Here is a 57,671-nt window from a genome sequence, read left to right on the forward strand (position 1 = left end):
AGACAGGTGAACAAGTAAAAGAACACGGGACATTTGACGTTATTTTTATTGATGCAGCAAAAGGACAGTATCGTCGCTTTTTTGACTTATATGAACCGTTATTAAATCCTGGTGGAGTAATTATTTCAGATAATGTTATGTACCACGGTCTTGTAACGACAAAAGAGAAAATTGAAAACAGACGTACACGTGGTTTAATCCGTCGTATTAAGACGTACAATGAGTGGCTTATGAATCATGAAGGATATGATACAACGATTTTCCCAATTGGTGATGGAGTAGCTGTTAGTAAAAAGAGAGGGTGACCAAGGTATGAAGAAACCTGAATTGTTAGTAACGCCAAGAGCGGTGGCGGATATCGAACCTCTTGCGAAAGCAGGAGCAGATGCGGTAATGATCGGTGAGCAAAAGTTTGGTTTACGTTTAGCAGGGGAGTTTTCACGTGAAGATGTAAAACAAACTGTGAAGATTGCACATGAAAATGGTGTGAAAGTATACGTAGCCATGAACGCTATGTTCCACAACGATAAAGTAGAAGAATTAACAGATTACGTTTCATTTTTAAACGAAGTAAATGTAGATGCAATTGTTTTCGGAGATCCAGCGGTATTAATGGCTGTTCGCGAAGTAGCACCAAATATGCAGTTGCACTGGAATACAGAAACGACAGCAACAAACTGGTTCACTTGTAACTACTGGGGACAAAGAGGAGCGAAGCGCGCTGTATTAGCTCGTGAGCTGAGCTTAGATGAAATTGTTGATTTAAAAGAAAATGCTGAAGTGGAACTAGAAGTACAAATTCACGGTATGACTTGTATGTTCCAATCGAAGCGTTCATTAGTAGGAAACTACTTTGAGTATCAAGGACGTAATCTTGACATTGAAAAGAAAAAATATGAAGAGAATATGTTCTTATATGACCCAGAGCGTAACAATAAATATCCAATTTATGAAGATGAAAATGGTACTCACATTATGAGTCCGAACGATATTTGTTTCATCGATGAATTAGAGGAACTAATCGAAGCTGAAGTTGATAGCTTAAAAATCGACGGTGTACTAAAAAGCTCTGAATACATTATTGAAGTAACGAAGAAATATCGTCAAGCGATTGATTTATGCGTAGAAGATCGTGATGCATATTATGACGTGAAAGATGATCTATATAAAGAAATAGAAGAAATGCAACCAGTAAATCGTCCGTTAGATACAGGATTCTTCTTTAAAGAAACGGTTTACTAAACGAGGAGGGTGTAGGAAATGACTGTACAAGAAATTTCACGAGTGATCGATGGCAAACGTGTTATTGTGAAGAAACCTGAACTGTTAATCCCTGCGGGTAACTTAGAAAAATTAAAAGTAGCTATCCATTACGGGGCAGATGCTGTATATTTAGGTGGACAAGAATTTGGTCTTCGTTCGAATGCAGGTAACTTTACGCTAGAAGAAATGGCAGAAGGCGTTGAGTTTGCAAAGAAGTATGGAGCAAAAATATACGTAACAACAAATATCTTTGCACATAATGAAAATATGGATGGGCTAGAGGAATATTTAAAAGGGATTGAAAAAGCTGGCGTAACGGGAATTATCGTTGCTGATCCGCTTATCATTGAGACTTGTAAACGCGTAGCGCCTTCTGTTGAGGTGCATTTAAGCACACAGCAATCACTATCCAACTGGAAAGCAGCACAGTATTGGAAAGAAGAAGGTTTACATCGTCTTGTATTAGCTCGTGAAGCAAGCTATGAAGAAATGAAAGAAATTAAAGAAAAAGTGGATATTGAAATTGAAGCATTCGTACATGGTGCAATGTGTATCGCATATTCAGGAAGATGCACATTAAGTAACCATATGACAGCGCGTGATTCTAATCGTGGTGGTTGTTGCCAATCTTGCCGCTGGGATTATGATTTAGTTCAAACAGTATCACAACATAAAGATGCAAAAGAGCTTCCTCTATTCCAAGAAGGAGATGCTCACTTTGCGATGAGTCCAAAAGATTTAAATTTAATTTTATCAATTCCGAAAATGATTGAAATCGGAATCGATAGCTTAAAGGTAGAAGGACGTATGAAATCAATCCATTACGTAGCGACTGTAGCAACTGTATATCGTAAAGTAATTGATGCTTATTGTGCGGATCCAGATAACTTTGAGTTTAAACAAGAATGGTTAGATGAGCTTGATAAATGTGCAAATCGTGATACAGCTCCTGCATTCTTTGAAGGGGTTCCAGGACATCAAGAGCAAATGTTTGGAAATCATAGTAAGAAAACAACGTATGATTTTGCTGGTTTAGTGTTAGATTATAATGAAGAAACGGGCATCGTAACGATTGAGCAACGTAATCATTTCAAACCAGGACATGAAGTGGAGTTCTTTGGACCAGAAATAGAAAACTTTACGCAAACGGTGGAGAAAATTTGGGATGAGGATGGAAACGAATTAGATGCAGCGAGACATCCGTTGCAAATCGTGAAATTCAAAGTGGATCAACGAGTGTATGTGAATAATATGATGCGCAAAAGCATACTTCAATAAGAAAGAGTGATAGTCGAATGGGGACGAATAAGCCTGTTGTAATTGGAATTGCTGGTGGTTCGGGATCAGGTAAAACGAGTGTAACGAAAGCGATTTTTGACCATTTTAAAGGTCATTCTATTTTAATCTTAGAGCAAGATTATTATTACAAAGATCAAAGCCATTTACCAATGGAAGAGCGTTTAAAAACAAATTATGATCATCCGCTTGCGTTTGATAATGATCTGTTAATTGAACATTTGCAGCAATTGCTTGCATATGAGCAAATTGATAAGCCTGTATATGACTATACATTGCATACGCGTTCAGAAGAAATTATTCCAGTTGAGCCGAAAGATGTAATTATTTTAGAAGGAATTCTTATTTTAGAAGACCCACGTCTTTGCGAGTTAATGGACATTAAATTATTCGTTGATACGGATGCTGACCTTCGTATTCTGCGTCGCATGCAGCGTGATATTAAAGAGCGCGGTCGTACGATGGATTCAGTTATTGATCAGTACGTAAATGTTGTACGTCCAATGCACAATCAATTTATTGAGCCTTCTAAGAAATTTGCGGATATTATTATCCCTGAAGGTGGACAAAACCACGTTGCAATTGATATTATGGTGACAAAAATTGCAACAATTCTTGAACAAAAAGTAAATTTGTAATAGCATAGTAAAAGATATACGGTAGGAAGGGATTTTTTCCCTTCCTATCGAATACAATGAAACATGCAACCTCATCTATATATAGGTGAGGGCATATTTATATCAACTTTCCATACATATCTTCTTTATATAAAGAAGAATTGGAAATACGGGGTTGTATGTGACAACTCCGCTAGTGCAAGGGTACTAGAAACCTCCGCTAACAATGGAAGCGGAGGAGTTTTCATATGGAACTCCTCTTTTTTTCGGGGGATTGGTATATAAAAGGAGTGGAAAATATGTCAACAGAAAAAACATACCCTATGACGCAAGAGGGTAAGCAAAAACTAGAGAACGAACTTGAGCAATTAAAAACAGTAAGACGTAAAGAAGTAGTAGAACGTATTAAAATCGCACGTAGCTTCGGGGACCTTTCTGAGAACTCTGAGTACGATGCAGCGAAAGATGAGCAAGCGTTCGTAGAAGGACGTATTACACAATTAGAAAATATGATTCGTAACGCAGTTATCATTAAAGATACTGGCGAAGTATCTACTGTTGTTACATTAGGTAAAACAGTAACATTTAAAGAATTACCAAATGGAGATGAAGAAGCGTACACAATCGTAGGTAGCGCGGAAGCTGACCCATTTGAAGGAAGAATTTCTAACGATTCTCCAATCGCAAAAAGCTTATTAGGTAAGCAAATTGGTGAGAAAGTAACAATCCAAACACCAGGCGGAGAAATGCAAGTAGAGATTGTCTCTGTAAAATAAAAAAAAGATTCTCCTATCGGGAGAATCTTTTTTTTATCCCGCTATTTGCCAGGCAGTAAGACCACTATCTCAAACTTCAGCGGAAGTAAAGAAGTTAGGTGGGCGTCGGACTGCTCGTAAACGCCCGCTTGGTGAGGGCTAATTAAAGTTTCACTTTATCTGTAGAATAGAAAAAATTGTGTAAACCTTAGAGTGATTCGACAAAAAATGTCAAAAAAACATTTTAAACTTTGATATCATAATTGGAGAATATAGGTTTCAAAAGGGAAAAGGGGCTAATTATGAAACATAAAATCTTTACAGGATTGGTTTGTAGTATCTCTATATTAGGACTTGCTGCCTGCGGAACGAAAGAGGAAACTACATCATCAAAGGGAGAAAAAGTGAAGCAAGAAGAAAAACAGGATATTAAAGCAACTGAGAGTTCAAAAGCCTTAGCAAATCCACAAGATAAAAAGGAATTCAATGATTTTGATGTAGCGTATCAATTAGCTATTGTGATGAAAATATTTCAAGATGTAACGATTAAGTACGATTATGCGATTGGGAATCCAGATTATTTATTGCGAGATTCGATGGATCAAAAAACAATAGATGATATGAAGAATATGTTACAAGAACAGGCGAAAAATAATGATAAAATTTTAAAAGATGAAGTGAATCAAGCATATACATATTTAAAACAATCGAAAGTAAGTAATAAAGATGACGTTCAAAAAATAATAGATGCACAAAATAATTATTTACATATTGTAGATAAGATGATTACTTGTATTGATTCTGTAACAGTTGAGAATGCAAAAGAAAAAGAAATGAAATGGATAATTTCAGTAAGGACTATTTAAAAGTAGCGGCTAATGTAACAACTACTGTAATTGAAGTTGCTAAAAACACTGGAGTGAATGAAACTGAATTTAAATCGCTTCTTACGAAATTTTTAGAGAAGCCAAAAAAACAATAATAGCTTTATATAATATCTATTTTTGTTTTGGAGCTTGTATAAATAAAATAGTACCTCGTCTAAACTACAATAGACGAGGTGTTTTTTATGAAAATAAAACGGAGAATTACAATTGTTTTAATTTGTTTTATGAGCGTTATGTTTTTATTGCTTTGTCGTTTAATCCAAATTCAAATTATAGATACAGAATCATTTACTGATCGCAAAATAAATTTAATTGAAAAAAGTGTTACGCAACGCACACAATCCATTACAGTAGACGATGGACGTGGGCAGTTTATAGATCGTAATGGTAAAGAAATAGGTGAGGAAAAATATCCTGTTTTAATTATTTTTCCATTTTTACAAATAAAAAATGACATGTTAGAGAAAATCGCGCATATCATTGGTGTGTCGAGACAAGAGATTAGAAGACAAATGAAAAATAACAAAAATGCATTTACCCTACAAGGAGAAACTGCTCCATTTCGAGTGACACGAGAACAGATGGAGAAGGTAAATGAATTACATGTATTAGGTATTGTAGCAGCTGAAGTGCGATTAAAACAAACTGGAGAGATAAGTCATTTAATTGGTGATGTAGGGGAGAACGAAAGAGAATTTCAAAAGCGATATGGAGAATTGAAAAAAATTTCAAAACAAACGCCGATAGGTATTTCAGGATTACAGCAATCATTTGATGAATTTCTATTGACTGATGGAGAGGCAAAAGTATTATATCAAGTAGATCGGCAAGGAGAACCAATTTTCGGAAAGCAAGCGAAATACACTTCACCAGGAAATCCATTTTATCCAGTTAGGATTCAAACTACTTTACATAAAGAGTTGCAGCAAAAAGCAGAAGAAGTGATTGAAGCAAACGAAATAAAGAAGGGGGGATTAGTATTACTTGATGTAAAGACAAATGAAATATTAGCGATGGTTAGTAAGCCGTCTTTACAAGTAAGGGATGAGAATTTATATAAAACTACACTTGAAAATCAAATGTTAACGCCACATTTTCCAGGCTCTGTTTTTAAAACAGTAGTTGCAGCTGCAGTCATTGATCAAAAAGTAAATTTGTTTAATCGGACATTTAACTGTAATAAAGATTTATATGGTGAAAACGACCCGCAAGTTAGGATGGGTACGCTTAACTTTAAAGAGAGCTTTGCTAGGAGCTGTAACAGGACATTTTCCGAGTTAGGTAACGAGCTATTACAAAAGGATAGGACGGTGTTAGAAACATACGTAGCAGCTCTAGGAGCAAATGAAAAGGTTGGATGGAAAGGTTCTGTATTTCATACACCTCATTTTGAGCAAATGCCAGAAGAGAAAGGCACTACTATTTGGGGGAATGAAGAAAATAAAAGTAATAAAAAAGCGGTAGAACAAACAGCGATTGGACAGAAAGATGTACGTATATCACCTCTAGCAATTGCAAATATGATGGCGACGATTGCGAGGAATGGAGAAAAGATGGAAGTGAAAGCTGTTGAAAAAATAGTATATAAAAATGGAGCGGATTTTTTTACATTTGAGAGCCATACGTTAAATGGAAAACAGCTTTCGTATGAAACAGTGAAAACATTACAAGAGTTATTAAGAGGCGTTGTAACAAGGGAGAAAGGAACAGGAACGGCATTCCGTTCGTTGCCACTAAGTGTCGCTGGAAAATCCGGGACAGCGCAAACGGGGAAAGGGACGAGGGTGAATCGCTGGTTTGCAGGTTATTTTCCGTATGAGAATCCAAGATATGCTTTAGTTGTTGTTGATCTAGAGACTGATAGCAAAGTGAATAAAGTTACACCTACTTTTAAAGATATGGTGGGAGCAATCTATCAATTAGAGAATGAAAAGTAATCTTGCAATTTATAGTGAAATGTCTTCATTTCATGAAAATATCATTGTAAATGTTCAACCTTTCTAGATTTAATGTTACAATAGCAATTAGGAAAAACTGCATGGAGGTTTGGAGAATGGCAGGAGGATCAAGATTCCAACAGAAACAACAAAAACGTCGTCAAAACGGTGTTTTAAATATTGCAATCGCTATTGTATTACTATTAGTAGCTATTGTAGCATATCAATTGTTCGTTCCTAGTACGAAAGAGCAAGCATCTTCTACTGATAAGAAAGTCTCTCAACAAACAACAAAGAATGAGAAAGCTGGAAAATCAGAAGATAAAGAATCTGCTAAGAAAAAAGAAAAAGAACAAGAGCAAGCAGAAGCTAAGAAAAAAGCTGAAGAAGAGAAGCTAAAGGCTGAAGAAGAACAGAAAAAAGCTGAAGAAGAAGCGAAAGCTAACGAGAAAGTATCAGCTGAAAAAACTGTATCTAAGGCAAAAGAGGCTTACACAAAACCTTCTTGGAAAGCTGTAGGAACAGAACAAGGTTCATCACCGGCGATGACGTTTAAACAAGGGTCATCAGATTGGAATGAGATGCAAAGTGCAATTGCTGCAGGTGTTGAGATACCGAAAGAGCAATTAGTATTCCATTTTGTTGGAAGAGACAAAACTGGAAAGAGCAAAGCTTATGGTGATGTTCAAGATAAGCAAAGTGGGAAAAGATATTACGTAAATATTGATTGGGTAGACAATGAGGGCTGGAAACCAGTACTTGTTCAAACTCTAAACTAAAAAAGAGAAGCTCCTTAGGAGCTTCTCTTTTTTGTTAACGCAATTTCTTTAATTTAAAATGAACAACCGCGCTATAATACGGTCTTTTGCTTTCAGGATCCATAACCATTTGATGAGAGATGTGATGAACTTCAAGCATAAGTGCTTTATTATTATCGATTTGTTCACTAATTTTTCGTTCTAAAGAAGCTAAGTCTCCCGCTTCAAAAAATTCTACTTTATCTTCTAACATTTCAAAGGTAAATGACATGAAGACGGCCCCTCTCCTATGTAATCAACTATAGTGTAACAAAGAAAAGAAGGAAATACCATGTACATTTCAATTGACATTTTTAGAAAGAGGGAATATCATACTGATAAAACCGATAAGAAAAAGGGGAATTTTTATGGGCACAGAATTTAATGGTTTATTTGATGAGTGGGCTCATACGTACGACTCATTCGTACAAGGCGAGGATATACAATATAAAGAAGTTTTCGCCCATTATGAGGATATTCTAGAGGATGTAGTTAACAAGTCATTTGGTAATGTATTAGAATTTGGTGTCGGTACAGGTAATTTAACAAATAAATTATTACTTGCTGGCCGCACAGTTTACGGTATAGAACCGTCGCGTGAAATGCGCATGATTGCAAAAGAGAAATTGCCAAAAGAATTTTCAATTACAGAGGGTGATTTTCTTTCGTTTGAAGTTCCAAATTCAATTGATACCATTGTAAGCACCTATGCATTTCATCATTTAACAGATGATGAAAAAAATGTAGCGATTGCGAAGTATAGTCAATTGCTAAACAAAGGTGGTAAAATAGTGTTTGCTGATACGATATTTGCAGATCAAGATGCATATGATAAAACTGTTGAAACAGCAAAAGAAAGAGGTTTCCATCAGTTAGCAAACGATTTGCAAACGGAATACTATACACGTATTCCAGTTATGCAGACTATTTTTGAAAACAATGGCTTCCATGTAACTTTCACGAGATTAAATCATTTCGTTTGGGTAATGGAGGCAACTAAGCAATAGAAAGAGGGATTAGATTGAGAATTGCTGTAATTGGAGCAATGGAAGAAGAAGTACGTATTTTACGTGACAAATTAGAACAAGCAGAAACAGAAACGGTTGCTGGTTGTGAATTTACGAAAGGGCTATTAGCAGGGCATGAAGTAATCTTGTTAAAGTCTGGTATTGGTAAAGTAAACGCAGCGATGTCAACGACAATTTTATTAGAAAAATATAAGCCTGAAAAAGTAATTAATACTGGTTCAGCTGGTGGATTCCATCATTCTCTAAACGTTGGTGATGTAGTTATTTCCACTGAAGTTCGTCACCATGACGTAGATGTAACAGCATTTAACTATGAATATGGTCAAGTACCAGGAATGCCGCCTGGATTTAAAGCTGATGAGGCGTTAGTTGCATTAGCTGAGAAATGTATGCAGGCTGAAGAAAATATTCAAGTTGTAAAAGGTATGATTGCAACAGGTGATTCATTTATGAGTGATCCGAATCGCGTTGCAGCCATCCGTGATAAATTTGAAAATCTTTATGCGGTAGAAATGGAAGCAGCAGCTGTTGCACAAGTATGCCACCAATATGAAATTCCGTTTGTTATCATTCGCGCACTTTCTGATATTGCTGGTAAAGAATCAAATGTTTCATTTGATCAGTTTTTAGATCAAGCAGCTCTTCATTCTACAAACTTTATCGTAAAAGTGTTAGAAGAGTTAAAGTAATGTAACAAAAAGGCAACTGTCTCATATAAAGAAAATACATACAGTTGCCTTTTCTTTATTGGCAAACAAGGGGGAGAACACGATGAATGTATATCGTGGAGTTCATGAGTTAATTGGTCATACACCAATTGTAGAAATTACTCGTTTTTCACTTCCAATAGGGGTCCGTTTATTTGCAAAGCTTGAATTTTATAATCCAGGCGGAAGCGTTAAGGATCGTTTAGGAAGAGAATTAATCGAAGATGCGCTAGAAAAAGGGCTTGTTACCCAGGGTGGAACAATTATTGAACCGACTGCTGGGAATACTGGTATTGGACTGGCACTTGCAGCATTAGAACATGATTTACGTGTTATTGTTTGTGTACCAGAGAAATTTAGTATTGAAAAACAAGAATTAATGAAAGCACTAGGTGCAACTGTCGTGCATACACCGACTGAGCAAGGAATGACCGGTGCAATTGCTAAAGCAAAAGAGTTAGTAAATGAAATACCGAATTCATACTCTCCAAGTCAGTTCGCAAATGAGGCAAATCCTCGTGCATATTTTAAAACATTAGGACCTGAACTGTGGGACGCATTGAATGGAGAGATTAACATATTTGTTGCTGGAGCAGGAACTGGCGGTACGTTTATGGGGACTGCATCTTACTTGAAAGAAAAAAATATAGATATTAAAACAGTTATCGTAGAGCCAGAAGGATCTATTTTAAATGGTGGTAAGGCTGGTTCACATGAGACCGAAGGAATTGGACTGGAATTTATCCCCCCATTTTTGAAGACATCTTATTTTGATGAAATTCATACGATTTCTGATCGAAATGCATTTTTACGAGTGAAAGAATTAGCGCAAAAAGAAGGACTTCTCGTTGGAAGCTCTTCAGGAGCAGCATTTCATGCGAGCTTACTTGAGGCAGAGAAGGCAGCACCAGGTACAAATATTGTAACCATTTTTCCAGATAGCAGTGAGCGCTATTTAAGTAAAGACATATACAAAGGATGGGAATAAAAAATGAGAGCAAAGACAAAGTTAATTCATGGTATTCGCATAGGAGAACCTTCAACTGGATCTGTAAACGTACCGATTTATCAAACAAGTACGTACAAACAAGAAGCAGTTGGTAAGCATCAAGGATATGAATATTCACGTACAGGTAACCCAACACGTGCAGCTTTAGAAGAAATGATTGCTGTATTAGAAAATGGGCATGCTGGATTTGCATTTGGTTCAGGAATGGCTGCTATTACAGCGACAATTATGTTGTTCTCAAAAGGTGACCACGTTATTTTAACAGATGATGTGTATGGCGGAACATACCGCGTTATTACGAAAGTATTAAACCGTTTCGGTATTGAGCATACATTTGTAGATACAACAAACTTAGAGGAAGTTGAAGAAGCGATTCGTCCAAATACGAAAGCAATTTATGTAGAAACACCAACGAACCCACTACTAAAAATTACTGATATTAAGAAAATATCTACTCTTGCTAAAGAGAAAGACTTATTAACAATTATTGATAACACATTCATGACGCCATATTGGCAGTCGCCGATTTCTTTAGGAGCAGATATTGTGCTTCATAGTGCAACGAAATATTTAGGAGGTCATAGTGACGTAGTTGCAGGTCTAGTAGTTGTAAATAGCCCACAACTAGCAGAAGATCTTCACTTTGTACAAAACTCAACAGGAGGTATTCTTGGGCCACAAGACAGCTTCTTACTACTTCGTGGTTTAAAAACGTTAGGAATTCGTATGGAAGAACATGAAACGAATTCACGCGCTATTGCTGAGTTCTTAAATAATCATCCAAAAGTAAATAAAGTATATTACCCAGGTCTTGAATCACATCAAAACCACGAATTAGCAACAGAACAAGCAAATGGATTTGGTGCTATTATCTCATTTGATGTAGATAGTGAAGAGACATTAAATAAAGTACTTGAGAAATTGCAGTACTTTACACTTGCTGAAAGTTTAGGAGCAGTAGAAAGTTTAATTTCTATTCCATCTCAAATGACACATGCATCAATCCCAGCAGATCGCCGCAAAGAATTAGGAATTACAGATACATTAATTCGTATTTCTGTCGGTATTGAAGATGGTGAAGATTTAATTGAAGATTTAGCACAAGCGCTAGCATAATAAAAAAACGCACTGCTCTATATTAGCAGTGCGTTTTTTTATTACATTATTTTGTGAAATATTTCACAAAATAGACATACACAAACGAAATGATTTCATGTATATTGAATTCAGGAAATGTTACTCACGAACAAACTTGTGAAACATTTCGCAAACAATGAAATTCATGTAGGAAAGCATCTCTATTTTTTTATGTTAATTGGGACTTATTTTGACCTATAGGGACATATAAGGACCGTGATAGTAGAATAGGAGGAAATTTACATGGTAGTCAAAGAGAAAGTTGTAAATGAAATGCAGGAAGTAAAAAAGATGATTGATACGCTAGTAAATAATGGTCAACAAGCTTTACAAGCATTAGAAAGTTTTACACAAGAGGAAATTGACAACATTGTTCATGAAATGGCATTAGCAGGTGTTGATCAACATATGCCGCTAGCAAAATTAGCAGTTGAAGAAACTGGCCGTGGTGTATATGAAGACAAATGCATTAAAAATATTTTTGCCACTGAATATATTTGGCATAGTATAAAGCAAGATAAAACGGTAGGAATTATTCACGAAGATTCTCATGAAGAAATAATAGAAATCGCGGAACCTGTCGGTGTAGTAGCTGGGGTAACGCCAGTAACGAATCCAACGTCGACAACAATGTTTAAAGCGTTAATTGCGATAAAAACAAGAAATCCAATTATTTTCGCGTTTCATCCTTCCGCACAAAAATGTTCTGTGGCAGCGGCGAAAACAGTATATGATGCAGCGATGAAAGCTGGTGCACCAAAACACTGTATTCAATGGATTGAAAGACCGTCTGTTGAAGCGACGAAACAATTAATGAACCATGATGGTGTAGCACTCGTTCTAGCAACTGGAGGCGCTGGTATGGTGAAATCAGCTTACTCTACTGGAAAACCAGCGTTAGGCGTTGGGCCTGGTAATGTACCGTGTTATATAGAAAAATCAGCACATGTAAAACGAGCTGTTAATGATTTAATTTTATCGAAAACATTTGATAACGGTATGATTTGTGCATCGGAACAAGCAATCATTGTCGATAAAGAAATCTATGATGATGTTAAAACAGAAATGATTGAAAACAATTGTTACTTTGTAACAGAAGAAGAAAGAAAAAAATTAGAAAAGCTTGTTATAAATGAAAATACATGTGCAGTAAATAGTGATATTGTAGGGAAATCAGCACAGTATATTGCCGATTTAGTTGGGATTACTGTTCCTGAACATACAAAAATGCTTGTAGCTGAAATTCAAGGTATCGGAGCAGCATATCCGTTATCTCGTGAGAAACTGAGTCCAGTATTAGCTTGTGTGAAGGCGAATTCATTAGAAGAAGGATTTACATATTGCGAAGAAATGTTGAACCTAGGTGGTTTAGGACATTCAGCAGTTATCCATTCTACAAATAAAGATGTGCAAAAGCAATTTGGGTTACGTATGAAAGCTTGCCGTCTCATTGTAAATGCACCTTCATCACAAGGTGGAATAGGGGATATATATAATGGATTTATTCCATCACTTACACTTGGTTGTGGTTCATACGGAAAGAATTCAGTTTCCCAAAATGTAACAGCCACTCATTTATTAAATATAAAAAGGCTGGCAAATAGAAAAAAGAATATGCAGTGGTTCAAATTGCCACCAAAAATTTATTTTGAAAAACATGCTACAGCTTATTTAGCAAATATGCCTAACATTTCACGTGCGTTTATTGTAACGGACCCTGGAATGGTTGAACATGGCTATGTCGATACAGTCGCGCACTATTTAAACAAGCATGCAAATGATGTGAAAGTTGAAGTTTTCTTTGAGGTCGAACCAGATCCATCAGATGAAACTGTTTTTAAAGGTGCGGAAATGATGAGAAGCTTTAAGCCAGATGTAATTATCGCACTTGGTGGTGGTTCAGCTATGGATGCAGCAAAAGGAATGTGGTTATTCTATGAGCATCCAGAAACGACATTCTATGGCATTAAACAGAAGTTTTTAGATATAAGAAAACGTACATGTAAATATCCGGAATTAGGAAATAAGGCGCAGTTTGTTGCGATTCCAACGACATCAGGAACGGGATCAGAAGTGACACCATTTGCGGTTATTACAGATAAGAAAAATAATATAAAGTATCCGCTTGCAGACTATGAATTAACACCAGATGTAGCAATTGTTGATCCGCAATTTGTAATGACAGTACCACCACATGTAACAGCAGATACTGGTATGGATGTTTTAACACATGCAATTGAGGCGTATGTGTCTGTTATGGCAAATGACTATACAGATGGATTAGCATTAAAAGCTATTGATCTCGTATTCAAATATTTACCGAGAGCATATAAAGATGGAAATGATGAAGAAGCAAGAGAAAAAATGCATAACGCTTCTGCAATTGCAGGTATGGCATTTGCAAATGCTTTCCTCGGTATTAATCACAGCTTAGCACATAAAATTGGACCAGAATTCCATATTCCGCACGGACGCGCAAATGCCATTCTAATGCCGCATGTAGTCCGCTATAATGCTATTAAGCCAAGAAAACACGCATTGTTCTCAAAATATGAGCACTTTGTGGCAGATGAAAGATATGCACATATAGCGAGAATGCTCGGGCTTCCAGCAAGCTCGGCAGCAGAAGGGGTGGAATCACTCGTCAAAGCAATTATTGAGCTTGGAAAAAGCTTAAATATTAATATGAGTATTGCAGGACAAGGAGTAGATAAAGAGCAATTTGAAGAGGTTGTTGGAGTATTAGCAGAAAGAGCTTTTGAAGATCAATGTACAACTGCTAATCCAAAGTTGCCGCTTATTTCAGAACTGAAAGAAATTTATATGGAAGCATATAAAGGTGAATAATGATTAAAAAAGAGCCGCAGTAAAGCGGCTCTTTTTTTATTGGAAAACATCTCCCAGAATGCCTGTATTTACTGGTCTTTCAGTTTCATAGAATATGATACAGTGAAATGGAGGAGTGAGAATATAATGAAAGAATTAAAAGGAAAAATAGAAGACTATACTCGGTTCGGACAAATTCTTCTCGCTGTAAGTACATTGTTAATGGTTGGCTTGTTGATTCCGAATGGAGCAAAAGAGACAATCCAATTTTTTGTTATGATGGGGAGCATCGTTATATTTTTAAGTTTATCGTTCTTTTTCTTTCAGCGTGTGAAAGTGATGCGTGACCAGCTAGAGGAAAATGAATGTGAATAATATTGTTAACTAGAGCGCGGCGAAAAGAAAAAATCTTTTTGTCACGCTTTTTGTTTTTTGTAGAAAAATGTATGCGTTTCGTGTTGACAATGATAATCCTTATCAATTAAAGTAGAATAGTAGTTAATGATTATCATTATCAATTAGAGGTGAAGGAATGAAAAAATCTATTACGCTATTTACAGCGATTTTATCTATTTTTTTCTTGTTAATAGGTTGCAGTGCCAAAGGGGACGAAAAAGCGTCTGCAACCAAAACAGAAAAAGGAAAAGAGAAAATCGAAATTACCGACCTATCAGGAAGAAAGGTAACATTCGATAAAGTGCCAGAAAGTTTTGCAACATTAAGTATGGGGGACATGGGTATTATTCATGCTTTAGGTGGAAAAATAGTAGGTCGCCCGGATACGAAATTAACTCTTCCAGAGGAGTTAAAGAAAGCACAAGTAATTGGGAATGCACATCAACCGAATTTTGAGCAAATTGCTAGTTTAAAGCCCGATGTACTTGTTGCTAACAATGGATTCCAAAAGAATGTGCCAACGGTTGAAGGACAAGGAACGCAAGTTATCATTTCTTCTGCGAATTCTGTACAAGATATTCAAAAGAATATTGAATTATATGGAACGGTAATGAAGAAAGAAGATAAAGCAAAAGAAATTAATCAAAAAATGAATGATCAAATGAAGAAATATGAGAAAAAGAGCGATGTGAAAGCATTGCTAGTGTATGGCGCACCAGGTACTTATTTAGCGGCATTACCAACATCTTTATCAGGTGATATTTTAGAAAAAACAGGCGGAAAAAATATTGCTTCTGATTTTCCAGAAACGAAAGAATATCCGCAATATGCACAGCTAAGTGTAGAACGTATTATTGAGGCGAATCCAGATGTGATTTATTTAATTACACACGGAGATCCAAAAAGTGTGAAAAAAGCATTCGAAGGCGAAATGATGAAAAATGAAGCGTGGAAAAATTTAGAGGCAGTAAAACAAAACCGCGTAGTTATTTTGCCACCTGATTTATTTGGATCTAATCCTGGTACAAAAGTTACAGAAGCAATGGACTTTATGTATAAAAGTATACAAGATGTAAGGAAATGATACGTATGGAAAGTAGTGAAGTAGTAAGAGAAAAGGAACATCCTTTTGCGAAAAAAAGATGGATAATAGCAGTTACTTTAGTTATATTAACAATCCTAGGTCTCTTGTACGGTCTTTTCGCAGGAAGTTTATCCTTTTCTATACGAGATATTTTAACAGGTATACAAGAAGAAGGTTCGACAGTTCATCGAATTGTATGGGATCTTCGCATACCGAGAGTGCTTATTGGGTTTATAGTAGGAACATGTTTAGCTGCATCTGGTACACTGCTACAAGGGGTTATGAGAAACCCTCTTGCAGATCCTGGTATTATCGGAGTTTCATCTGGAGCAGGCTTTGTAGCAATTGTCATCATGATTTTATTCCCACAGCATCTAGCTTTTTTACCACTAGGGGCGTTTTTAGGAGCTTTCATAACAGCGATGGTTATTTATGCTTTATCATGGCAAAAAGGGGCACCACCTTCAAGGATCGTCTTAGTAGGGGTGTCGATCAATGCATTAATTGGTGCAGCAACGTCAGCATTAATGTTATTACATAGTGACAAAGTACAATCGGTGTTACCGTGGTTAGCGGGCGGTATTGGTGGTGTAAGTTGGGCACATTTAAACATGATTATTTATTATGCAATATTCGCCATTATATTAGCTTTCTTTGGTATTAAGCATATTCGAGTGTTAATGCTTGGAGATGAAATGGCAAAGTTATTAGGACATAATGTGGAAAAAAGTCGGTTTTATTTAATCGTAGTAAGTACATTATTAGCTGGAATTGCAGTAAGTGTGTCTGGTCTTATTGGATTTGTCGGTCTTGTCGTACCACATATGCTACGTTTATTAGTTGGAAATGATTATAGATATTTGCTACCTTTATCATGCCTTGGCGGCGGGGTATTACTTGTTTTTGCGGATGCAATAGCTCGAAGTTGGTTTGACCCAATCGAATTGCCTGTTGGTATTTTACTGTCCTTCTTAGGTGGTCCGTTCTTCTTATATTTAATTCATAGAGGAGGAAAACAAAGTGATTTCCGTTAACAAAGTGTTTTACGCACACTCTGAAAGATTTCAAATGCAAAATATGAATGTACATATTAAGGTTGGAGAAATCGTTAGTTTAATTGGTCCGAATGGATCGGGAAAATCTACTTTGCTTCGTTTAATAGCAAGGCTACTGAAACAAAGCGAAGGGGACATCATTTTAGATGGGAAAAATATTCATATGATGAAGAGTGCTGATGTAGCGAAGCAATTAGCAATGTTACCACAAATGCATGATCATCAATTAGACTTAACAGTGAAAGAACTAATTGAGTTCGGAAGAGGTCCACATAAATCATGGAGTAGCCGCTTAAATAAAGAAGATGAAGAAATTGTTGATTGGGCATTGTCTGTTACAAATCTTGAAGGGTATGAATATCGTCTTTTACATTCTTTATCAGGAGGGGAACGGCAACGTGCTTGGATTGCGATGACGCTAGCGCAACGTACAAATGTCTTATTATTGGATGAACCAACAACTTTTTTAGATATCGTTCACCAGTTGGAAGTAATGGAACTTGTGAAACGATTAAATGAGGAGTTTGGAATGACAATTATAATGGTTTTACATGACATTAACCAAGCTGCTCAATATAGTGATCGTTTACTTGTATTAAAGCGAGGAAAGATTCAGTATGATGGTATACCAGAAGAAGTACTATGCCATGAAATGTTTCAACATGTATTTGGCATAGATGTAGATATTTTTCAGGGAAGTGACAAGCCTTTTTTTACACCGAAACGAATTTCTAAAAGGGGAGAAGAGCGATGCAAACAGAAGAGCGTATTACCACTGAATTAGTAAGAGAATTTGTTATGGCAGCTCACGGGGATTTAGAGAAAGTACAAGAGCTATTGGTTGAATCACCAAGCTTACTTCACGCTTCTTATAATTGGGGTGGATCAGATTGGGAAAGTGCGTTAGGCGCATCGGCACATGTAGGTCGTAAAGATATTGCTCTTTATTTACTAGAAAAGGGTGCTCGGATGGATATTTTTGCAGCAGCTATGCTTGGTGAATTAGAAGTTGTACAAGCTATTTTAGTAGCTCAACCAGAAGCATTGCGTGCATCTGGCCCTCATGGTATTTCTCTTCTTCAACATGCACGAATGGGTGGAGAGAAATCTAAGCGTGTATATGATTATCTAGCAATACTATCTTAATGAACGAAGGAAGTTCTTATGAGCGGTAAACTTTTCACTTGAAACAATTGGAAAGTTTACCGCCCGTTAGAACGGGATAAGTATCTAGTATATTTGAAAATCCTACACCCCCCTCAATTGTAGTTTTCTTTATGCTAGTTATGATATGGATGCAGTGGACAATATTTGTCTACTGCTTTTTTTAGTTATTTGGAATGAATATTGTGTATTTTATCGTTGGTTCATTTATCCCGCTATTTTCCAGGCAGTAAGACTCTTGCCTAAAAATTCAGTTAAAGCAAAGAAGTTAGACGGGAGATCCACTGCCCGTAAACGTCCGATTGGTAAAGGCTAATAATCAGTGGGGTGAACAAAATTCCCCACTGATTAAAGTTTCACTTTATAATAAATAGTAACATACCGTATACATACAAAACATGATCGTGAAATGAAGAATAAATTAGTGGAAAGGAGTGCCAGCATGTTTCATACAGAACGTTTACAAATTCGCAAATATACAATGGATGATTTACAGTTCTACGCTTCACTATGGGGGAACGAGAAGGTAATGCGTTATATTGGAAATGGGACATTAAAAACATATATGCAGTGTAAAAAAAGTCTGGAGGAATGGGTGATTCCTAGCTATAAAAACGGTCTCGGTTTATTTGTATTGATTGAAAAGGAAACGGGAACAAGAATTGGTCATGCAGGGCTGGTAAAGCAGAAGATAGATGGAAAAGAGGAAATTGAAATTGGTTATTGGTTACTTCCTCAGTATTGGGGAAAAGGGTATGCAAAAGAAGCGGCGGCAGCATTTCGTGACTATGGTTTCCAAGCATTACGAATGAATAAATTAATTTCTCTTATTAATCCGAATCATCCCGCCTCAATATTTGTTGCTAGAAAAACCGGGCTCAGCTATGAGAAAACAACGTCATTTCATGGAATCGATGTTCTAGTTTATTCTATTAAGCGTGTTGGATGAAAAAATTACTTTTTTAAAGGTAAATTGCATTTTTTGAAGAATGGTATATGAAAATAAAGGGAGGGGTTACATGTACATTTATCATAATGGACTTATTATTCGTGAGGGAACGAGTAGCGTACCAGCATATGCAATTAAAGCTTTGTTTGAAGATGCTGGTTGGAGTAATGATAATATCCCTTCTTGGCAAATTGAAAAATTTACGATAGCATTCGAAAATTCAACATGGGCTTTCACAATTTGGGATGAGGAAGAGATGGTTGCGATGGTTAGAGTCATTTCTGATGGAATTATGATTGCGAACATAGTAAATTTAGTTGTGAAGTGTGAATATAGAGGGAAGGGATTAGGTAAGAAGCTTGTAGCTCTTTGCCTGCAAAAACTTCCCCACGGTGATTGGTTTGCGCATACATCAGCGAACAATTTTGATTTTTATAGAAGTTGTGGATTTGAAGTTAGAGAGCTATCGAGAACTGGAACATGTGCGTATTATGGATACCAAGTCGCGAAAAGAGATGGTCACCGATAAATGAATGGAAAGTAAAAAAGTATAGCGAGGTAATTTTGAGACTTTTGATAATAGAGAATGGATTGAGGCTCGTTTTATGATAAAATAAAAGAAAATTCTGTTTATTATTAGGGGGATAAAAATGAGTGTAAAAGCTGGGGATGTATTCAAATATGAAAGAAGATTTACTGAGGAAGAAGTTTTTGAATTTGCAAATATTACCGGTGATAAAGGTAGACACCATGTGGAATACGATGAAAATGGAAGATTAATGGTTCATGGTTTATTGACTGCTAGCATTGGGACGAAAGTGGGAGAAGAGTTACATTACATAGCAAGAGAATTAGTAAGTGAGTTTATTAGACCAGTTTTCACAGGAGATACGATCACTTGTGAACTAACTTTAACAAATGTTGAGCAAATGGAAGGCTATCAAAAAGTTTCAATCGAGTCAGTTTATCGCAATCAGCATGAAAAGACTGTACTAGTTGGGACAAGTTATGGAATTATAAGGGGATAAAAAAGAAGCCTGTTTAACAGGCTTCTTTTTTTATTATTTAATAAACACGTTTTCGATTTTCCGCATAACTCGAGATGAGTAATAATGCAGTTTCTTCTCCTATATTACGAACAATATGAGGAACGCATGCATTCCATGAGAAAGAATCACCTTCTTCTACAATTGCAATATCCTCACCGTGCTGAACTTCTAATTTTCCGCGTAATACAAGGTGACATTCTTCCCCTTCATGGGCATTTGGTGAATTTTCTTTCGGGAATCCAGTAGGGATTTCTACTAAAGATAGGCGAAGGCCCCCTTGCTCCGCAACATGTTCAATTCTTTGCTCATCTTTGCCGTATACACTGTATTTCCGTTCTTCTTTTTTGACAATTTTTAATCGATCTTTTTGCTCTAACAATAAATAGGGAAGGGGAACGTTTAAAAAATTGGAGATCGTTTCTAAAGTTGAGATAGATGGTGATGTTTTATTATTTTCAACCTGACTCATAAATCCTTTAGAAAGACCTGTTCCCTCACAAATTTGTGCGATTGTTATGCCCCTACGTTGACGAATTTCACGTATTGCAGAACCAATATTCATAAAATCAAGCTCCTTTTTGTAAACAACTATTTGTATCATAGCAAAAAAAATATATTTTTTCCCAGTGAAAATGAATTGACGAATAAAAAAAATTAGTGTATGTTTTGTAATGTAAATAAAAGTTTTGTATAATAAAACTATAAAGGAGAGAAAGAAATGAATCAACATATTGGTAACTTAATTATTCGTATCGTGTTAGGGGTAACATTCTTCATGCACGGTTTAACAAAATTCCAATCAGGAATTGACAATATTGCAGGGTGGTTTACAAGCATTGGTTTACCAGGAGGACTTGCATACGGTGTAGCAACATTTGAATTAGTTGGAGGCCTATTATTAATTCTAGGTTTAGGTGTAAGATATATTGGATTATTATTTGCGCTTGTTATGGTTGGAGCAATCGTAAAAGTGAAATGGTCAGCTGGTTTATTGGGAGATGGAAAAAATCCTGGTTTCGAATTAGAACTTGCATTATTAGCAATGGGTGCATATTTATTTGTTGCAAAAGCTGATGGTTTTGTAGATAATTTCTTAAAAGAAAAAATGTCAAAGAAGAACTAATTTAAATGGGGGCTAACAAGATGAGTTTTCAACTTCATCCCGATACAACACTTGATGTTGTTCATTTATACGTATCTAATGTAAAGAAATCACTAGAGTTTTATACGGAAGTACTAAGTATGAAGGTGCTAAAAGAAGAAGAAGCAGTCGTTACATTTGGGAATGAAAATGATGAACCACTTCTTATCATTGAAGAAAAGAAAGAAGCTTTTCCGAAACAAAGAGGAAGAACAGGGTTATATCATTACGCAATTTTATTACCAAGTAGGCAGGATTTAGCGAATGTTCTTCGTCATCTTGTAGAGATGGTATATCCACTACATGGCGGAGCCGATCATTACTTTAGTGAAGCTCTTTATTTAGCTGATCCAGATGGAAACGGGATTGAAATTTATCATGATCGACAAAAAGAAGTTTGGCGTGATGAGAATGGAGAACTTCCATTTGTTAGTAACCCGTTAGCTGGTGAAGAATTATTACAGCAAGGAAGTACATGGAATGGATTTCCAGCTGGTACTGTGATGGGGCATATTCATTTCCATGTAGCTGATTTAGAGGAAGCGAAACGTTTCTATGTTGATGGTCTTGGTTTTGAAGTAACGATCCCAGCTCGTAATGGAGCGTTGTTCGTATCAGCAGGTGGTTATCATCACCATATCGGTTTAAATACGTGGCAAGGTGAAGGGGTACCACCGCAAATGCCAGGTTCTGTTGGTTTAAAATATTTCACAATTGTACTAGCGGATGAAAAACAAAAAGAGCAAGTATGTGAAAGCTTAAAAAATATTGGCAAGATTGCTACGTACAAAGATGGAATATTACAAGTCGAGGATCCATTTGGACATTGTATCCATTTCAAAATAAAAGGAGAAGCCTAAAAAGGCTTCTCTTTTTTATTTTCTTATAATTGCGTTTTCGTTTTGTAAAAATAGTTCATCAAATTGTTTTGCAAGCTCAAAATCTAGTTTCGTTAAACCTTTTGCATTCCAAGATGACAAAGTAATAATAACTGCTTTATACTGGATAAGGATAAATGGATGGTGATTATGTTCTTCTGATAGTTTGGCGGCTTCAGAGACAAATTCGACTCCTTTTAAGTAGTCGGAAAACATATATTTTCGTTCAATCCATTTCTCATCTTTTACCATCCATTTATCTACCTTCAATAATTCCTCGTGAACTTCTTCTTCAGTTAATCTTAGCATCATTTTTCACATCCTTTACTGGAAGTAACGCAAGACCATTGTTAATAAGGCGTGTTACAGCTTCGTCAGTTGTGAAAGTAGAAAGTTGATGTAGTAATGCTGCAGATGTTTCATGCCCTTTGTTATGCTCTAAAAGTAACTCTAATACTTCAAGGCGCAGCAACCATTCTTTCGCATAAAATTTATTTAATACTTCTTGAATTGCTACTAATTGATCGATATGCGCTTCGTGTAAAATCCCCTCACTTCGAATATCTCGAACTGTTTGATACATACGTTCAAGTTCATTCAGTACAAGTGGAGCAGGAATTTCTTGAACTTCTTCATCCATTGGGAAAAATGCTGCTGCATCTGCGGCACCTGGGAATACTGAAGTGATTTGTGAGCCAACAGCCATATCAAATGCGCCCCATGAAGCATCAAATAAAACGCGGGCGTTATAAGTAACTGTGCAATCGATAAAGGAAATAAGAGCAATTTTCTTATCGTTTTTTACAATATCTGTTACGGTTCCTTTTACATGAATACCACTTGCAAAAGTAAACTCAGCGATAGTTCCAATTGTAATTCCTAATGATTGTAGTTGTTCGTCTGTACAATTTTCTAATGCAATATTTTCAGTGAGTAATCCAATTGGTGTTCCAAATCCGTCACTGTGTACAGAAGTAGAATGATTCGCTAACTGTTTATTATGAAGTGCTAATGCCGTTGGCGAATTTGTTCGCATGTAAATTAATTCACCTGCATCGTTTTCAATTGTCTCGCTAAATGTACCTGTAATTTGTAATCCGCTATTTAGCTCAGCTGTTGCATAGTTCTCAGAGCGAATTGCTTTTTCTAAACCTTCTTTTCCACCTGTTTTAAAGGCCATTGTTTTAGAAAATGTTTCAAGCGCATCTGTTAATTCTTCAAAGGACTTGCAAACGAATAGTTGTGGTTGCATTTTTGTTACGTCATAAGTTGTCCCTGTACATGCTTCGATAGAAAATGGAACTTTTTCTACAGCGTCTGTTAAGCAATGTTTGCTTTCGCCAACAGAAGAAAGGAGACCAGCACCATATATTTTTGGATCATCTATATTTCCAATCAATCCATATTCTACTGTCCACCAGAAAAGACGTGAAATTTGTTCAGCTTCTGATAAACCAGAAACTAAGTTTTGTTTTTCAATTACAGCATTTTCAGCAGCCTTAACTTCATCAGGAGTAGAAGTAGGGCTTTCTTTTACTATCGTTAATGTACGAACAGCTTCAAATGCATCATGTTCTTCTTTTGTAGAGAAAGCTTTTGCACCAATTTGCCCAAAACGTTTCACATATTTTGCATATGTAGGATCAAGTAAAATCGGTGCGTGTCCTGCGGCTTCGTGTACGATATCTGGCGCTGGTGTGTACTCGATATTTTCTACTTTCCGAATATCTGTTGCGATCGGTAGTAATCCGTGTCCTTGGAAATCGAAGAATGCTACGCCGGGAATAAGTCCGTCAATCGTTACAGCACCCCAGCCACTTGGTGCCAAACACTCATTCATTTCTTCTACTTTTGGAATTGAATCTATATTAATACCAGATGATTGTAGTCCGTTCACATAGGCTGGATGAGCAACGTCTTTTAAGAAGCTATGATTTTGTCTCATAATATAACGCCACACAGCGTGATTCACCGGTGTGTATTGATCATAATGTTGTGTGGATACGAATGGTTTTAAATGTGATGGAATTTCTGTTTTCTTTGTCATTTAGACATCCTCCTTTTTTTCAATAAAATTGAATATCGATTTCGTATAGCTTGTATCACCTCCTTTCATTTTTGTAAGCGCTTATAAAATTTTATCATAAGATTCGGAATTATTTAACATCTGTTTCTGTGAGAAATAGAAAAAGCCCCTATCGGAAAGTCCGATAGGGGCGAAAGAATCGCGGTACCACCCTATTTGTAAGTGAAAATATACTTACATCTCAATTAATGATAACGGAAAAATTCCGTCTTTTCCTTCATGCATAAAAGCACTACGAAAAAGAAGCTCCAGAATTGTAATTCATACTTATATATGTGCTAATTTCCACCGACCATTAGCTCTCTGTAACAGGGATATAAGATACTACTGCGATTCTTTCAACGCGTATATATGAAATTGTGTAAGAGGATGGACGCAAAAAAGTCCCTATCGGAAAATCCGATAGGGACGATAAAAATCGCGGTACCACCCTATTTGTAAACAACTAATTGTTTACCACTCACTTTACGATAACGGAAAGATCCGTCTTTCTCTTCATGCATAAAAAGCATTACGGGAAAGAAGCTCCAGAATTGTAATTCACGCTTGTATATGTACTGATTCGCACCAACCATCAGTTCTCTGAGACAGTGATATAAGTCGCTACTAGTATTCCTTCAAAGCCGATATATAATTCGTTCAACTAAACTATGTTTTGTATTATAAAACTATATTAAAAAAATTGTCAACAAAATTTTTTTATCCTGTGTTAATGAGCAGTAAAATTCCTACCTCAAAATTCGGTTGGAGTAAAGAAGTGAGAGGGGAGATTAACTGCCCGTAACTCCCGATTGGTGAAGGCTAATAATCAGTGGGGATGAACGAAATCTCCACTGATTAGAGTTTCACTTTATTTCACTTCTAAATTAACAGTTAAATTAGAGGTATTGCCAGCTGCATCAGTTGCTACAATGTGAATAGTATTTTTTCCTTCTTGTAATTGAGTACGATCGAAATAAATGTCATAACTTTTCTCCCAAGGGTTCAGGAATGCCTGGTCCCATACACCATTTCCGTTAATTTCATATTGCATTCTCACTGGAATACCAGGTGCTATCCAACCAGATTCTGACATCCAATCTAGTAGAATATCATCAACTTTTCCTTTAATTACGAGATTTTCTTGGTCAACTTCGTATGTTAACTTAGGTGCAGTTCGATCAAGAAATACAGCAGCTGTTTGTTTTGTTTCTCCGCCAGAATTAGAAGCAACTGCTTCGATTTGATATAGCCCGTCAGCTAAAGGAGTGCCATCGGCTTTTGTACCATTCCATTTGAAAGGTTTGTATCCAGGAGTTGCATTTTTAGCTTGATGGATAATCCCTTGATACGTTACACGTTCTTTCGTAACTAAATTTGCATGCAATGTGACATCATCCACAGGCGCAACTAAATAGTAGTTGATGAGATTATCATCTAGTACGTGGTCGCCATTTGGGCTAAAAGTAGAATTAATAATTTCAAGTCCATCGATACGTTTATAATCTTTAGGATCGATACTAAATGTGAATGGAATTCGAATTTCTTCTTTTGCCCCTTGTTCTTTTACATATACATTTCCAGTATACACACCTTGTGGTAGTGAGCTATCTACATTGATAGTAAATGGTTTTTCGGTACTACTATTTGGTTGTATGCTAATCGATGAAGGGACAGAAGCTCTTACTTTTGTGTTTGCATCTAGTAATTCCACACGAGTTGAAAAACTTTTCTTTTTACTAGAAAGGTTTTGTAATGTAACATTTTGCGTCAGTTTTACTTTTCCGCTATTGGGCTTAATAAGACCGAAGCTGACATTGTTAGGTTTTACTAATACATTTGTTTGAGCTGCTTTCGGAATGTTAATTAAACCAGATCCTTGTGCCATAACAGGGTATGCATTTTCATTGACATCATGTAATGTTTTGGCATTGTTGGCAAGAGCCGCTTTCAATTGTTCTGTCGTCCAATCAGGATGCATTTGACGCAAGAGGGCAACCGCTCCAGCTACTTGCGGAGCAGCCATACTTGTTCCGTTATGCGATTCATAGCCGCCTCGCGGTACTGTACTAGTAATTTGTACTCCAGGTGCAACAACATCAGGCTTTATTAGCCAACTTCCTTGTGATGGTCCTCTTGAACTAAAGTTACCGATAAGTTCTGTTTGCTTTGGTTGTCCAATTTTTATATTTTTCTTTCGTTTTGTAATTAAAGTTTTTAATTCTTCCCCATTTGTATTTGATAATTGCATTACTGGGACAGCTAGATGTTCACGTGAAAAATATTCCGGCATCATATTAATTTCTTTTTCGCTAGAGATTAATAACACACCAAGTGCACCAGCTTGCTTCGCTTGTTCTGCTTTTACTAATGTACTAGAAGTACCTTGTAAAATAAGTGCGAATTTCCCTTTCACATCTTGTTTTGCATAATCACTTGGATTGCCATAACCAACATATACAAGAGGAGAATCATTTCCTATTGGAAAATCGGATTTTGATAATGGTAACCCTTGATATGTTTTGCTGGAACCAGTTACTTGGAATGTTGGAAACGGGATAGAAACCGTAGATGCTCCAACAGAAATGACACTACTTGCGTTACCGGGAGCATCAACAGACCAAGGTTTTGGTCCGTCATTTCCATTTGAAACGACAGCAGTAACACCAAGTTTCGCTGCCCGTTCTAACGTTAATGTTACAGGCTGATCAGGTACATTTAAATCCTGCCCAAGGGAGAGGTTTAACACATCCGCACCATCTTGAATTGCTCGCTCAATTCCTTGGATAATATCATCTGTTGTACCAGTTCCACCGTCATTCATTACACGATAGGCTAGAATAGAAGCGTTTGGAGCAACGCCTTTAATTTTTCCGTTACCCGCAATAATTCCAGCTACATGAGTACCATGTACGTTACCATCCATTGGATCGTTATCTTCATCAACCGTGTCATATCCACCGATATAATTTGCCTTTAGGTCAGGGTGTGTATAGTCTACGCCAGAGTCGATAATGGCTACTTTCATGCCTTTTCCATCAAGCGGTTTGCCAGATGGATCTTTTAAATTCCACGCTTCAGGTGCACCAATTGTCGGTCCACCGATATTTGGTGCTTCTTCGTTAGTAGCACTTTTTGATGTTTCATGCAATTTATATGTTAAGTTCGGATAGACTGCTTTTACTTCAGGTAAAGAGGCAAGAGAGGTAATTTGATCTCCAGGAATTGAAATAGAGAATCCGGAAAATAACGTATTATACACTTCTTTAATTTTTGCACCAGGTGCTTTTTCTTTTATTTTCTTAGTCGTATCTTCTTGTGCTTTTTTGAGCTCAGCATGATAAGACTGTGCATTACTATTTTGTAAATCTGGAGCATGCTGAATATTACTTTGAGCAGCGAGAGGTGCATGTTGTAATTCTACAATTACTGATATTTCTTTTGTTGTTTTCGTTTCAACATTTTGAGCGATTTTATGTTCTCCCCACTGTTCAATCGTTGTTTTTAATTGTGGACTAAATTGCTTCTCCTTTTGTAGTGATTCAGCATGAGCACTTAAAGCTCCAAAACTAGAAAAGACAAGCGCCATGCTTAATAGTGTAGATGTAGTTTTTTTCATTGATACTCCCCCTAATAAAAAGTGCCAATATTCAGAAATAAAATCTTGCATTTTAGTTAGAAATTATACATATAAATGTTGGCTAAACTATACTTTCGACATAATTCATACCAATCCTCTATGGATTGAAAATTTCTTGGGAAATTTTTTCTGATTATGTCGAATCGATATTTTTCACATATTGTAGGGATAAAGTGAGGAATGCTATGAGGGAAATGGAGTGATGGTATGAAAAGGCTAATAGTACGTAGTAGTGTAGTGTTGTTTATGTTTTTATGTTCTATCACTATTACTAGTGCAGAAAATAATAGTGTGAAAGTTGCTTTTATTCGTCATCATAATCTTTGGATTAAAGTTGATGGGAAAGAAATACAGATTACAAAAGGAGAGTACATAACAGGGCCGAAGTGGTCATATGATGGGGAGTGGCTAGCGTATGTAAAAGGGAAGAAACAAAGTATTCTTGAGTTATATCGGTTGAAAGATGGAAAGAAAGTTACGCCGTTTCACTCAGAAGCATCGAATTATCAATGGTCACCAACAGAAAATATAATTGCATTTATATTTACAGGTACATTACATACATTTGATGTAGAAAAAAAGAATACAGATTTTGAAAATGTATCGGCAGGTGTAGGAGATTATGCATGGTATCCTGATGGAAAGAAGTTTTTTGTATCCTCTGAAGCACACTTACTTCCAACAGGATGGACAGGGGCTCAGCTATATGAAGTGCAAAAAGATGCACATATGAATCCTCACAAAATGAAGCATTTGTATGCATTACCAAATGAACATGATGATTTCCTAGCATTAGTTGCAAGTGGCTTTCAGTGGTCGCCAGATCAAAAGTGGATTTCATTTTTAGCAGTACCGACAGCTTCATGGTCAGCTGATAGCAATACGCTTTGCTTAGTTCGTGCAGATGGTAGTCGTTTTGAAAAGGTAGATCAAATGTTATTAAACACACAATGGTTCAAATGGGCGCCAGCCAACAATATATTGGCCTATATTGAAGGAAGCGGGAGAGTTGCATTAGAGAATAAACATTTGAAAGTAAAAGAATTGCCAGCACTTCAGCAGAACACATTTACACCGAAAGGATATGTCGATTGGGATTTTACATGGAAGAATGATAACGTAATTATCGTTTCACGAGCAAAAGAGGCGGGAATAGAAACTCCACCAGAAAAAAGACCACTACCATCTTTATATGAGATCGATAGTACAAGCGACGAACAACATCGAATCACAAAGCTACCTCATAGGCAAGGAGATTATCATCCGCTCTTCATGAATAAGAGTAATCAATTAATATGGATACGTTCAGACCGTAAGAAAGCGGATGTATGGCTTGCTCATAAGGATGGAAAGCATGAAATGAAGTGGATTGAAAATATAGATGTACCAGAATGGTATTATGAGAAATGGAATTGGGGAAATGTTATCTCGGTAAAAGAAGAATAAAGAACTGCCTAAAAGATTGTTTTAGGCAGTTTTTTACTGTTATTTATGTGTTTTATTTGGCTTTTTTTTCGCTGGGTTTCCGTTCCCTTGGCGCTTTCTATTTTGTTCATCTTTTGCTTGTTTTTCATGTAGTGTATCTAAAAATTCATTCGAGTTACTCATGTTTATATCTCTCCTTTCATTTTGTCATGATTACTATAACCATTTAGGAGGATAATCATGAGTTAGAAGTTAGGCACTTAATTTTCTTCGATAATGTAAGTAAAATATTCCATACATAACAAATAGCATGAGTAAAACTTGTAACTCTACATTTTCTTTTAAAATAGCTGCGATAGTGTCTGGTAAGTACGGTGATTTATCGTTTGTGCTTAAACCTAACCATTTATTTAAGAGGCTAATGGTACAAAACATAAAAACACCGGACCAGCTTGCCGTAATTGCTTTTTGCTTAATTTTTGTTTCACGTTCATCATCTGTAATCCAAGGATTAGCAGTTTTATCCCGCATTAACGGGCAGTAAGACCCCCACCTCAAAATTCAGCGGAGGCAAAGAAGTTAGGTGGGGATCAACTGTCCGTAAAAGCCCGATTGGTTCAACTAATAATCCGTGGGGGGATGAACAAAACCCCCACGGATTAAAGTTTCACTTTATCACTACTAAAAAATCCATTTATGTATCCCCATATAATCATTCCAATTAAGATGGTTATCCATTTTATATTTTTGATTCACTTCTCCCTTGTAAAAAGTGTTTTACATATCAGTTTTTCATATAGCAGGAATAAAGTATGAGATAGGGAAGAAATATGTAAGAGGATTTCATAATGAGAGGAGGAAGGGGATGAAAATCGTCTTTGTTCGGCACGGGGAAGGAGAACATACAAGGGATTTGCCATCAAGTTTAAAAGTGCTTCATCCGCCATTGACGGATGAAGGAAGGAATCAGGCTAAATTACTTCAATGCAATGTGCCATTACAAGAGGCGGATATATTAATTGCTAGTCCTACACTTAGAACTTTGCAAACGGCGACAATATGGAGTGCGAAAGTTGCTTGTCAAAAAATCGTTCATCCATATGTATCTCCGCGTATTTTTCCTTATCGAGAAGAAGCGAGAACATTACCGTGCGATTATATAGTAGATCAGGGAATGATAACAAAGTTATTTCCGCATTTTTCGATAGAGAAAAGCTCAAATAATCAGTTATGGAAGGAAGGTATAAACACTATTTCAGAGAATAGTTTTCAGCAAATAGTAGATAAATTTCTTCTTTGGTGTTATGAACTGGGTGCGGAAAGAATTTGCATTGTATCTCACGATGGAACAATTACAGCATATAGGCAATATTTACAGAAAGTCGTTTTAACTAGATCAGATTTTTTGAAAGAAACGGGCATATATGAAATGGATTTATCCCATAAAATTCTGATTGATAAGGGCTGATTATAGGATGGGGGTTGTATGTTGAATGTTGCACTAGTAGTTGGTTTTAATTCGGATTTAGAGGCGCAATCAATCCGAGCATCTCTTGAATATTTTGGTGCAAGGGTTGTGACATATTGGATTGGTAGACCGAAAGATTTTGTGGAAGTTCTTTCTGGAAAGAACTTATTTAACGATATTAATTATATTATTTTTTGATTTCATGGTGAAGAAGGGAAGTTTGTCATGGAAGAGTTAGGCGAAGAAGTATATGAACAAGATGAACCGAGAGGGTATTTTGGTACAGAAGAAATTTATAAATATGCAAAATTGCATAATACACATATTGTAAATAGCGGGTGCACGTTAGGGGAGCAAAATCTAGCAAAGTCTTTTTTACATAGTGGTGCGAAATCATATATTGGATCGATTGATTATGTAGATGGAAATGCAGCACTTATGTTTACTATACGCTTATTTTATGGGGTTATTAACCATGGGAAAACGTTAGAAGAAGCCTTTCAAGAAGCGAGTTTAATTGATGAGGAGACACATACATTTCGATTCTATAATTAGTGTGAAACACGTTTATTCTATATTCGAATAAACGTGTTTCACATTTAACTCACATTTTTTTTACATTTTTTTCAATGAAAATGGTTATCACTTGTGGTATGATATGTTCAAGTTTTTACAGGTAATAAAAGTTACTATATAAACGTTAGTTTTTAATGTTTCATACGCATGTCACAGATTATTCATAATTAACGTTTAAAAAATAAGTAACTAATGTTATTATATTATCTGTAACTAACTTAATTACAACTTTAGGAGGAAGATATGGTTATTCAATTTTTAAGAGAAAACAAAGCAGTTTCTTTTGCATTAGCAGTAATTCGAGTATATCTTGGTTACACATGGTTAATGGCTGGAATCGGTAAACTACAAGGAAAAGGATTCGATGCAACAGGTTATTTGCAAGGGGCAATTGAAAAATCTAAAGGTGCACAACCGGCTGTTCAATCTTGGTGGGCATCATTCTTACAAGAATTTGCAATTCCAAATGTAGATTTGTTTAATACACTTGTAACATGGGGAGAAATTTTAGTCGGAATTGGTTTAATTGTAGGCTGTTTAACAAAAACAGCGGTCTTTTTTGGTCTTGTAATGAACTTTTCCTATATGTTTAGTGGGTCAATTGGTGTGAACCCTGAGATGGTTATCTTATCTATGTTTGTTCTTGTTTCCGGTATGAACGCTGGGAAATTTGGAATGGATGGCTTCGTTATCCCGAAAGTATTAGGATCAAAAACTCCAAAACGCCAAAAGCAAGCTGCTTAATATATGAAAACGGGTATCTCATTTTGAGATACCCGTTTATGTTATTTTTCAACTTTAATCGGATTGTTCTTAAAGAAATCTTTTACATACCCGACAAATTCTTGTGGTTCTTGGCGAAATGGTGCATGATAACCTTTTTCAATAATATGTAAAGTGCTATTTTTTAAGAATTGATGATACGTTTCTCCTTCTTTCCAGGAAACGCTACTATCATTTCTGCCCCATATAATTAAAGTTGGCTGTTTTATTTCATTTGCATTAATTTTAAGACGTCTAGGCCATAATTTCATTTTATTATAATGCTCTTCATCATTACGTTTGAATTTCACTTTGCTTTCATCATAATCTGTAATAGAAGAAACGGCATTTAAATCAGTCGACAATTGTGGTTTTGGTGAGCCTTGTTTAGTAACGAATGTATGAGGGCCACCTGTAGCATCAGTTAAAATAAGGTGAGAAACTGCTTCAGGATATAAATATGTTAAATTTAGAGAAATTTCTCCCCCCATGGAATGCCCCAGTATTGCGAATGAATCATACCCTAGTTTTTTCATTAATTTATAATACAAATTTGCATGAGTTGGAAAAGAATAATAAAAATCCATTGGCTTAGATGAGCGCCCGAATCCTAAAGCATCTACAGAAATAATTGTATGATCTTTTGCTAAATCGGAGTAAATCTTTTGAAAACCATCTGATGACCCTCCAAAGCCATGAATCATAAGTAAAGGTGGTTTTTCATTACCAATCTTTTTAAAGTAAATGGTTTGACCATCTATTTCTACCATTTTTTCCTCGGTAGCTAGTTTCGCTGTAATTGTATTTTTAACTTGTTTTACTTGTTCTACTGGCTTTTCTGCTGCACTACATCCTACTAATAGTGTAAGAGTAAGACAACCTACCATAAAATAGCTAAATCGCTTCAATTAGGTGTCTCCTTTCTAACATAACGCTGTATCTATCATAGCAAATAGCATATTACGATTTCCAGGAAGTTGGCTACCATTTTTTATCATAAGAGGTGAAAGGAGCGTTTCTTGGAAATTTTCTGTTTGAAGAAATTGACGAAATGTAAATTGTGAGTGTGGAACATCAATTCGTACTATACCATTCCAACATTCACATATCTTTTTTAATAATTGGATAGCATCTTCTTCTTGCTTGGCGATAAGTGGATTGATACATAATATATTGCCCTTTTGTATGCATAATGAAAAAGCTTCTATACAGTTATTTCTTTCAATTTTAAAAGAGTATACGGCCCTTGGTAATAGCAAAGAGTAAAGTAGAGAACGATTCATACCAGTTGCAATTTGATCCAGAGAAGTAAGAGATATAAGGTCTTCTTCTTGTACTTGTTGTAAGTGAGAAGGATACGTCTTAATAGTCTGCTTTTCAAAACGATGAATCGTTGTTGCTGTTTGAAATCCACATGATGTGTATAGAGGTTCGCCAGCTTTTGTCGCAATAAGTGCAATGGGTTGTTTTGGATGAATTTGTTCCAAGCAATGATTTAGCAACATGCGCCCTAATCCGCGTCCTTGAAAATTAGGGTGAACGATTAACATACCAATGGAAGCGAAGTTACTTGGAAAGGGAAATACTCCTCCAGTCGCAATGAGTTTGTTTTCATGAATGTAACCTACAAGTGTGCCGATAGAAAGATACATTTCGAATTGTTTTTTCATAAAAATTTCATCGTGTAACCATCCAACAGATTTGCAAAGATTAAGTAATTCAAAAATAAAAGACTCATTTAGCTTTACTATTTTCATAAAGGCTCACCGCATTTCTATTTATTTTCATAAAAATAGAGTCAAAATGTAAAAAAAGAGATTTACGTTAAATGAAATCCAACTTGTTTATATTTAAATTGTAAAGGGCGGGATGATTGATACAAAAAGACAAAGTTATACAAATTATAACTGATATTTACATAAGTTAACAAAAAATTTACATACAGCTAATTTTCTCTTAATAGTCTTCCATTAAATTTGATAGTGGGAAATGAATAACCTAATTAGGGGGACAAGACAGTGAAAAAGTTTGTGAAAAAAGCATGGCCATTTGCAGTTGTGGCATCATTAGCAGTTACTTCGGTAGCAACATGGAATTTTACTCGTTCTAGTGAGGTTAATGCAGATGAGAACGGAAGCAATGCAAAGATTAAAAATGTTATCGTATTAATTGGGGATGGTATGGGCCCTTCATATATGACGGCTCACCGTTATATGAAAGATAATCCAAAAACCTTTGAAATGGAATCTACAGAATTTGATAAGCATCTTGTAGGAACACAAAAAACATACCCAGAAGATGAACATGAAAATATTACAGACTCTGCATCGGCAGCAACAGCTATGTCAGCAGGGATTAAAACATATAATGCTGCAATTGCAGTTGATAATGATAAAGCGGAAGTGAAAACAGTTCTTGAGCAAGCGAAAGAAAAAGGGAAATCAACGGGACTCGTTGCAACTTCTGAAATTACACATGCAACACCAGCTGCTTTCGGTGCGCATGACATTAGCCGTAAAAATATGGACGCAATTGCAAATGATTATTTTGATGAGAAAATTAAAGGGAAGCATAAAGTAGATGTTATGCTTGGCGGCGGCGTAAAGAACTTTGTTAGAAAAGATCGTAATCTTACAGAAGAGTTCAAGAAATCTGGTTATAGCTATGTAACGGATCGAGATCAATTGTTAAATGATAAAAATGATCAAATTCTTGGTTTATTTGCACCAGGTGGATTAGATAAAATGATTGACCGTAATGAGAAAACACCTTCATTAGAAGAAATGACTAATGCAGCAATTGAGCGTTTGAACAAAAATAAAAATGGTTTCTTCTTAATGGTGGAAGGAAGTCAAATCGACTGGGCTGGACATGATAATGATATTGTTGGTGCAATGAGTGAAATGGAAGACTTCGAAAAAGCTTTCAAAGCAGCGATTGAGTTTGCGAAAAAAGATAAAAATACGTTAGTTGTTGCAACGGCAGATCACGCTACTGGTGGATTATCTTTAGGTGCCAATGGCGAGTATAACTTTAAAGTAGATCCAATTAAAGCTGCAAAGCGTACACCAGACTTTATGGCAAATGAGATTGCAAAAGGTGCAAATGTAGAAGAAACATTGAAAAAGTATATTGATTTACAATTAACTCCAGAAGAAATTCAAGCTGTAAATGATATAGCTCCTTCAAAAGATGTAACAAAGATTGATAATGCAATTGAAGATATTTTCAATAAGCGCTCGGTTACAGGCTGGACAACGGGTGGACATACAGGGGAAGATGTGAACGTATATGCATTTGGTCCAGGTAAATACTTGTTCTCTGGCGTTCAAGAGAATACAAATATAGCGAAACGTGTCTTTGATATTGTTGGCGGCGGCGATCCGAATAAAGGAAGACGCTAATTAAGAGCGAAAGTGAGGCGAAATGCCTCACTTTTCTTTTTAGGAGTTGGGAATATGAAAAATTTATTTAGGAAATTAAGATTCCTTTTAGTATTTGTAGTATTACTAGTTGGATGTCAACAAGAAGAGAATAATGTAGAACAAAAATCTACTACTAAAAAAACTGAGGAAAAGGTACAAATAACAAAAGAAGAAGAGAGATCTATTCAAGATGTTATTCATACATTTGTGCGAACGACGAATGAAAAAAATCTTGCAGAACATATGGAGTTATTTTCAAAGAAGATGCCTAGTGCTGAAGACTTAAAAACACAAAAAGAAGCCGCATTTCAAAAGGGAAATAAGAAAATTGAATTGGAACATATAGATATGAAAGTTAGTAAAGTAGGGTATGTTATTGTTGAAACGAAAGAAAAGGAAGTAGACGACAGTATCACTCTTCAAAAAAAAGTACAGTATGCCCTTGGAAAAGAAGAGGATAAATGGAAGATTGAAGAGGTTCGAACAATAGAGAAAAAATAACGTGAAACTTTAATAAGTGTAGGAGTCGTACTTCCCAAAATGGTAGAAAAAAGGTTCTCATTGGCGAGAACCTTTTTTTATAGTGGTAGCATAATTTGATTTGAGCATGCCTCAATATCATCAATATCTTGACGGATTGTGGCCATTTTATTATCAAGATCTTCAGCTTTCATTGCTGCATCATGTAGTTCATCTTTTAAATACTCCGGTATTTTCCCTTCATATTTATAATAAAGTTTGTGTTCTAAACTTGCCCAAAAGTCCATTGCTAGTGTACGTAACTGAATTTCTGCAAATACATCTTTTGTACCAGAATTTAGTGATAAAGGGTATTTAATAATCATGTGTAAACTTTTATATCCGTTTCGTTTTGGGTTAGCGATATAATCTTTTACTTCTATGACTTCCATATCTTCGCGTTTTTGAATGACTTCTTTCAAATGATAGATATCTTCTACGAAGCAACATGTAATACGAATACCAATAATATCTTGTAAATGTGTTTGAGCGTTTTCAACTGTTGGTAATAAGCTTTTGCGCTCTAGTTTTTTAATAATACTTTCAGGTTGTTTTAGTCTTGTTTTTATATGTTCAAACGGGTTGTAATCCTCTAGAAATTGAGCTTCCCGGTTCATAATTTCAAATTTAGTTTTTAACTCTTCTAAAGCAAATGTATATGGTAATACAAAAGCTTTCCAGTAGTTAACTGTTGATTGATTATATTCCATTTATATACACACCTTTTCCTATTTGCAAGTGAGGTCGTTATTATACTAAATACCAAATCATATAAGCGCAAGCAGCAAATGATGAGATCATAAAGCGATATTTAGTTTTCATACTTTCAACTCCTTTCGAGTAAGATTTTATATAAATAAACGTGATTGTTAATAAGTTCACTATGTACAGTTTCTATAGTAATAGATTCGTGTGAATTTCGTATGAACTAATTGTTTCAGCTTTTTGTCTTTTTGCTGTTAATCATAATTATTATTCGGATTTAAAGTGTTTTTATTTGATTTATCTATTTGTATAAATTAATGTATATTTGAATTTATAGTTATTGAGGAGGATATATGGTGAACTTTGAAGAATTAGCAATTGCTAGACGTTCTGCAATGAAATTTATACAAGGTATAGAAATCCCTAATGAGGATTTTAAAAAAATATTTGAGTTAACTAAGCTTTCTCCATCTTGCTATAATTTGCAGCACACACATTATGTTGTAATTCGTGATCAAGAGCGAAAAGAAAGATTAAAAGAATTAGCTTTCGGTCAATATAAAGTATCGAGTGCATCAGCGGTAGTGCTCGTTTGTGGTGATAAAAAAGCATACCAAAATGTTGAAAATATTTACTTCGGTATGAAAGTTTTAAAAATGATTGATGAATGTGAATATGAAGATACAATTAGGCAAACGAAAGGTTTATATGAAGGAAAAGGAGAGCGTTTCATGGAGGATGAAGCGATTAGAAATGCTTCGTTAAGCGCGATGACTTTTATGTACGCAGCTAAATATTATGGCTATGATACATGTCCAATGATTGGTTTCGATGAAAAAGCAGTACAAAGTGAATTAAATATGCCGGAGCATATAGTACCTGTTTTAATGATTACGATCGGAAAAAGTGATATGACTAAAACTCGCCCACGAGGATATCGAAAGCCGATTAGTGAATTTGTTACATACGAATCGTTTTAATAACGTGAAACTTTTAATTAGTGGGGGTCTTACTGCCCGTTAATGCGGGAGAAAATTGATTTAACTATAAAAACAAGGGGATTCTAAATGGAATCTTCTTGTTTTTGCAATTGACAAATAGAATGAAGTTTTATAATATATAAATCGTAATCATTACGTTTTAGTTGCGATCTTTGAAAGAAAGGAGAATTAAATATGCGTGTAAATATTACATTAGCTTGTACGGAGTGCGGCGATCGTAATTACATTTCTAAGAAAAATAAACGAAACAATCCAGAACGCATCGAACTAAAAAAATATTGTCCACGATTAAAGCGAGTAACGTTACATCGTGAGACGAAGTAAAAGACTAGAGATATCTCTAGTCTTTTTTTTATAGTTCCTTGGTTTTGTTTGTTATAATTACCTTAAAATGTAATAAAGGGAGCGGTATGATGAATCAAAAAGATAAGGAAAGAAAAGAGCGAGTGGCTCATATTATTAACATTTCAGATGAATATAGTCTTGTTGTAGATGATCAAGAAGGGGTTGATGACCCGTATCATCTATTATGGTGGGAGCATAAAGAGGATCAGGAGAGAACGATACAAATTACATTGAATAGACATACTGGTAATTTAATTGAATTTAGGATAGATGATGGAAATTATTTTTCGAGTGATAAGGAAGTTATAGAGGAGAATAGGGTAAGAGAGATTGCAAATGTATTTATAAAAAAACATGTGGAAGAAGGATTAGAGTTTTATACATATGTAACTATCCAGGATGATTGGCGTGGCTGGAAAGAAATAAATTATATGCAAGAAGTAAATGGATATCCATTACCGGATACAGGATGTGTGGTGCAAGTGCATCCTTCAGGGAATGTTGTGAATTTTCATTATAACGGACGAGAAAGCATAAAAGAAAAGCCGTTATGGCCAAGTGAGATTGTTGAGGAGAATATCGTTTTAGACAACTTAAAGGCCAAACAAGATATGAGGCTTGTATTTGTAGATTTAACACATTCTTTATGTAAATATGAAAATGGAGAAGAAGTAAAAGGGTACCACCTTGTGTATGTACCAGAACCTAGTCATGTATTTATTGATGCAAGTACAGGTAAAGATTTATTTGGACCAGATCATTATAAATTACCGCCAACAGTGGCTGTTAGAAAACAAAAAAAGGGTAGCCAACAAGATGATGTATTCGATTTATTTGACTGGGATAAAGAAAGTTTTACAAAAGTAGTTGAGACGGAAAATGATGATGAAATAAGGATGAAATTTGTTCCGAAAGAGGAATTACAAAAACAGAAAGAAGAAAAGAATCCATATTTAATGAATGAATTCTTTAACAAGCATTTACCGATGTTGAAATATAATAATTTAGTTAGCGTTACAATTGATAAATTAACCAATGAATTAACTGGTTTTATAAAACTGACAGATGATAAAGAAGTAAAGCAAATACTGTCTAGAGAGGAATGTTTACAAAAAGCACTTCAATTTTTAGAACGAGTTATTCCAGATATCAAACAATATCTGCGTCTTTGGGAGGAACGGGAAGCAGAAGAAGATGGGATTGAAAGATTTATCTTTTCTGTATATATAAATGATATTCTGGCAGAGTATAACCAATTTATGATCAACATCAATGCAGAAAATGGTGCTGTTATGCACTACTCGGGGGAGTCTAGCAACTTTATAAAAAAATTACTTACATATGAAACAACACCAAAAGTAACAAAAGAAAAAGCGTTAGAAATATACAGAGCGGCTATCCGAGTTAAATTAGAATGGTTTGTAGATCATGATGCAGAGGAAACGAAATACAAACTACTGTACAAACAAACGACAGATGAAAAATATAAAGAACCTTTTGATTGTAGTCGGGAAATTCGTTATATTGATGCCCAAACTGGGAGAAAGATTTGGAGTAAGTAAAATAAAAAGAGTTATTTTCTTTGAAAAATAACTCTTTTTATTTTTATAATTTGCCTGTTCGCTTTTCAAAAGTAAATGTGATAGGAAGATTGGAATGAGAACTATCACTTTTAAATATTACTTTCCATTCTTTAGTATGGGCTTTAATTTCAAAATTAAGAAGATTTATCGCTCTACGTTTATCTATTTCTAAAAACATATTATGAATTTCTGGTTCTTGTTGTAAATTAAGAGCCTTTAGTGTGACTGTAAATGTGAAAAAATTCTGCCCTTCATATACTATTTTTGATATTTTTGTTTTTTGTGTATTTAACAGCACATAAAAACGGTCTGATGGAGTTAATTGTACAGAGTCATCAGTAATTTCATTCTCGTTATTATGAAGTTCAACTAAGAAAGATGTACTATGGGAAGAATCTTTTTTGCTTGTAATCTGTAATTCAGTAGGAATCATCGGTATTTCATAAAAGTCATTCCTTATTATGTTATTGTAATCCTCTGAAAATTTACGGACTTCTTTTGGAAAAGAGTCTTCTTGTGTACTTAAAAAAGTTTTATGTTGCTTTGGAATTTTTTACTAAAATTTAATGTTTCTTTAAAGTAATAATTGGATCCAGTTAAAAATAAAAACTACAAATTAATAAAAAATTCGATACAGATTTTGAAAATGAAAGAACAATAGTATACATGTAATAATTCCAATTACATAGAAAATAAAGATAAGTAGTTCTAGTTTTGAGTGAAACGAGAAACCATAGTTATGAAAAATTTTATTCCAGTTATAATTTGAGCTCCAAAAATAAAGAAATTCCAAATTGAAAAAATAATAAATCAGGCCCTCTTTTAATAACAAAAGTAATGAACGAAATGAAAAGTAAAAATACTCCTAAATAAATTGTTACATTTAATAATCGTTCTAATGTAATCATGAATAATGTCCCCTTTAATAGCATATTCATATATAAATAACAATTTTATATAATTATAATATAACAATAAATTATTTTAAATGTTGGAAGTGTTGAGTTTTATAAATAAACTGTACAGACACAAACAACCTCACGCCCACATACACATAATAAAGACCACTATTTTGGCGGAGGTGAAAGGTTTGAGTCTATTCGCCGCAATTGGATATATGGTTCGAGAAGTGTTTGTCTTTGTTTCTTATGTGAAGAATAATGCGTTCCCGCAGCCGTTATCATCAGATGATGAGAGAAAGTACTTAGAGTTAATGGAGCAAGGTGATGCTCAAGCGAGAAATCTTTTAATTGAACATAATTTACGGCTTGTAGCTCATATCGTTAAAAAATTTGAGAACACAGGAGAAGATGCAGAAGATTTAATTTCAATTGGTACGATCGGGCTCATTAAAGCGATCGAGAGCTATTCTGCTGGAAAGGGAACGAAGCTTGCGACGTATGCAGCACGCTGTATTGAAAATGAAATTTTGATGCATTTACGTGTACTAAAGAAAACGAAAAAAGATGTTTCACTTCATGATCCGATCGGGCAAGATAAAGAGGGCAATGAAATATCGCTTATTGATATATTAAAATCAGAGTCTGAAGATGTAATTGATATGATTCAGCTTAGTATGGAGTTAGAAAAAATTAAAGAGTATATCGATATTTTAGACGAAAGAGAAAAAGAAGTGATTGTGAAACGTTTTGGACTTGGGCTAGATAAGGAGAAAACACAGCGGGAAATCGCTAAGGCGCTTGGTATTTCTAGAAGCTACGTATCACGGATTGAAAAGCGTGCTTTAATGAAAATGTTCCACGAGTTTGTAAGGGCAGAGAAAGAGAAAAAAGCGAAAGAGTAAAGTGTATTAGAAGCAGCCATATTTAAAATGGGCTGCTTTTCTTATTGTAAATAAGAAAAGAAAACGCGTTATGCTAAGAAGAAATACATGTTCACTGTTGAAAATGACGGATTCTATCTGTAATATTAGAAGGTGCTAAATAATTTAAGAATAATACCATACTTAGTTTTCTGTATGTATAATAAGGCTGCTTTATATGATATGTGGGAATAAGAACCAATTTTACATATGATATAGAAAGAAAAGAAGGGAAAACTAAAGTTATAGACTGATTAGGGGGTTTCGCAATTTGCGACGTACATTATATCGACTTATGATAGAACTTACAAATGGTTGCTTTACTTCTTATATATTACGTAAATTTGCACAATCTCGTTTGAGCTCTATCATTATTCCATCGTATGCGAAAGTTTTTCAAATTAATCAAGATGAGATGGAAAAGGGTTTGAAGGAATATAGAACATTGCATGAATTATTTACGCGTAAGCTAAAAGAAGGAAAGCGTAGTATTGATACAGATGCATCGAGTATCGTTAGTCCTGTTGATGGTGTTTTTGCAGATCAAGGTCCTATTGAGGATACAAAAACATTTGATATTAAAGGAAAGCGCTATTCAATTGTGGATATGCTAGGTAATGAAGAACGTGCAACGCGATATGCAGGCGGTACATATATGGTAATTTATTTGAGTCCAAGTCATTATCATCGCATTCATAGTCCGCTTTCTGGTTCTGTGACTGAAAGATTTGTACTCGGTAGAAAATCATATCCGGTAAATGCAGCTGGTATGGAATACGGGAAAGAACCACTGTCAAAAAATTATCGTTCTGTTACAGAAGTAAGCAGTGATGGCGAGCATATGGCTCTTGTAAAAGTAGGTGCCATGTTTGTTAATAGTATTGAGCTTTTGCATGAGAGAGACACTGTTCAAAAAGGTGAAGAAATGGCATACTTTACATTTGGTTCAACAGTTGTGTTATTGTTTGAAAAAGATATGATAGAAGTAGTGCAGGAATTAAAGAGTGGACAAGAGCTTCGTCTTGGTCAAAAAATAGCTACTCGCTTAGCTCATAAATAAAGAAAAGCTTTTATAACCGTAAGTAAGAGTTATGGGCAAAGATACTTAATGATGAAATCCCCTAGATGGGAGTACTTGTTTATTCGAGAGCCATCGTAGGATGGCTCTTTTTACAGGGCATCCAATAAATTATCCTTTAACTGTTTAATTGGTAAGGGCTGATTAAACTTTCACTTTATATGTAATCAAGATGATTTGACAAGCTTGTCCTCTAATGAGCGTCTAATGATTTCTTGTTTTATAAGTAAAATGAAGTCGGGATTTAATTTTAGTTCTTTTGCTTTATAATAAGACTCAGTGAGTAACTCAGTGGATAACTGTTCCATATGTTTTGTTTTCAAGGTGAGTCACCTCCTAATAATATAAGGATTGATTCGTTGATGCATTTAATGTACCAAAAAAATATGACAGTCACAAACGAGTGGTTATCCACATACCTAGGTGGATAAAGTGTGTATAGTTTGTTAGTAAATTCCAAATTAACTGAAAAATTAATGTGGAAAATGTGTACAATTTTATCCACAGGTTATATATCGAAAAATGTTGTCGAAAAATTTTATGAAAAATCCTCAAAGAGGTGAAAGAAATTGAAACTATTTTTACCAAATGAATATGTGAAAAATGTATATCATGTTCAACCAGAAGATTTAAAAAAACGTGGGATTAAAGGCGTTATTACTGACTTAGATAACACTTTAATTGAATGGGATCGTCCCAATGCAACACCGCAACTTGAAAAATGGTTCTTGGAAATGAAAGAGCAAGGCATTCAAGTAACGGTCGTTTCAAATAATAATGAGCAACGTGTAAAAGATTTTGCTGATCCATTAGGTATTCCATTTATTCATAGTGCACGTAAACCATTTGTTCGCGCATTTAAGCGTGCGATACAAGAGATGCGTTTGCAGCCAGATGAAGTTGTAGTAATTGGAGATCAGTTACTGACGGACGTGCTTGGTGGCAACCGAGTAGGCCTTCATACAATTTTAGTTGTACCGGTAGCACAAACGGACGGATTAGTAACGCGCTTTAATCGAAAAATTGAACGAAGAATTATGAAAAATATGAAGAAAAAAGGTTTAATTAACTGGGAGGAATAAAGTTTGACTGAAACAATTAAATGTATTGGTTGCGGTGTAGAAATTCAAACAGAAAATAAAAACGAAGTGGGGTATGCTCCTGCCTCATCTTTAGAGAAAGAACAAGTTATTTGTCAACGTTGTTTTCGCTTGAAGCATTACAATGAAATTCAAGATGTATCGTTAACAGATGATGACTTCCTACGCATTTTAAATGGAATTGGAAAATCAGATGCATTAGTAGTCAAAATTGTAGATATTTTTGATTTTAATGGTAGCTGGTTACCTGGCTTACATCGTTTCGTAGGGAATAATAAAGTATTACTTGTTGGAAATAAAGCTGATTTAATTCCAAAGTCAGTAAAACATGATAAAGTAAAACATTGGATGCGCTATAGTGCAAAGCAGCTAGGATTAAAACCAGAAGATGTCTTTTTAATTAGTGCAGCGAAGGGACAAGGAATCGCTGAACTAGCAGATGCTATTGAGTATTATCGCGGCGGCAAAGATGTTTATGTTGTTGGATGTACGAATGTAGGGAAATCGACATTTATTAATCGTATGATTAAAGAATTTAGTGATGAGACTGAAAATGTAATTACAACATCTCATTTCCCAGGAACAACACTTGATTTAATTGATATTCCATTGGACGAAGAGTCTTCTTTATATGATACGCCAGGTATTATTAACCACCACCAAATGGCTCATTATGTTGGAAAGCAAAGCTTAAAGCTTATTACACCAACAAAAGAAATTAAGCCGATGGTATTCCAATTAAATGAAGAACAAACGTTATTCTTTAGTGGATTGGCACGTTTTGATTATGTAAGTGGTGGTCGTCGTGCATTTACTTGTCACTTCTCGAATCGCTTAACAATCCATCGTACAAAGCTTGAGAAAGCAGATGAATTATATAAAAATCATGCCGGGGATTTACTAAGCCCACCAACGCCAGAAGAATTAGCAAATATGCCTGAGCTAGTGAAATACGAATTTAATATTCGTGAACCTAAAACGGATGTTGTATTCTCTGGATTAGGATGGGTTACTGTGAACGAACCAGGAGCAAAAATTGTTGCACACGTACCAAAAGGAGTAAGTGTTTCACTACGTAAATCTTTAATTTAATATGGAGAGGGATTTATGAAACAATTATATGGTGTAATCGGAAATCCAATTGGACATTCATTATCACCCGTTATGCATAACGATGCATTTGAACACTTGAATATGGATGCCCATTATCATGCGTTCCTTGTTGAAGAGGAATTGCTAGGGGAAGCAGTAAGAGGTTTAAAAGCATTAGGTATTTCAGGATTTAATGTAACAACTCCGCACAAGGTTGCTATTATGGAGTATTTGGATGAGATTGACCCATTGGCAAGGAAAATCGGTGCAGTAAATACAGTGGTTCATAAGGATGGAAGATTAATTGGCTATAACACAGACGGGATTGGTTTTGTTCGAGCGCTGCAGTCAATTAGTAATGAACCACTTCAAGGGAAACGTATTTTGTTACTTGGTTCAGGTGGTGCTAGCCGAGCTATTTATTTTTCTCTTGCTGATGTAGGTGTAAAAGAGATTGATGTAGCCAATCGTACAGTAGATAAGGCAAAGGAACTTATTGCTGCACGTACGGCCGATGTTAATTCTGTTGCTTTGTCGTTAGAAAAAGCGACAGAAGAACAAGGAAATTATGATATTATCATTCAGACGACAACGATAGGTATGCATCCACACGTAGAACATACGCCATTACAAATTTGTTCGTTAAAAAAAGGAACGATTGTATCAGATATAATTTATAATCCATTTGAAACGAAAATTTTATGTGAGGCAAAAGAGCAAGGTGCAATCATTCAAAATGGTATTGATATGTTTGTTTATCAAGGAGCACTTGCATTTGAAATGTGGACAGGACGCACGCCAAATATCGAGAGAATGAAACAATTAGTTATAGAAAAGCTTGGAGGCTAACATATATGTTAACAGGAAAACAAAAAAGATTTTTACGTGCACAAGCACATCATTTAACACCAATTTTTCAAGTAGGAAAAGGCGGAGTAAATGAAAATATGATTAAACAAATCGCAGATACTTTAGAAGCTCGTGAGTTATTTAAAGTAAGTGTATTACAAAACTGTGAATTTGATCGCCGTGAGGTTGCGGAAGAACTTGCAAAAGGTGCACGTGCTGAAATCGTTCAAGTAATTGGGAGCACAATCGTTTTATACAAAGAATCAAGAGAAAATAAACAAATTAAGCTTCCTCGATAAAAAGACTAGCATGCGCTATTTTTATCGTTTATGCGTAATGATGTAGAGAGCGAAACCAATTGAACTTTTATTAATAGCAACTCTCTTCATTCCTAACCGAGGAGAGTTGCTGTATGTAAAAGGAAGGGGCGTTTCTTTTGAGAAAAATTGGCATCATTGGCGGTACATTTGATCCGCCTCACTATGGACATTTGCTAATTGCAAATGAAGTATATCACGCTTTGAACTTGGAAGAAGTATGGTTCTTGCCAAACCAGATTCCGCCACATAAACAAGGGCGGAATATTACAAGTGTAGAAAGTCGTTTACATATGTTAGAGCTCGCGACTGAGGCAGAAGAGCACTTTTCTATTTGTTTAGAAGAGCTAAGTAGGAAGGGCCCATCTTATACGTATGACACTATGTTACAATTGACGAAGAAGTATCCGGATGTGCAGTTTCACTTTATTATTGGTGGGGATATGGTTGAGTATTTACCGAAGTGGTATAACATTGAAGCTTTATTTAATCTTGTAACGTTTGTTGGAGTTGCAAGACCTGGGTATACATTGCATACACCATATAAGATTACTACAGTGGAAATTCCGGAATTTGCAGTTTCTTCATCCTTATTACGTGAGAGATATAAGGAGAAGAAAACGTGTAAATATTTACTTCCCGAAAAAGTACAGGTATATATCGAGAGGAATGGGTTGTATGAATCGTGAGAATGCACTGCATATTGTCAAACAACAAATGCATGAAAAACGTTATATACACACAATTGGTGTAATGGAGACAGCGATTGAGCTTGCTAAGTTATACGGTGTGGACGAAAAAAAAGCAGAGATGGCAGCTATATTCCATGATTATGCGAAATGTAGAGCAATTTCAGAGATGGAAGAGATTATTAAACGTGAAGATTTGCCGAAAGATTTACTTTGCTATAACAAAGAGTTATGGCATGCACCTGTTGGGGCATACTTAGTAGAAAAAGAAGTAGGCATTATGGATTCTGAAATTTTGCAAGCTATTACATATCATACAAGTGGTCATGAGAATATGACGATGTTAGATAAAGTGATTTATGTAGCTGATTACATTGAACCTGGGCGAAAGTTTCCAGGAGTGGAAGAGGCTCGTAAACTCGCATATACGGATATAAATCAAGCTTTATTATTTGCGTTAAAGAGAACAATTCAATTTTTAATGGAAAAAGATCAGACGATTTATCCATTAACATTCCAAACATACAATGCAGTTATCAAGGAGGAAATGAGTAAATGAACGATAAAGATTTATTAGTATTAGCGGCAAAAGCAGCTGATGATAAGAGAGCAGAAGATATGGTTGTCCTAAATATGCAAGGTATTTCACCAATTGCAGATTATTTCATTATTTGTCACGGGAATTCAGACAAACAAGTGCAAGCAATTGCACGTGAAATTAAATCAAAAGCACATGAGTTCCAAATCGACGTACAACGTATGGAAGGGTTTGACGAAGCACGTTGGGTATTAGTTGATCTTGGAGATGTAGTTGCTCATGTATTCCATAAAGATGAGCGTAATCACTATAATTTAGAGCGTCTATGGGGCGATGTGCCACGTGAAGATATTACAGAAGAGTTAGGCCAATGAAATACGAACAATTTGCATTGTTGTACGACGAACTAATGAATGATGTCCCTTATGATAAATGGGTGGAATTTACAGAGGAAAGTTTACAGCAGGCAGATATGAAAGAGGCAAAAATTCTTGATGTAGCATGCGGTACAGGTAATGTAACCCTGCCGCTTGTGCAAAAGGGTTACGATTTAATAGGTGTCGATCTTTCAGAAGAAATGTTAACAGTCGCTCAGCAAAAACTAGGAGGAGAGGGATACTTTATTCCTTTTTATCAACAAGACATGCGAGAGCTTGATGTTCCAGGTGAGTTTGATTGTGTAACCATCTTTTGTGATTCATTAAATTATGTATTGCAAGAAGATGGAGTACAAGAAACATTTAGAAGAGTATTTCATCATTTACGTCAAGATGGTTTGTTTTTATTTGATGTACATTCTTTATATAAAATACATCATGTATTTCAAAATGAAACGTATACAGTGAATGGAGAAGAAATATCTCTTATTTGGAATTGCTTCCCTGGTGAAGAATCAAATAGTGTAGAGCATGATTTAACATTCTTTGTTCAAGATCCGGAAGAAGATGTGTACCATCGGTTTGACGAATGTCACGTGCAACGTGCATATCAAGTGGAAGAGTTAACGAAATGGCTTGAAGAAGCAGGTTTTACAGTGCTTCGTGTAACAGGTGATTTTGAGCGACTTGAAGTTACAGAACAAACAGAGCGTATTTTCTTCATGGCGAAGAAAAACGGATAAAACAAAAGCAACCGAGAAGGTTGCTTTTGTTTTATAAAGAAGATGTATTTTTAGTTCTAGCATAATCTGAAGATTGTATGCGTAAAGTGTGGGAATAGTAGTTGAAGTGAAAATGTATTGTAAAAAAGTAAGTATTTATAAAAAGGATTTGGAATGAAAATGACGTATTTATTATGTGTGTTTATTGAATTGCTGATCAACGCATTCTAAATCTTCATCAAATTTTTCATGTGTTCGCTCGATTAACTTATGGAACATATCTCCAACGTGCTCTTCTAAAACCCGAATGCCTTCCCCAGTAACGCCGCCTTTCACGCAAACCTTTTCTTGTAAGGTAGGTAATGTGAAGATTTCTTTTTCAAGTAATTTCCCCATCCCCACGACCATTTCACTTACTAAAGTAGTAGCCTCTTCGTGTGTAATATTTGTTTTATCTACAGCAGCGTTAATGAAGCATTGTAGTAAATAACTAAAGAAAGCAGGACCGCAACTTGCTATATCAGATGAAACGCGCGTTATATCTTCTTCTATTACAAGAGGTGTAGAAATGTTTTTGAATAGACGAAGTAGTTTTTGTTGCCATTCTTCAGAGCAATTATCTCCAAATGTAAATAGTGAGGCGCCAGAGAGCGCGCGATTTGTGATACTTGGAATGATACGCGCGACGTGGCAAGGTACGAGAGTCTCTAATTGTGATGGAGATATTGGACTTGTAATAGAAACTAAGCACGTTTCATCAGAAAAATGTTCAGCGTATTTTTTTAGGATAGGGTATATATCTATCGGCTTGACACAAATAAAAATAAGTTGTGATTGTTCGATTACTTCCGGGATTGTTTTTGCTATATGAACAGAAGGGTATTTTTCTTTTATATGATATGCTTTTGCAGGCGTCCGATTAATGATTGTAAGGCACGAAGGTTTGACAGCACGGGTTTCTAAAAATGCATCGATTAGTATATTCCCCATGTTTCCTGTCCCTATAATTCCTATGTTCAAAGTTTCATCCCTCCTTCGTAACAGCTTTCTCCTAAACAATATGAATGATGTTATAAATTTATGATTAGAGGTGTAAAATGATGTGGGATTTTCCGAAAAAGTGGTTAGGTTTAGTAGCTATTATTGGAACTTTACTTTTTCTTGTTTTTTGGAAAACGAATCAGAGTGTAGAACGAATGCCTATTACAATGAATGTACAAGAGAAGGAGATCGAAAAAAAGGGTAAACCGAAAATATCGGATACAAAGGAACAGAAAAGAACAATTATAATTGATGTGAAAGGAGCGGTTAGTAAAGAAGGGGTATATGAAATGAAGGAAGGAGATCGCGTAAAGGATGCGGTTCAAAAGGCTGGTGGTTTTTTATCAGAAGTAGATATGAAAAAAGTGAATTTAGCACAAATTGTACAAGATCAAATGCTTCTTTATATACCGAGTAAAAATGAATCAGAACAAGGGGTGCTTACTTCTTCTAAGGAAGATGGCAAGATTCGAATAAATACAGCGGCGAAAGAACAACTAGAAAAAATTACAGGGATTGGCTCTCGAAAGGCAGAAAGTATTTTGAAATATCGAGAAGAACATGGTCCGTTTCAGAAAATAGAAGATTTATTAGAGATTGATGGGATTGGTGCGAAGTCTCTTGAAAAGATAAAAGATCAAATTATTATTCCGTAAAAGATTGACGAAGTTTTTCTTCTTTCGCTACACTACAAGTAGACAAAAAAGTAGGTGAAAAATATGGAACGAATTTCATGGGATCAATATTTTATGACGCAAAGCCATCTACTATCTTTGCGTAGTACATGTACAAGGCTTGCGGTAGGAGCGACAATCGTTCGCGATAAACGAATTATTGCTGGTGGATATAATGGTTCAATTAAAGGTGGCGTACATTGTATAGATGATGGTTGTTACGTAATCGATAATCATTGTGTTCGGACAATTCATGCCGAAATGAATGCTTTATTACAATGTGCCAAGTTTGGTGCGAAAACAGAGGAAGCAGAAATTTACGTTACGCATTTCCCTTGTTTACAATGTTGTAAGGCAATTATTCAAAGTGGTATTACAGCGGTTTATTATGCGCAGGATTATAAAAATCATCCATACGCCATAGAGTTATTTGAACAAGCGAATGTAACAGTGAAACACGTTCCGCTAGAATATGATATTGCTGCATTAGAGGATCAAAAACGTTATACAGAGTTGAAAGAATTATTTGTGTCTTTAGAAAAAGATAATCTATCAATGGAAGAATTACAGCATGTATTCACGAAAGCAAAAATGATGCTATAAGGAGTGAGTATAAGTTGCAAGAACAATGGGGGTATGTTGCAATCTCGTTTATAATAGGGATTGCAATTGCCTTTTCCTCGTCACTTTTATTGATAGTTTTTTGCCTCTTTTTAAATGTTTTCTTCTGTTTATATCGCACTTCGCGTAAAACCTTCATTTTTTGTATTGTAGCGTGCTTTAGTAGCGTTATATACACTTCCTATGTTCAAGTATGGAATAAGTCTCTAGGGAAGCCCTATGCAGTTACAAGAGGGGTTATACAAAACACACCGCTTGTTAATGGGGATCGCCTATCTTTTCAATTTGAAGATCAGAATAAAAATATAGTGCAGTTAAGTTATAGAATAAAATCAGCTTTGGAAAAGAAAAAAATGCAACAATTATACGCAGGGATATCATGTGTATTCGAGGGTGAGAGGAAAGAACCGGAAACAGCTCGGAATTTTCATGGTTTTAATTACCGTGATTATTTATACAAGCAACATATTCATTTCACATTTGAGGCTACATATATTTCTGAATGCTATAAAACATCACTGTCGTTCACGCAATGGATTCTTCTTTTAAGGCAACAAGCAATCTCGAAAGTTACAGAAATGTTTCCAGAGCAATCAGGTGCTTTTATGAATGCATTACTCTTTGGTGATAGACAACAAATGACGTTTGAAGTGGAAGAGCAATATCAACAATTTGGTCTTGTACATTTGTTAGCAATTTCAGGTTCACACATTGTATTGTTGATGGTGATAGTATATTTTATTTTGCTAAGAAGCGGTGCGACGAGGGAGGTAGCAACAATTTGCCTTATCATTTGTATTCCTTTGTATATGGTTTTAGCAGGGGCTTCACCCTCTGTTATAAGAGCTTCTATAACAGGGGTTTTGATGTTGATTGCTTTTATGTGCTCGATTCGTTTATCTAGTTTAGATGCTTTAAGTGTAACAGCTATATGTATGCTTATATATGACCCTTATCTTGTTTTTGATATTGGATTTCAGTTTTCTTTTGTAGGTAGCTTCGCTTTACTTTTGTCTGCTCCGTTATTGTTAGGGAGTAGCAACGGAGTAATCCGAAATTCTATTTATATTTCTATCATTTCACAGCTCGTTAGTACTCCGATTTTGTTATATCACTTTGGTTATTTTTCTCCATATAGCATTCTCCTCAATCTCTTATACGTTCCGTTTTTATCTATCATTGTATTACCATGTAGCATTATTATTTTACTGTGTATGCCAATTGTCCCGTTTCTTGCAAAAGGATTTGCGGATGTATTATCAATAGGCTTGAGTATGTCTAATGATTTTCTAAGTTATTGTGAAAGTTTACCATTTACCCAGCTTATCTTCGGGGAAACGCCCTTCAATCTTGTAGCTGTATATTGCGCGAGTATTGTCAGTATATTGATGGTTTGGGAAAGAAGAGCGCCGAAAAAAATGGTTTGTATAGTTGCGAGTGTATTTATTTTTATTAGCACATGTCATTATGTATATCCATATTTTAGAGGAAGCGGAAGTGTAACATTTATTGATGTTGGACAAGGTGATGCAATATTAATTCGCCTTCCGTATGATAAAGGGATTTATCTTATTGATACAGGTGGAACGCTTCGTGTGAATAAGGAAGAATGGCAACAAAAAAAGCATGAATTTTCTGTTGGGAATGATGTTTTAATACCCTTTTTACAAAAAGAAGGTATTAAAACAATTGATAAATTAATCGTAACGCATGGAGATGCAGATCATATAGGTGCTGCGCAAGAATTATTATCACATATACCTGTAAAAGAAGTGGTATTTGGCCGAAAGGGAAAAGATGCAGTATTAGAAAAAGTAGTCAAGAAACAGGCATTAGAAAAGGAAATGAAAATAACTGAAGTGGGGGAAGGGGCGAGTTGGAGTGTAAATGAAGCGGAATTTTTCGTTTTAGCTCCAAAAGGAAAAGAAAAAAGCGAAAATAACGCTTCAATTGTAATATGGGCAAAATTTGGAGGGTTGAAGTGGCTATTTACAGGCGATTTGGAAGAAGAAGGGGAAAAGATTTTAGTAGAGGCATATCCAGATTTACAAGTGGATGTTTTAAAAGTTGCTCATCATGGGAGTAATACGTCATCTATAGAGCCTTTTTTGAACGTCATACAGCCTCGTGTAGCGATTATATCTGTTGGTAAGCAGAATAGGTATGGACACCCGCATAAAGAAGTGATAGAGCGTTTTGAGAAGATGGGGAGTGCGATATGGCGCACGGACAAGCAAGGTGCTATTTCCTATGTTTTTAAAGGGGAAAATGGAACCTTTAAAAGTAAAATCACATATGATAAAACACATAATAGATGAAAAAGAGAAGACTGCCATGAAGTGGCAGTCTTTAAGAACCGATAAATTTAATAACAGTTGCAATGATGAAAAGTGTTGCGAAAAAACCAAATGAGACGATAAATCCTACCCCTGAATCAATAGCGTCATTGCGTTTACTTTGAACGTTTTGTTCAAAATCATTCATTTAGAATCCCTCCCCAACATTCCACTTTAGTATAAAATATTGTCAGAAAAAAATCTACAATTTCCATATGAAGAGAAAACGAGCTTTTTTGCTACTTTTAAATCATGAAGTAATGTGAGTTTTTCGTTTCCAAGCATGTTAACAGTTGGCACTTATACTCAAATTTTTATTGCGAATAATAAAGGGAAGGTGATTACCGCACACCAATAAGAAACCCGGGGCTTATTGCGTGGCGTTTAATATAAATAAAGGGACGGGTTATAAAGCCTGTTCCTTTGTACTTGTAAAACAAAAGCTAGGGCATTAGTATAAATATATATTGCCAAGTTAGGGAGTAGGAAAAAGTATGAGTGATATACATAAAAAAATTAAAAAGAAACAGTTTGCTCCGTTATATTTACTATATGGAACGGAAGCTTTTTTTATAAATGAAACGATAAAGCTTATTACGACAGAAGCACTTGAAGAAGAAGATCGAGAGTTTAATGTTGTGACATACGATTTAGAAGAAGCGTATTTAGAAGATGTGGTTGAGGATGCGCGTACGCTTCCTTTCTTCGGAGAACGGAAAGTACTGTTAATAAAATCACCGCTATTTTTGACTTCGCAAAAAGAAAAGTTAGAGCAAAATATAAAAATTTTAGAAGAATACATTGGTGAACCTTCTCCATTTTCTATTCTTGTTTTTGTTGCGCCTTACGAAAAACTTGATGAGCGAAAAAAAATTACAAAACTATTAAAGAAAACAGCAGATGTAGTAGAAGCAAATGCGATGCAAATACAGGATGTTCAGAAGTGGATTGTTGCTCGTGCAGATGAAGTGCATGTGCATATTGATAACGCGGCTGTTAGTTTGTTGCTAGAGCTTGTGGGAAGTAATGTAACAATGTTGGCGAAGGAAATGGACAAGTTAACGTTATACGTCGGTATGGGCGGAGAGATTACGACGAAACTTGTTGCAGAGCTTGTACCAAAATCCGTTGAGCAAAATGTATTCGCTTTGACAGAAAAAGTGGTGAAAAAAGATATTGCAGGTGCAATGCAAATTTTGGATGGATTATTTACGCAGCAGGAAGAGCCGATTAAATTGCTTGCGTTATTAGTGAGTCAATTCCGCTTGTTGTATCAAGTGAAAGAGCTACAGCAACGTGGTTATGGACAAAATCAAATTGCGTCTCATATTGGTGTACATCCGTATCGCGTGAAGTTGGCAATGAATCAAACGAAGTTTTTCTCTTTTGAAGAATTAAAAAAAGTGATTATAGAATTAGCGGAAGCTGATTATAGTATGAAGACGGGAAAGATGGATAAGAAACTTGTGCTCGAGTTTTTCTTAATGCGATTAAATCATATGTGATGACACAAAAAAGTTCATGTACTTAGTACATGAACTTTTTTGTATATAAAAAAACGATCCAAATGGATCGTTTTTTAAACGCCTTACGCGTTTACTTGTTTCGCTAAGCGAGATTTTTGACGAGCTGCAGCGTTTTGGTGGATAAGACCTTTACGAGCTGCTTTGTCAAGTTTTTTAGAAGCAGTTTTGAAAGCTTCTTTAGCATTTTCAAGATCGTTATTAGTAACTAAAGCTTCTACAGTTTTAACAGCAGAACGCATGTCAGACTTGATAGAAGCGTTATGTGCACGACGCTCTTCGCTAAGTTTAGCGCGTTTGATAGCAGATTTGATGTTTGCCATACTTTTCACCTCCCTGGTGCAATCGAATGACTCGATTCTTACATAGAACAAGTGATATTCTATCAAACGGTGAAGAGAATTGCAATAGTATATCCATGAAATTTCACGTAAAGGAAAGAATGACCTTATATAACTTTGGGAAATCTAACGATATTTACTATGAATTACGGAGGAGATACGATGAAAGAACCATTAGATTTAAGTAAATATAGCATTAGAACTGACCTTGCTGTAGAAGCCCATCAAATGTTGCAAGAAAGCCAAGAGGAACAAAAAGGGATACAGGGAGTTATTGTAAAAGAGAGAGAAGAAGAGGGGACTATAATTACAAAAGTAACAATTGATGAAGCTGCCTCTGAAGCGATGGGTAAAAAGCCTGGAAATTATTTAACGCTTGAAGTTCAAGGTATACGTCAGCAAGATACAGAACTTCAACAAAAAGTGGAGCGTATTTTTGCAAAAGAATTTTCTAATTTCTTAGAAGAGGTTGGCGTTACAAAAGAAGCAAGCTGTTTAATTGTAGGTCTTGGGAATTGGAATGTAACACCAGATGCTCTTGGACCGATAGTTGTAGAAAATGTATTAGTAACGAGACATTTGTTTCAATTACAGCCTGAAAGTGTAGAAGAAGGGTTTAGGCCTGTTAGTGCAATTCGGCCGGGGGTAATGGGAATTACAGGGATCGAAACGAGCGATGTTATTTATGGGATTATTGAGAAGACGAACCCGGACTTTGTAATTGCGATTGACGCATTAGCTGCCCGTTCTATTGAACGAGTAAATAGCACGATACAAATTTCTGATACTGGAATTCATCCCGGATCGGGGGTTGGGAATAAACGTAAAGAACTAAGTAAAGACACATTAGGTATCCCTGTAATCGCGATTGGTGTTCCGACTGTGGTCGATGCTGTTTCGATTACAAGTGATACGATTGATTTTATTTTGAAACATTTCGGCCGAGAGATGAAAGAAGGAAATAAACCTTCACGCTCTTTGTTACCAGCGGGATTTTCATTTGGAGAAAAGAAAAAATTAACGGAAGAAGATATGCCGGATGAAAAGAGCAGAAATATGTTTTTAGGTGCTGTTGGTACGTTGGAAGAAGAAGAAAAAAGAAGGCTGATTTATGAAGTGCTATCTCCTCTTGGTCATAATTTAATGGTAACCCCAAAAGAAGTAGATACTTTTATTGAGGATATGGCGAATGTAATAGCGAGTGGTTTAAATGCGGCGCTGCATCATCAAATTGATCAAGATAATACGGGAGCATATACACATTGAGGGGAACAGATGATTATCGTTTGAGTCGCTTTACGCTTTTGTGTATATGTAGTGTGGCTTTATGTTTACTTATGATGATAGCAGGAGTGGCACTTGCTAATCATGGTTTGAAAAGTATGAAAGGCTATCAGCAACTGTCATATGAACAAATAGCTCATATGACAGGGACAGAAAGTACAGGTGCTGAATCAGAAATTTTGGGTAGCTCGTTTTCGGCCTCAGAAAAACAACAACAGTTAGAACGTTTAAGAAGTTTTAATGTTGTAGAAGGAATTGGGATGGCAGTAGCTAGTGTAGCTTATGAAATGACGAAGTTCGGAACGGATATCGTTGTTGGGAAAATAAAAGGAATTTTTAGCTAAGAGTAACATGGGAGGCGGTTGTTTTACTGGTTTGTAAGACAGCCGTTTTAAAATTTGAAAAGGGTTTGTCTCTTATGGTTTATTCGCATAAGATATAGATAGAATGATTTGTATCGTAAGCAGCACGAGTTTTCATTGAATCTTTGTTGCTCTATTGATATAATCAGTGCTAGTGTATATTGGCGAGACTATTAGGAGTTGAGAACATAGATGAATAAAGAAGAAAGAGCAAAAAGACAGTCCAAAATTCGTAATTTCTCTATTATTGCTCATATTGACCACGGAAAATCAACGTTAGCAGACCGTATTTTAGAGAAAACAAACGCGTTAACACAACGTGAAATGAAAGCTCAGTTGCTTGACTCTATGGATTTAGAGCGTGAGCGTGGTATTACAATCAAATTAAACGCAGTACAATTAAACTATAAAGCAAAAGATGGTGAAGAGTATATTCTTCATTTAATTGATACACCAGGACACGTCGACTTTACGTACGAAGTATCTCGTAGTTTAGCGGCTTGTGAAGGCGCGATTCTTGTAGTAGATGCAGCGCAAGGTATTGAAGCGCAAACGTTAGCAAACGTATACTTAGCGCTTGATAATAATTTAGAAATTTTACCAGTTATTAATAAAATCGACTTACCGAGTGCGGATCCAGAACGTGTACGTCAAGAGGTAGAAGATGTAATTGGTTTAGATGCATCAGAAGCGGTACTTGCTTCTGCGAAAGCTGGAATTGGTATTGAAGAAATTTTAGAACAAATTGTTGAAAAAGTACCAGCTCCGTCGGGTGATTCAGAAGAGCCATTACAATGTATGATTTTCGACTCTTTATATGATCCGTACCGCGGTGTAATTGCTTATATCCGTGTTGTAAATGGAACAGTAAAAGTTGGCGATAAAGTACGTATGATGGCAACGGGTAAAGAATTTGAAGTAACAGAAGTAGGTGTATTTACACCGAAAACTACGCAACGTGACGAGTTAACAGTAGGTGATGTAGGTTTCTTAGCAGCATCGATTAAAAATGTTGGTGACACACGTGTTGGTGATACGATTACACATGCGAAACGTCCAGCTGCAGAGCCGTTAGCAGGTTACCGTAAGTTAAACCCGATGGTATTCTGTGGTCTGTATCCAATTGACTCTGCTCGTTATAACGATTTACGTGATGCATTAGAAAAATTAGAGTTAAACGATTCTGCTCTTGAGTTTGAACCAGAAACATCTCAAGCGCTAGGATTTGGTTTCCGTTGTGGTTTCTTAGGGCTTCTTCACATGGAAATCATTCAAGAACGTATTGAACGTGAATTTAAGATTGACTTAATTACAACAGCGCCAAGCGTTATTTATAAAGTTTATTTAACTAACGGTGAAGATGTTATTGTTGATAACCCATCTAATATGCCAGATCCACAGTCTATCGATCGTGTA

General features: G+C 35.6%; 61 protein-coding genes, 3 pseudogenes and 2 other annotated features (2 of these 66 running past the window's edge). Of the genes and pseudogenes, 49 read left to right on the plus strand and 15 right to left on the minus strand.

Translation table 11 applies throughout. The features are described 5' to 3' along the window. The 8 genes and pseudogenes from IQ781_RS21000 to IQ781_RS21035 form a co-directional block, all read left to right on the plus strand. Positions 1 to 305, plus strand: partial view of an O-methyltransferase gene (locus IQ781_RS21000; protein ID WP_000389102.1) — the 3' portion only. It extends 337 nt beyond the left edge of the window; 305 of the gene's 642 nt are visible here — the last part of the coding sequence; its start codon lies off the left edge, out of view; the stop codon is at positions 303 to 305. Between the two features lie 7 nt (positions 306 to 312). After that, the gene (locus IQ781_RS21005; protein ID WP_000742801.1) at positions 313 to 1,242 is read left to right on the plus strand and encodes a peptidase U32 family protein; all 930 of its coding nucleotides are present in this window, start codon (positions 313 to 315) and stop codon (positions 1,240 to 1,242) included. Positions 1,243 to 1,260: 18 nt separating this feature from the next. Continuing rightward, entirely contained in the window at positions 1,261 to 2,541 is a 1,281-nt protein-coding gene (locus IQ781_RS21010) for a peptidase U32 family protein (RefSeq protein WP_000217974.1), read from the plus strand. 17 nt (positions 2,542 to 2,558) lie between these two features. Continuing rightward, entirely contained in the window at positions 2,559 to 3,197 is a 639-nt protein-coding gene (gene udk / locus IQ781_RS21015) for a uridine kinase (RefSeq protein ID WP_000537078.1), read from the plus strand. Between the two features lie 278 nt (positions 3,198 to 3,475). Beyond that, positions 3,476 to 3,952 (plus strand): transcription elongation factor GreA, encoded by a 477-nt coding sequence (gene greA / locus IQ781_RS21020; protein WP_000102591.1) that lies wholly within the window; start codon positions 3,476 to 3,478, stop codon positions 3,950 to 3,952. Positions 3,953 to 4,233: 281 nt separating this feature from the next. After that, a pseudogene (locus IQ781_RS21025) lies at positions 4,234 to 4,913 on the plus strand (hypothetical protein). Between the two features lie 87 nt (positions 4,914 to 5,000). Further along, on the plus strand, positions 5,001 to 6,755 hold the full coding sequence (locus IQ781_RS21030) for a peptidoglycan D,D-transpeptidase FtsI family protein (RefSeq protein WP_000695148.1): 1,755 nt from the start codon (positions 5,001 to 5,003) through the stop codon (positions 6,753 to 6,755). Between the two features lie 116 nt (positions 6,756 to 6,871). Then, positions 6,872 to 7,534, plus strand: coding sequence for a YrrS family protein (locus IQ781_RS21035; protein ID WP_000897098.1), 663 nt, complete (start codon positions 6,872 to 6,874; stop codon positions 7,532 to 7,534). Between the two features lie 34 nt (positions 7,535 to 7,568). Here the strand turns inward: IQ781_RS21035 and IQ781_RS21040 are convergent, their stop codons facing one another. After that, positions 7,569 to 7,784: a YrzA family protein gene (locus IQ781_RS21040; RefSeq protein WP_000010984.1), complete on the minus strand. Its 216-nt coding sequence runs from the start codon at positions 7,782 to 7,784 to the stop codon at positions 7,569 to 7,571. Between the two features lie 136 nt (positions 7,785 to 7,920). On the opposite strand from IQ781_RS21040, the gene IQ781_RS21045 reads away from it, so the two are divergent. The 13 genes from IQ781_RS21045 to IQ781_RS21105 all read left to right on the plus strand — a co-directional run bounded on the left by IQ781_RS21045 (position 7,921) and on the right by IQ781_RS21105 (position 19,935). After that, positions 7,921 to 8,559, plus strand: a complete 639-nt coding sequence (locus IQ781_RS21045) for a class I SAM-dependent DNA methyltransferase (RefSeq protein ID WP_000536320.1) — start codon at positions 7,921 to 7,923, stop codon at positions 8,557 to 8,559. 14 nt (positions 8,560 to 8,573) lie between these two features. Then, on the plus strand, positions 8,574 to 9,269 hold the full coding sequence (gene mtnN / locus IQ781_RS21050) for a 5'-methylthioadenosine/S-adenosylhomocysteine nucleosidase (protein ID WP_001217024.1): 696 nt from the start codon (positions 8,574 to 8,576) through the stop codon (positions 9,267 to 9,269). Between the two features lie 82 nt (positions 9,270 to 9,351). After that, complete coding sequence (locus IQ781_RS21055; protein WP_001103874.1) at positions 9,352 to 10,275, plus strand: O-acetylserine dependent cystathionine beta-synthase; 924 nt, start codon at positions 9,352 to 9,354, stop codon at positions 10,273 to 10,275. Between the two features lie 3 nt (positions 10,276 to 10,278). After that, a complete protein-coding gene (locus tag IQ781_RS21060; protein ID WP_001201908.1) occupies positions 10,279 to 11,412 on the plus strand; it encodes a bifunctional cystathionine gamma-lyase/homocysteine desulfhydrase in 1,134 nt (377 codons plus the stop codon). Between the two features lie 264 nt (positions 11,413 to 11,676). After that, positions 11,677 to 14,280 carry a bifunctional acetaldehyde-CoA/alcohol dehydrogenase gene (gene adhE / locus IQ781_RS21065; protein WP_000260510.1) on the plus strand — a complete coding sequence of 868 codons (2,604 nt, stop codon included), beginning with the start codon at positions 11,677 to 11,679 and terminating at the stop codon, positions 14,278 to 14,280. Between the two features lie 126 nt (positions 14,281 to 14,406). Continuing rightward, positions 14,407 to 14,634, plus strand: a complete 228-nt coding sequence (locus IQ781_RS21070) for a YrhC family protein (RefSeq protein WP_000661263.1) — start codon at positions 14,407 to 14,409, stop codon at positions 14,632 to 14,634. 157 nt (positions 14,635 to 14,791) lie between these two features. Then, complete coding sequence (locus tag IQ781_RS21075) at positions 14,792 to 15,739, plus strand: ABC transporter substrate-binding protein (RefSeq protein ID WP_139846658.1); 948 nt, start codon at positions 14,792 to 14,794, stop codon at positions 15,737 to 15,739. A gap of 5 nt (positions 15,740 to 15,744) precedes the next feature. Then, the gene (locus IQ781_RS21080; protein ID WP_002026345.1) at positions 15,745 to 16,773 is read left to right on the plus strand and encodes a FecCD family ABC transporter permease; all 1,029 of its coding nucleotides are present in this window, start codon (positions 15,745 to 15,747) and stop codon (positions 16,771 to 16,773) included. Beyond that, positions 16,760 to 17,578 carry an ABC transporter ATP-binding protein gene (locus IQ781_RS21085; protein ID WP_000626552.1) on the plus strand — a complete coding sequence of 273 codons (819 nt, stop codon included), beginning with the start codon at positions 16,760 to 16,762 and terminating at the stop codon, positions 17,576 to 17,578. Before IQ781_RS21080 ends, IQ781_RS21085 begins: the two co-directional genes overlap by 14 nt. Further along, positions 17,545 to 17,940: an ankyrin repeat domain-containing protein gene (locus IQ781_RS21090; protein ID WP_001192766.1), complete on the plus strand. Its 396-nt coding sequence runs from the start codon at positions 17,545 to 17,547 to the stop codon at positions 17,938 to 17,940. The genes IQ781_RS21085 and IQ781_RS21090 overlap by 34 nt, the downstream gene beginning before the upstream one ends. 427 nt (positions 17,941 to 18,367) lie before the next feature. Beyond that, the gene (locus IQ781_RS21095; RefSeq protein WP_139846659.1) at positions 18,368 to 18,907 is read left to right on the plus strand and encodes a GNAT family N-acetyltransferase; all 540 of its coding nucleotides are present in this window, start codon (positions 18,368 to 18,370) and stop codon (positions 18,905 to 18,907) included. 70 nt (positions 18,908 to 18,977) lie between these two features. Further along, the gene (locus tag IQ781_RS21100) at positions 18,978 to 19,436 is read left to right on the plus strand and encodes a GNAT family N-acetyltransferase (RefSeq protein ID WP_139846660.1); all 459 of its coding nucleotides are present in this window, start codon (positions 18,978 to 18,980) and stop codon (positions 19,434 to 19,436) included. A gap of 121 nt (positions 19,437 to 19,557) precedes the next feature. Beyond that, entirely contained in the window at positions 19,558 to 19,935 is a 378-nt protein-coding gene (locus IQ781_RS21105) for a hotdog family protein (RefSeq protein WP_088025451.1), read from the plus strand. A 37-nt stretch (positions 19,936 to 19,972) separates the two neighbouring features. Here IQ781_RS21105 and IQ781_RS21110 read toward each other — a convergent pair whose 3' ends face one another. Continuing rightward, complete coding sequence (locus IQ781_RS21110; RefSeq protein WP_001020693.1) at positions 19,973 to 20,518, minus strand: helix-turn-helix domain-containing protein; 546 nt, start codon at positions 20,516 to 20,518, stop codon at positions 19,973 to 19,975. 156 nt (positions 20,519 to 20,674) lie between these two features. Between IQ781_RS21110 and IQ781_RS21115 the strand changes: the two genes are divergently transcribed. Together IQ781_RS21115 and IQ781_RS21120 are read left to right on the plus strand one after the other, a co-directional pair. Then, on the plus strand, positions 20,675 to 21,079 hold the full coding sequence (locus tag IQ781_RS21115) for a DoxX family protein (protein ID WP_001071553.1): 405 nt from the start codon (positions 20,675 to 20,677) through the stop codon (positions 21,077 to 21,079). Positions 21,080 to 21,099: 20 nt separating this feature from the next. Continuing rightward, complete coding sequence (locus tag IQ781_RS21120; RefSeq protein WP_000009840.1) at positions 21,100 to 21,957, plus strand: VOC family protein; 858 nt, start codon at positions 21,100 to 21,102, stop codon at positions 21,955 to 21,957. Positions 21,958 to 21,972: 15 nt separating this feature from the next. On the opposite strand, the gene IQ781_RS21125 is transcribed toward IQ781_RS21120, so the two are convergent. The 3 genes from IQ781_RS21125 to IQ781_RS21135 form a co-directional block, all read right to left on the minus strand. After that, complete coding sequence (locus IQ781_RS21125) at positions 21,973 to 22,287, minus strand: 4a-hydroxytetrahydrobiopterin dehydratase (protein WP_000979538.1); 315 nt, start codon at positions 22,285 to 22,287, stop codon at positions 21,973 to 21,975. After that, positions 22,268 to 24,022 (minus strand): aromatic amino acid hydroxylase, encoded by a 1,755-nt coding sequence (locus IQ781_RS21130; protein WP_000163213.1) that lies wholly within the window; start codon positions 24,020 to 24,022, stop codon positions 22,268 to 22,270. The genes IQ781_RS21125 and IQ781_RS21130 overlap by 20 nt, the downstream gene beginning before the upstream one ends. 162 nt (positions 24,023 to 24,184) lie before the next feature. Further along, positions 24,185 to 24,412 (minus strand) — a binding site (T-box leader). 50 nt (positions 24,413 to 24,462) lie between these two features. After that, positions 24,463 to 24,691 (minus strand) — a binding site (T-box leader). Between the two features lie 220 nt (positions 24,692 to 24,911). Then, on the minus strand, positions 24,912 to 27,659 hold the full coding sequence (locus tag IQ781_RS21135; RefSeq protein WP_139846661.1) for a S8 family peptidase: 2,748 nt from the start codon (positions 27,657 to 27,659) through the stop codon (positions 24,912 to 24,914). A gap of 228 nt (positions 27,660 to 27,887) precedes the next feature. On the opposite strand from IQ781_RS21135, the gene IQ781_RS21140 reads away from it, so the two are divergent. Beyond that, complete coding sequence (locus IQ781_RS21140; RefSeq protein ID WP_000825713.1) at positions 27,888 to 29,126, plus strand: eIF2A-related protein; 1,239 nt, start codon at positions 27,888 to 27,890, stop codon at positions 29,124 to 29,126. A 39-nt stretch (positions 29,127 to 29,165) separates the two neighbouring features. Here the strand turns inward: IQ781_RS21140 and IQ781_RS21145 are convergent, their stop codons facing one another. Further along, the gene (locus IQ781_RS21145; protein WP_000071866.1) at positions 29,166 to 29,288 is read right to left on the minus strand and encodes a DUF4023 domain-containing protein; all 123 of its coding nucleotides are present in this window, start codon (positions 29,286 to 29,288) and stop codon (positions 29,166 to 29,168) included. Between the two features lie 69 nt (positions 29,289 to 29,357). Continuing rightward, positions 29,358 to 29,636 carry a hypothetical protein gene (locus IQ781_RS21150; RefSeq protein WP_002164427.1) on the minus strand — a complete coding sequence of 93 codons (279 nt, stop codon included), beginning with the start codon at positions 29,634 to 29,636 and terminating at the stop codon, positions 29,358 to 29,360. A gap of 334 nt (positions 29,637 to 29,970) precedes the next feature. Between IQ781_RS21150 and IQ781_RS21160 the strand changes: the two genes are divergently transcribed. From IQ781_RS21160 to IQ781_RS21170, 3 genes and pseudogenes are all read left to right on the plus strand, one after another. Continuing rightward, complete coding sequence (locus tag IQ781_RS21160; RefSeq protein ID WP_000706238.1) at positions 29,971 to 30,573, plus strand: histidine phosphatase family protein; 603 nt, start codon at positions 29,971 to 29,973, stop codon at positions 30,571 to 30,573. An 18-nt stretch (positions 30,574 to 30,591) separates the two neighbouring features. Continuing rightward, a pseudogene (locus IQ781_RS21165) lies at positions 30,592 to 31,128 on the plus strand (delta-aminolevulinic acid dehydratase). A gap of 264 nt (positions 31,129 to 31,392) precedes the next feature. Then, a complete protein-coding gene (locus IQ781_RS21170) occupies positions 31,393 to 31,893 on the plus strand; it encodes a DoxX family protein (RefSeq protein ID WP_000236592.1) in 501 nt (166 codons plus the stop codon). Between the two features lie 41 nt (positions 31,894 to 31,934). Here the strand turns inward: IQ781_RS21170 and IQ781_RS21175 are convergent, their stop codons facing one another. Both IQ781_RS21175 and IQ781_RS21180 read right to left on the minus strand, forming a co-directional pair. Next, on the minus strand, positions 31,935 to 32,819 hold the full coding sequence (locus tag IQ781_RS21175) for an alpha/beta fold hydrolase (RefSeq protein ID WP_139846662.1): 885 nt from the start codon (positions 32,817 to 32,819) through the stop codon (positions 31,935 to 31,937). A gap of 15 nt (positions 32,820 to 32,834) precedes the next feature. Then, positions 32,835 to 33,668 (minus strand): GNAT family N-acetyltransferase, encoded by an 834-nt coding sequence (locus IQ781_RS21180; RefSeq protein ID WP_000706687.1) that lies wholly within the window; start codon positions 33,666 to 33,668, stop codon positions 32,835 to 32,837. 261 nt (positions 33,669 to 33,929) lie between these two features. Between IQ781_RS21180 and IQ781_RS21185 the strand changes: the two genes are divergently transcribed. Both IQ781_RS21185 and IQ781_RS21190 read left to right on the plus strand, forming a co-directional pair. After that, positions 33,930 to 35,315: an alkaline phosphatase gene (locus tag IQ781_RS21185; RefSeq protein WP_000714912.1), complete on the plus strand. Its 1,386-nt coding sequence runs from the start codon at positions 33,930 to 33,932 to the stop codon at positions 35,313 to 35,315. Positions 35,316 to 35,369: 54 nt separating this feature from the next. Continuing rightward, positions 35,370 to 35,837 (plus strand): hypothetical protein, encoded by a 468-nt coding sequence (locus IQ781_RS21190; RefSeq protein ID WP_000792894.1) that lies wholly within the window; start codon positions 35,370 to 35,372, stop codon positions 35,835 to 35,837. 77 nt (positions 35,838 to 35,914) lie between these two features. Here the strand turns inward: IQ781_RS21190 and IQ781_RS21195 are convergent, their stop codons facing one another. Then, entirely contained in the window at positions 35,915 to 36,565 is a 651-nt protein-coding gene (locus IQ781_RS21195; RefSeq protein WP_000456230.1) for a GTP pyrophosphokinase, read from the minus strand. A gap of 348 nt (positions 36,566 to 36,913) precedes the next feature. Between IQ781_RS21195 and IQ781_RS21200 the strand changes: the two genes are divergently transcribed. The 3 genes from IQ781_RS21200 to IQ781_RS21210 all read left to right on the plus strand — a co-directional run bounded on the left by IQ781_RS21200 (position 36,914) and on the right by IQ781_RS21210 (position 39,468). Continuing rightward, on the plus strand, positions 36,914 to 37,540 hold the full coding sequence (locus IQ781_RS21200; protein WP_000245983.1) for a nitroreductase family protein: 627 nt from the start codon (positions 36,914 to 36,916) through the stop codon (positions 37,538 to 37,540). 195 nt (positions 37,541 to 37,735) lie between these two features. Next, positions 37,736 to 37,885 (plus strand): 50S ribosomal protein L33, encoded by a 150-nt coding sequence (rpmG, locus tag IQ781_RS21205; RefSeq protein WP_001265617.1) that lies wholly within the window; start codon positions 37,736 to 37,738, stop codon positions 37,883 to 37,885. 86 nt (positions 37,886 to 37,971) lie between these two features. Continuing rightward, positions 37,972 to 39,468 (plus strand): YcdB/YcdC domain-containing protein, encoded by a 1,497-nt coding sequence (locus IQ781_RS21210; RefSeq protein ID WP_212104921.1) that lies wholly within the window; start codon positions 37,972 to 37,974, stop codon positions 39,466 to 39,468. Positions 39,469 to 39,511: 43 nt separating this feature from the next. Here IQ781_RS21210 and IQ781_RS21215 read toward each other — a convergent pair. Next, positions 39,512 to 40,397 (minus strand): annotated as a pseudogene (locus IQ781_RS21215) (hypothetical protein). Between the two features lie 182 nt (positions 40,398 to 40,579). Here IQ781_RS21215 and sigK point away from each other — a divergent pair. Together sigK and IQ781_RS21225 are read left to right on the plus strand one after the other, a co-directional pair. Continuing rightward, on the plus strand, positions 40,580 to 41,293 hold the full coding sequence (sigK, locus tag IQ781_RS21220; RefSeq protein WP_000051382.1) for an RNA polymerase sporulation sigma factor SigK: 714 nt from the start codon (positions 40,580 to 40,582) through the stop codon (positions 41,291 to 41,293). 289 nt (positions 41,294 to 41,582) lie between these two features. After that, on the plus strand, positions 41,583 to 42,371 hold the full coding sequence (locus tag IQ781_RS21225; RefSeq protein WP_139846665.1) for a phosphatidylserine decarboxylase: 789 nt from the start codon (positions 41,583 to 41,585) through the stop codon (positions 42,369 to 42,371). Positions 42,372 to 42,556: 185 nt separating this feature from the next. On the opposite strand, the gene sda is transcribed toward IQ781_RS21225, so the two are convergent. Next, entirely contained in the window at positions 42,557 to 42,712 is a 156-nt protein-coding gene (gene sda / locus IQ781_RS21230; protein WP_000850094.1) for a sporulation histidine kinase inhibitor Sda, read from the minus strand. A 246-nt stretch (positions 42,713 to 42,958) separates the two neighbouring features. Here sda and IQ781_RS21235 point away from each other — a divergent pair, with 246 nt between their 5' ends. The 8 genes from IQ781_RS21235 (at position 42,959) to IQ781_RS21270 (ending at position 48,094) form a co-directional block, all read left to right on the plus strand. Beyond that, a complete protein-coding gene (locus tag IQ781_RS21235; RefSeq protein WP_000765314.1) occupies positions 42,959 to 43,471 on the plus strand; it encodes a YqeG family HAD IIIA-type phosphatase in 513 nt (170 codons plus the stop codon). A 3-nt stretch (positions 43,472 to 43,474) separates the two neighbouring features. Then, positions 43,475 to 44,581, plus strand: coding sequence for a ribosome biogenesis GTPase YqeH (gene yqeH / locus IQ781_RS21240; RefSeq protein WP_000140799.1), 1,107 nt, complete (start codon positions 43,475 to 43,477; stop codon positions 44,579 to 44,581). A gap of 15 nt (positions 44,582 to 44,596) precedes the next feature. Continuing rightward, positions 44,597 to 45,430 carry a shikimate dehydrogenase gene (aroE, locus tag IQ781_RS21245; RefSeq protein WP_000812076.1) on the plus strand — a complete coding sequence of 278 codons (834 nt, stop codon included), beginning with the start codon at positions 44,597 to 44,599 and terminating at the stop codon, positions 45,428 to 45,430. Positions 45,431 to 45,435: 5 nt separating this feature from the next. Then, positions 45,436 to 45,729, plus strand: coding sequence for a ribosome assembly RNA-binding protein YhbY (gene yhbY, locus IQ781_RS21250; protein ID WP_000955224.1), 294 nt, complete (start codon positions 45,436 to 45,438; stop codon positions 45,727 to 45,729). A 137-nt stretch (positions 45,730 to 45,866) separates the two neighbouring features. After that, positions 45,867 to 46,436 carry a nicotinate-nucleotide adenylyltransferase gene (nadD, locus tag IQ781_RS21255; protein ID WP_001226046.1) on the plus strand — a complete coding sequence of 190 codons (570 nt, stop codon included), beginning with the start codon at positions 45,867 to 45,869 and terminating at the stop codon, positions 46,434 to 46,436. Beyond that, positions 46,426 to 46,995 (plus strand): bis(5'-nucleosyl)-tetraphosphatase (symmetrical) YqeK, encoded by a 570-nt coding sequence (gene yqeK / locus IQ781_RS21260; RefSeq protein ID WP_139846666.1) that lies wholly within the window; start codon positions 46,426 to 46,428, stop codon positions 46,993 to 46,995. Before nadD ends, yqeK begins: the two co-directional genes overlap by 11 nt. After that, the gene (rsfS, locus tag IQ781_RS21265; protein ID WP_000998173.1) at positions 46,992 to 47,348 is read left to right on the plus strand and encodes a ribosome silencing factor; all 357 of its coding nucleotides are present in this window, start codon (positions 46,992 to 46,994) and stop codon (positions 47,346 to 47,348) included. Before yqeK ends, rsfS begins: the two co-directional genes overlap by 4 nt. Beyond that, positions 47,345 to 48,094 carry a class I SAM-dependent methyltransferase gene (locus tag IQ781_RS21270; protein WP_000873069.1) on the plus strand — a complete coding sequence of 250 codons (750 nt, stop codon included), beginning with the start codon at positions 47,345 to 47,347 and terminating at the stop codon, positions 48,092 to 48,094. The genes rsfS and IQ781_RS21270 overlap by 4 nt, the downstream gene beginning before the upstream one ends. A 171-nt stretch (positions 48,095 to 48,265) precedes the next feature. Here IQ781_RS21270 and comER read toward each other — a convergent pair whose 3' ends face one another. Continuing rightward, positions 48,266 to 49,093, minus strand: a complete 828-nt coding sequence (gene comER, locus IQ781_RS21275; RefSeq protein ID WP_001020554.1) for a late competence protein ComER — start codon at positions 49,091 to 49,093, stop codon at positions 48,266 to 48,268. 77 nt (positions 49,094 to 49,170) lie between these two features. On the opposite strand from comER, the gene IQ781_RS21280 reads away from it, so the two are divergent. The 3 genes from IQ781_RS21280 to IQ781_RS21290 all read left to right on the plus strand — a co-directional run bounded on the left by IQ781_RS21280 (position 49,171) and on the right by IQ781_RS21290 (position 52,727). After that, positions 49,171 to 49,770 (plus strand): helix-hairpin-helix domain-containing protein, encoded by a 600-nt coding sequence (locus tag IQ781_RS21280; RefSeq protein WP_000989932.1) that lies wholly within the window; start codon positions 49,171 to 49,173, stop codon positions 49,768 to 49,770. Positions 49,771 to 49,833: 63 nt separating this feature from the next. Then, positions 49,834 to 50,391, plus strand: coding sequence for a ComE operon protein 2 (locus tag IQ781_RS21285; RefSeq protein ID WP_000439770.1), 558 nt, complete (start codon positions 49,834 to 49,836; stop codon positions 50,389 to 50,391). Between the two features lie 14 nt (positions 50,392 to 50,405). Then, positions 50,406 to 52,727: a DNA internalization-related competence protein ComEC/Rec2 gene (locus IQ781_RS21290; RefSeq protein ID WP_139846667.1), complete on the plus strand. Its 2,322-nt coding sequence runs from the start codon at positions 50,406 to 50,408 to the stop codon at positions 52,725 to 52,727. Between the two features lie 31 nt (positions 52,728 to 52,758). Here the strand turns inward: IQ781_RS21290 and IQ781_RS21295 are convergent, their stop codons facing one another. Next, entirely contained in the window at positions 52,759 to 52,893 is a 135-nt protein-coding gene (locus IQ781_RS21295; protein WP_000997609.1) for a YqzM family protein, read from the minus strand. A 346-nt stretch (positions 52,894 to 53,239) separates the two neighbouring features. On the opposite strand from IQ781_RS21295, the gene holA reads away from it, so the two are divergent. Then, entirely contained in the window at positions 53,240 to 54,250 is a 1,011-nt protein-coding gene (holA, locus tag IQ781_RS21300; RefSeq protein ID WP_001279916.1) for a DNA polymerase III subunit delta, read from the plus strand. Between the two features lie 83 nt (positions 54,251 to 54,333). Here holA and rpsT read toward each other — a convergent pair whose 3' ends face one another. Then, positions 54,334 to 54,591, minus strand: coding sequence for a 30S ribosomal protein S20 (rpsT, locus tag IQ781_RS21305; protein ID WP_001274011.1), 258 nt, complete (start codon positions 54,589 to 54,591; stop codon positions 54,334 to 54,336). A gap of 180 nt (positions 54,592 to 54,771) precedes the next feature. Between rpsT and gpr the strand changes: the two genes are divergently transcribed. The 3 genes from gpr to lepA form a co-directional block, all read left to right on the plus strand. After that, positions 54,772 to 55,875: a GPR endopeptidase gene (gene gpr / locus IQ781_RS21310; RefSeq protein ID WP_000662618.1), complete on the plus strand. Its 1,104-nt coding sequence runs from the start codon at positions 54,772 to 54,774 to the stop codon at positions 55,873 to 55,875. Further along, positions 55,872 to 56,237, plus strand: a complete 366-nt coding sequence (locus tag IQ781_RS21315) for a YqxA family protein (RefSeq protein ID WP_001215037.1) — start codon at positions 55,872 to 55,874, stop codon at positions 56,235 to 56,237. Before gpr ends, IQ781_RS21315 begins: the two co-directional genes overlap by 4 nt. Before the next feature lie 210 nt (positions 56,238 to 56,447). Then, positions 56,448 to 57,671: the 5' portion of an elongation factor 4 gene (gene lepA / locus IQ781_RS21320; RefSeq protein ID WP_001030951.1), read on the plus strand. The gene runs 600 nt beyond the window's last position; the window shows 1,224 of its 1,824 coding nt (coding positions 1-1,224); it begins with the start codon at positions 56,448 to 56,450; its stop codon lies off the right edge, out of view.

The sequence above is a fragment of the Bacillus sp. N447-1 genome (assembly GCF_022701035.1).
In the GTDB taxonomy this organism is placed as follows: domain Bacteria; phylum Bacillota; class Bacilli; order Bacillales; family Bacillaceae_G; genus Bacillus_A; species Bacillus_A cereus.

Coding starts and splice junctions, on each gene's coding strand:
- holA (WP_001279916.1), top strand. CDS start 53,240: ATGAGTGATATACATAAAAAAATTAAAAAGAAACAGTTTGCTCCGTTA.
- IQ781_RS21170 (WP_000236592.1), top strand. CDS start 31,393: ATGGTTATTCAATTTTTAAGAGAAAACAAAGCAGTTTCTTTTGCATTA.
- rpsT (WP_001274011.1), bottom strand. CDS start 54,591: ATGGCAAACATCAAATCTGCTATCAAACGCGCTAAACTTAGCGAAGAG.
- rsfS (WP_000998173.1), top strand. CDS start 46,992: ATGAACGATAAAGATTTATTAGTATTAGCGGCAAAAGCAGCTGATGAT.
- IQ781_RS21180 (WP_000706687.1), bottom strand. CDS start 33,668: ATGAAAATAGTAAAGCTAAATGAGTCTTTTATTTTTGAATTACTTAAT.
- IQ781_RS21140 (WP_000825713.1), top strand. CDS start 27,888: ATGAAAAGGCTAATAGTACGTAGTAGTGTAGTGTTGTTTATGTTTTTA.
- IQ781_RS21210 (WP_212104921.1), top strand. CDS start 37,972: ATGATGAATCAAAAAGATAAGGAAAGAAAAGAGCGAGTGGCTCATATT.
- IQ781_RS21095 (WP_139846659.1), top strand. CDS start 18,368: ATGAAGAATAAATTAGTGGAAAGGAGTGCCAGCATGTTTCATACAGAA.
- yhbY (WP_000955224.1), top strand. CDS start 45,436: ATGTTAACAGGAAAACAAAAAAGATTTTTACGTGCACAAGCACATCAT.
- IQ781_RS21075 (WP_139846658.1), top strand. CDS start 14,792: ATGAAAAAATCTATTACGCTATTTACAGCGATTTTATCTATTTTTTTC.
- IQ781_RS21150 (WP_002164427.1), bottom strand. CDS start 29,636: ATGCGGGATAAAACTGCTAATCCTTGGATTACAGATGATGAACGTGAA.
- IQ781_RS21295 (WP_000997609.1), bottom strand. CDS start 52,893: ATGAATGATTTTGAACAAAACGTTCAAAGTAAACGCAATGACGCTATT.
- IQ781_RS21270 (WP_000873069.1), top strand. CDS start 47,345: ATGAAATACGAACAATTTGCATTGTTGTACGACGAACTAATGAATGAT.
- greA (WP_000102591.1), top strand. CDS start 3,476: ATGTCAACAGAAAAAACATACCCTATGACGCAAGAGGGTAAGCAAAAA.
- IQ781_RS21070 (WP_000661263.1), top strand. CDS start 14,407: ATGAAAGAATTAAAAGGAAAAATAGAAGACTATACTCGGTTCGGACAA.
- IQ781_RS21080 (WP_002026345.1), top strand. CDS start 15,745: ATGGAAAGTAGTGAAGTAGTAAGAGAAAAGGAACATCCTTTTGCGAAA.
- IQ781_RS21055 (WP_001103874.1), top strand. CDS start 9,352: ATGAATGTATATCGTGGAGTTCATGAGTTAATTGGTCATACACCAATT.
- IQ781_RS21045 (WP_000536320.1), top strand. CDS start 7,921: ATGGGCACAGAATTTAATGGTTTATTTGATGAGTGGGCTCATACGTAC.
- adhE (WP_000260510.1), top strand. CDS start 11,677: ATGGTAGTCAAAGAGAAAGTTGTAAATGAAATGCAGGAAGTAAAAAAG.
- IQ781_RS21010 (WP_000217974.1), top strand. CDS start 1,261: ATGACTGTACAAGAAATTTCACGAGTGATCGATGGCAAACGTGTTATT.
- aroE (WP_000812076.1), top strand. CDS start 44,597: ATGAAACAATTATATGGTGTAATCGGAAATCCAATTGGACATTCATTA.
- IQ781_RS21030 (WP_000695148.1), top strand. CDS start 5,001: ATGAAAATAAAACGGAGAATTACAATTGTTTTAATTTGTTTTATGAGC.
- IQ781_RS21090 (WP_001192766.1), top strand. CDS start 17,545: ATGCAAACAGAAGAGCGTATTACCACTGAATTAGTAAGAGAATTTGTT.
- IQ781_RS21060 (WP_001201908.1), top strand. CDS start 10,279: ATGAGAGCAAAGACAAAGTTAATTCATGGTATTCGCATAGGAGAACCT.
- IQ781_RS21040 (WP_000010984.1), bottom strand. CDS start 7,784: ATGTCATTTACCTTTGAAATGTTAGAAGATAAAGTAGAATTTTTTGAA.
- IQ781_RS21160 (WP_000706238.1), top strand. CDS start 29,971: ATGAAAATCGTCTTTGTTCGGCACGGGGAAGGAGAACATACAAGGGAT.
- yqeK (WP_139846666.1), top strand. CDS start 46,426: ATGAATCGTGAGAATGCACTGCATATTGTCAAACAACAAATGCATGAA.
- rpmG (WP_001265617.1), top strand. CDS start 37,736: ATGCGTGTAAATATTACATTAGCTTGTACGGAGTGCGGCGATCGTAAT.
- udk (WP_000537078.1), top strand. CDS start 2,559: ATGGGGACGAATAAGCCTGTTGTAATTGGAATTGCTGGTGGTTCGGGA.
- IQ781_RS21145 (WP_000071866.1), bottom strand. CDS start 29,288: ATGAGTAACTCGAATGAATTTTTAGATACACTACATGAAAAACAAGCA.
- IQ781_RS21005 (WP_000742801.1), top strand. CDS start 313: ATGAAGAAACCTGAATTGTTAGTAACGCCAAGAGCGGTGGCGGATATC.
- IQ781_RS21110 (WP_001020693.1), bottom strand. CDS start 20,518: ATGAATATTGGTTCTGCAATACGTGAAATTCGTCAACGTAGGGGCATA.
- IQ781_RS21135 (WP_139846661.1), bottom strand. CDS start 27,659: ATGAAAAAAACTACATCTACACTATTAAGCATGGCGCTTGTCTTTTCT.
- IQ781_RS21115 (WP_001071553.1), top strand. CDS start 20,675: ATGAATCAACATATTGGTAACTTAATTATTCGTATCGTGTTAGGGGTA.
- IQ781_RS21200 (WP_000245983.1), top strand. CDS start 36,914: ATGGTGAACTTTGAAGAATTAGCAATTGCTAGACGTTCTGCAATGAAA.
- IQ781_RS21130 (WP_000163213.1), bottom strand. CDS start 24,022: ATGACAAAGAAAACAGAAATTCCATCACATTTAAAACCATTCGTATCC.
- IQ781_RS21125 (WP_000979538.1), bottom strand. CDS start 22,287: ATGATGCTAAGATTAACTGAAGAAGAAGTTCACGAGGAATTATTGAAG.
- IQ781_RS21285 (WP_000439770.1), top strand. CDS start 49,834: ATGGAACGAATTTCATGGGATCAATATTTTATGACGCAAAGCCATCTA.
- IQ781_RS21105 (WP_088025451.1), top strand. CDS start 19,558: ATGAGTGTAAAAGCTGGGGATGTATTCAAATATGAAAGAAGATTTACT.
- IQ781_RS21035 (WP_000897098.1), top strand. CDS start 6,872: ATGGCAGGAGGATCAAGATTCCAACAGAAACAACAAAAACGTCGTCAA.
- gpr (WP_000662618.1), top strand. CDS start 54,772: ATGAAAGAACCATTAGATTTAAGTAAATATAGCATTAGAACTGACCTT.
- IQ781_RS21120 (WP_000009840.1), top strand. CDS start 21,100: ATGAGTTTTCAACTTCATCCCGATACAACACTTGATGTTGTTCATTTA.
- IQ781_RS21195 (WP_000456230.1), bottom strand. CDS start 36,565: ATGGAATATAATCAATCAACAGTTAACTACTGGAAAGCTTTTGTATTA.
- IQ781_RS21190 (WP_000792894.1), top strand. CDS start 35,370: ATGAAAAATTTATTTAGGAAATTAAGATTCCTTTTAGTATTTGTAGTA.
- IQ781_RS21100 (WP_139846660.1), top strand. CDS start 18,978: ATGTACATTTATCATAATGGACTTATTATTCGTGAGGGAACGAGTAGC.
- IQ781_RS21280 (WP_000989932.1), top strand. CDS start 49,171: ATGATGTGGGATTTTCCGAAAAAGTGGTTAGGTTTAGTAGCTATTATT.